At 64.4% G+C, this 56,648-nt stretch carries 52 protein-coding genes, 3 tRNA genes and 1 pseudogene (1 of these 56 running past the window's edge); 30 read left to right on the top strand and 26 right to left on the bottom strand.

The window, feature by feature from the left end; genetic code table 11:
• The 15 genes from AVE30378_RS15665 to AVE30378_RS15595 form a co-directional block, all read right to left on the bottom strand.
• A protein-coding gene (locus tag AVE30378_RS15665) for an ABC transporter permease (RefSeq protein WP_129241801.1) crosses the window boundary here: on the bottom strand, positions 1-725 show its 5' portion. 154 nt of this gene lie to the left of the window's left edge; the window shows 725 of its 879 coding nt (coding positions 1-725); it begins with the start codon at positions 723-725; the stop codon falls past the left edge of the window.
• A gap of 10 nt (positions 726-735) precedes the next feature.
• Positions 736-1,566, bottom strand: coding sequence for an ABC transporter ATP-binding protein (locus AVE30378_RS15660; protein ID WP_129241800.1), 831 nt, complete (start codon positions 1,564-1,566; stop codon positions 736-738).
• 1 nt (position 1,567) lies between these two features.
• The gene (locus AVE30378_RS15655) at positions 1,568-2,611 is read right to left on the bottom strand and encodes an ABC transporter substrate-binding protein (RefSeq protein ID WP_129241799.1); all 1,044 of its coding nucleotides are present in this window, start codon (positions 2,609-2,611) and stop codon (positions 1,568-1,570) included.
• A gap of 46 nt (positions 2,612-2,657) precedes the next feature.
• Positions 2,658-3,581, bottom strand: coding sequence for a TauD/TfdA dioxygenase family protein (locus AVE30378_RS15650; RefSeq protein WP_129241798.1), 924 nt, complete (start codon positions 3,579-3,581; stop codon positions 2,658-2,660).
• Between the two features lie 146 nt (positions 3,582-3,727).
• Positions 3,728-4,414 carry a GntR family transcriptional regulator gene (locus tag AVE30378_RS15645; RefSeq protein ID WP_129241797.1) on the bottom strand — a complete coding sequence of 229 codons (687 nt, stop codon included), beginning with the start codon at positions 4,412-4,414 and terminating at the stop codon, positions 3,728-3,730.
• 84 nt (positions 4,415-4,498) lie between these two features.
• Positions 4,499-4,678, bottom strand: a complete 180-nt coding sequence (locus AVE30378_RS15640) for a tripartite tricarboxylate transporter substrate-binding protein (RefSeq protein WP_129241796.1) — start codon at positions 4,676-4,678, stop codon at positions 4,499-4,501.
• A complete protein-coding gene (locus AVE30378_RS15635; RefSeq protein WP_165360197.1) occupies positions 4,666-5,436 on the bottom strand; it encodes a tripartite tricarboxylate transporter substrate binding protein in 771 nt (256 codons plus the stop codon). The genes AVE30378_RS15640 and AVE30378_RS15635 overlap by 13 nt, the downstream gene beginning before the upstream one ends.
• Positions 5,437-5,482: 46 nt before the next feature.
• Positions 5,483-6,334, bottom strand: coding sequence for a fumarylacetoacetate hydrolase family protein (locus AVE30378_RS15630; RefSeq protein WP_129241794.1), 852 nt, complete (start codon positions 6,332-6,334; stop codon positions 5,483-5,485).
• Positions 6,335-6,339: 5 nt separating this feature from the next.
• A complete protein-coding gene (locus tag AVE30378_RS15625) occupies positions 6,340-6,735 on the bottom strand; it encodes a RidA family protein (protein ID WP_129241793.1) in 396 nt (131 codons plus the stop codon).
• A 370-nt stretch (positions 6,736-7,105) separates the two neighbouring features.
• The gene (locus AVE30378_RS15620; protein ID WP_129241792.1) at positions 7,106-8,305 is read right to left on the bottom strand and encodes a M20 aminoacylase family protein; all 1,200 of its coding nucleotides are present in this window, start codon (positions 8,303-8,305) and stop codon (positions 7,106-7,108) included.
• A 50-nt stretch (positions 8,306-8,355) separates the two neighbouring features.
• Positions 8,356-9,375 (bottom strand): ABC transporter ATP-binding protein, encoded by a 1,020-nt coding sequence (locus tag AVE30378_RS15615; protein ID WP_129241791.1) that lies wholly within the window; start codon positions 9,373-9,375, stop codon positions 8,356-8,358.
• Positions 9,372-10,382, bottom strand: a complete 1,011-nt coding sequence (locus AVE30378_RS15610) for an ABC transporter ATP-binding protein (protein WP_129241790.1) — start codon at positions 10,380-10,382, stop codon at positions 9,372-9,374. Before AVE30378_RS15610 ends, AVE30378_RS15615 begins: the two co-directional genes overlap by 4 nt.
• Positions 10,383-10,393: 11 nt before the next feature.
• On the bottom strand, positions 10,394-11,320 hold the full coding sequence (locus AVE30378_RS15605; protein WP_129241789.1) for an ABC transporter permease: 927 nt from the start codon (positions 11,318-11,320) through the stop codon (positions 10,394-10,396).
• Positions 11,317-12,291 (bottom strand): ABC transporter permease, encoded by a 975-nt coding sequence (locus tag AVE30378_RS15600; protein WP_129241788.1) that lies wholly within the window; start codon positions 12,289-12,291, stop codon positions 11,317-11,319. Before AVE30378_RS15600 ends, AVE30378_RS15605 begins: the two co-directional genes overlap by 4 nt.
• Positions 12,292-12,313: 22 nt before the next feature.
• Positions 12,314-13,900, bottom strand: coding sequence for an ABC transporter substrate-binding protein (locus tag AVE30378_RS15595; protein WP_129241787.1), 1,587 nt, complete (start codon positions 13,898-13,900; stop codon positions 12,314-12,316).
• A gap of 115 nt (positions 13,901-14,015) precedes the next feature.
• Between AVE30378_RS15595 and mnmE the strand changes: the two genes are divergently transcribed.
• Complete coding sequence (gene mnmE / locus AVE30378_RS15590) at positions 14,016-15,368, top strand: tRNA uridine-5-carboxymethylaminomethyl(34) synthesis GTPase MnmE (protein ID WP_129241786.1); 1,353 nt, start codon at positions 14,016-14,018, stop codon at positions 15,366-15,368.
• A gap of 614 nt (positions 15,369-15,982) precedes the next feature.
• Positions 15,983-16,429, top strand: coding sequence for a hypothetical protein (locus AVE30378_RS15585; RefSeq protein ID WP_129241785.1), 447 nt, complete (start codon positions 15,983-15,985; stop codon positions 16,427-16,429).
• A 449-nt stretch (positions 16,430-16,878) separates the two neighbouring features.
• Here the strand turns inward: AVE30378_RS15585 and AVE30378_RS15580 are convergent, their stop codons facing one another.
• Both AVE30378_RS15580 and AVE30378_RS15575 read right to left on the bottom strand, forming a co-directional pair.
• On the bottom strand, positions 16,879-17,631 hold the full coding sequence (locus AVE30378_RS15580) for a DUF5343 domain-containing protein (RefSeq protein ID WP_129241784.1): 753 nt from the start codon (positions 17,629-17,631) through the stop codon (positions 16,879-16,881).
• Positions 17,632-18,252: 621 nt separating this feature from the next.
• On the bottom strand, positions 18,253-18,600 hold the full coding sequence (locus tag AVE30378_RS15575; protein ID WP_129241783.1) for a winged helix-turn-helix domain-containing protein: 348 nt from the start codon (positions 18,598-18,600) through the stop codon (positions 18,253-18,255).
• 50 nt (positions 18,601-18,650) lie between these two features.
• On the opposite strand from AVE30378_RS15575, the gene AVE30378_RS15570 reads away from it, so the two are divergent.
• Positions 18,651-19,217, top strand: a complete 567-nt coding sequence (locus AVE30378_RS15570) for a hypothetical protein (RefSeq protein WP_129241782.1) — start codon at positions 18,651-18,653, stop codon at positions 19,215-19,217.
• A 140-nt stretch (positions 19,218-19,357) separates the two neighbouring features.
• Positions 19,358-19,963, top strand: a complete 606-nt coding sequence (locus AVE30378_RS15565) for a hypothetical protein (RefSeq protein ID WP_129241781.1) — start codon at positions 19,358-19,360, stop codon at positions 19,961-19,963.
• A 17-nt stretch (positions 19,964-19,980) separates the two neighbouring features.
• Here the strand turns inward: AVE30378_RS15565 and AVE30378_RS15560 are convergent, their stop codons facing one another.
• Positions 19,981-21,030: a Fic family protein gene (locus tag AVE30378_RS15560; protein ID WP_129241780.1), complete on the bottom strand. Its 1,050-nt coding sequence runs from the start codon at positions 21,028-21,030 to the stop codon at positions 19,981-19,983.
• A 158-nt stretch (positions 21,031-21,188) separates the two neighbouring features.
• Positions 21,189-21,524: a hypothetical protein gene (locus AVE30378_RS15555; RefSeq protein ID WP_129241779.1), complete on the bottom strand. Its 336-nt coding sequence runs from the start codon at positions 21,522-21,524 to the stop codon at positions 21,189-21,191.
• A 150-nt stretch (positions 21,525-21,674) separates the two neighbouring features.
• On the opposite strand from AVE30378_RS15555, the gene AVE30378_RS15550 reads away from it, so the two are divergent.
• Positions 21,675-22,127: a GNAT family N-acetyltransferase gene (locus AVE30378_RS15550; RefSeq protein ID WP_129241778.1), complete on the top strand. Its 453-nt coding sequence runs from the start codon at positions 21,675-21,677 to the stop codon at positions 22,125-22,127.
• 45 nt (positions 22,128-22,172) lie between these two features.
• Here the strand turns inward: AVE30378_RS15550 and AVE30378_RS15545 are convergent, their stop codons facing one another.
• Positions 22,173-23,555, bottom strand: a complete 1,383-nt coding sequence (locus AVE30378_RS15545; protein WP_129241777.1) for a ClcB-like voltage-gated chloride channel protein — start codon at positions 23,553-23,555, stop codon at positions 22,173-22,175.
• Between the two features lie 490 nt (positions 23,556-24,045).
• On the opposite strand from AVE30378_RS15545, the gene AVE30378_RS15540 reads away from it, so the two are divergent.
• From AVE30378_RS15540 to AVE30378_RS15520, 5 genes are all read left to right on the top strand, one after another.
• A complete protein-coding gene (locus AVE30378_RS15540; protein ID WP_129241776.1) occupies positions 24,046-24,723 on the top strand; it encodes a response regulator in 678 nt (225 codons plus the stop codon).
• Positions 24,713-26,197 carry a sensor histidine kinase gene (locus AVE30378_RS15535; protein WP_129241775.1) on the top strand — a complete coding sequence of 495 codons (1,485 nt, stop codon included), beginning with the start codon at positions 24,713-24,715 and terminating at the stop codon, positions 26,195-26,197. The genes AVE30378_RS15540 and AVE30378_RS15535 overlap by 11 nt, the downstream gene beginning before the upstream one ends.
• A gap of 117 nt (positions 26,198-26,314) precedes the next feature.
• The gene (locus tag AVE30378_RS15530; RefSeq protein WP_129241774.1) at positions 26,315-27,313 is read left to right on the top strand and encodes a Bug family tripartite tricarboxylate transporter substrate binding protein; all 999 of its coding nucleotides are present in this window, start codon (positions 26,315-26,317) and stop codon (positions 27,311-27,313) included.
• Between the two features lie 111 nt (positions 27,314-27,424).
• Positions 27,425-27,862, top strand: a complete 438-nt coding sequence (locus AVE30378_RS15525) for a tripartite tricarboxylate transporter TctB family protein (RefSeq protein WP_129241773.1) — start codon at positions 27,425-27,427, stop codon at positions 27,860-27,862.
• Entirely contained in the window at positions 27,859-29,385 is a 1,527-nt protein-coding gene (locus tag AVE30378_RS15520; protein WP_129241772.1) for a tripartite tricarboxylate transporter permease, read from the top strand. Before AVE30378_RS15525 ends, AVE30378_RS15520 begins: the two co-directional genes overlap by 4 nt.
• 183 nt (positions 29,386-29,568) lie before the next feature.
• Here the strand turns inward: AVE30378_RS15520 and AVE30378_RS15515 are convergent, their stop codons facing one another.
• On the bottom strand, positions 29,569-30,735 hold the full coding sequence (locus AVE30378_RS15515; RefSeq protein WP_129241771.1) for a pyridoxal phosphate-dependent aminotransferase: 1,167 nt from the start codon (positions 30,733-30,735) through the stop codon (positions 29,569-29,571).
• Between the two features lie 112 nt (positions 30,736-30,847).
• Here AVE30378_RS15515 and AVE30378_RS15510 point away from each other — a divergent pair, with 112 nt between their 5' ends.
• The 8 genes from AVE30378_RS15510 (at position 30,848) to AVE30378_RS15475 (ending at position 40,814) form a co-directional block, all read left to right on the top strand.
• A complete protein-coding gene (locus tag AVE30378_RS15510; RefSeq protein ID WP_129241770.1) occupies positions 30,848-31,882 on the top strand; it encodes an AbrB family transcriptional regulator in 1,035 nt (344 codons plus the stop codon).
• A 233-nt stretch (positions 31,883-32,115) separates the two neighbouring features.
• Complete coding sequence (locus tag AVE30378_RS15505) at positions 32,116-32,322, top strand: cold-shock protein (RefSeq protein WP_006216596.1); 207 nt, start codon at positions 32,116-32,118, stop codon at positions 32,320-32,322.
• Positions 32,323-34,602: 2,280 nt separating this feature from the next.
• Positions 34,603-36,522, top strand: a complete 1,920-nt coding sequence (gene mnmG / locus AVE30378_RS15500) for a tRNA uridine-5-carboxymethylaminomethyl(34) synthesis enzyme MnmG (protein ID WP_129241769.1) — start codon at positions 34,603-34,605, stop codon at positions 36,520-36,522.
• A 10-nt stretch (positions 36,523-36,532) separates the two neighbouring features.
• A complete protein-coding gene (gene rsmG, locus AVE30378_RS15495) occupies positions 36,533-37,222 on the top strand; it encodes a 16S rRNA (guanine(527)-N(7))-methyltransferase RsmG (RefSeq protein WP_129241768.1) in 690 nt (229 codons plus the stop codon).
• Positions 37,219-38,019: a ParA family protein gene (locus AVE30378_RS15490; protein WP_129241767.1), complete on the top strand. Its 801-nt coding sequence runs from the start codon at positions 37,219-37,221 to the stop codon at positions 38,017-38,019. The genes rsmG and AVE30378_RS15490 overlap by 4 nt, the downstream gene beginning before the upstream one ends.
• 9 nt (positions 38,020-38,028) lie before the next feature.
• Positions 38,029-38,853, top strand: a complete 825-nt coding sequence (locus AVE30378_RS15485; RefSeq protein ID WP_129241766.1) for a GNAT family N-acetyltransferase — start codon at positions 38,029-38,031, stop codon at positions 38,851-38,853.
• Positions 38,854-38,896: 43 nt separating this feature from the next.
• Complete coding sequence (locus AVE30378_RS15480; RefSeq protein WP_129241765.1) at positions 38,897-39,817, top strand: ParB/RepB/Spo0J family partition protein; 921 nt, start codon at positions 38,897-38,899, stop codon at positions 39,815-39,817.
• Entirely contained in the window at positions 39,810-40,814 is a 1,005-nt protein-coding gene (locus tag AVE30378_RS15475; RefSeq protein WP_129241764.1) for an asparaginase, read from the top strand. Before AVE30378_RS15480 ends, AVE30378_RS15475 begins: the two co-directional genes overlap by 8 nt.
• A gap of 13 nt (positions 40,815-40,827) precedes the next feature.
• Here AVE30378_RS15475 and AVE30378_RS15470 read toward each other — a convergent pair whose 3' ends face one another.
• Positions 40,828-41,703 carry a LysR substrate-binding domain-containing protein gene (locus AVE30378_RS15470; protein ID WP_129241763.1) on the bottom strand — a complete coding sequence of 292 codons (876 nt, stop codon included), beginning with the start codon at positions 41,701-41,703 and terminating at the stop codon, positions 40,828-40,830.
• A gap of 129 nt (positions 41,704-41,832) precedes the next feature.
• On the opposite strand from AVE30378_RS15470, the gene AVE30378_RS15465 reads away from it, so the two are divergent.
• From AVE30378_RS15465 to AVE30378_RS15450, 4 genes are all read left to right on the top strand, one after another.
• Positions 41,833-42,420 carry a cysteine dioxygenase family protein gene (locus AVE30378_RS15465; RefSeq protein ID WP_129241762.1) on the top strand — a complete coding sequence of 196 codons (588 nt, stop codon included), beginning with the start codon at positions 41,833-41,835 and terminating at the stop codon, positions 42,418-42,420.
• Between the two features lie 2 nt (positions 42,421-42,422).
• Complete coding sequence (metC, locus tag AVE30378_RS15460) at positions 42,423-43,607, top strand: cystathionine beta-lyase (RefSeq protein ID WP_129241761.1); 1,185 nt, start codon at positions 42,423-42,425, stop codon at positions 43,605-43,607.
• 5 nt (positions 43,608-43,612) lie between these two features.
• Positions 43,613-45,211, top strand: coding sequence for a rhodanese-like domain-containing protein (locus AVE30378_RS15455; protein WP_129241760.1), 1,599 nt, complete (start codon positions 43,613-43,615; stop codon positions 45,209-45,211).
• 162 nt (positions 45,212-45,373) lie between these two features.
• A complete protein-coding gene (locus AVE30378_RS15450) occupies positions 45,374-46,375 on the top strand; it encodes a Bug family tripartite tricarboxylate transporter substrate binding protein (RefSeq protein WP_129241759.1) in 1,002 nt (333 codons plus the stop codon).
• Between the two features lie 29 nt (positions 46,376-46,404).
• On the opposite strand, the gene AVE30378_RS15445 is transcribed toward AVE30378_RS15450, so the two are convergent.
• From AVE30378_RS15445 to AVE30378_RS15430, 4 genes are read right to left on the bottom strand one after another with little or no spacing between them, the layout of a single operon-like run.
• Positions 46,405-47,166: a DeoR/GlpR family DNA-binding transcription regulator gene (locus AVE30378_RS15445; RefSeq protein ID WP_129241758.1), complete on the bottom strand. Its 762-nt coding sequence runs from the start codon at positions 47,164-47,166 to the stop codon at positions 46,405-46,407.
• A gap of 17 nt (positions 47,167-47,183) precedes the next feature.
• Positions 47,184-48,866: an ABC transporter permease subunit gene (locus tag AVE30378_RS15440; protein ID WP_129241757.1), complete on the bottom strand. Its 1,683-nt coding sequence runs from the start codon at positions 48,864-48,866 to the stop codon at positions 47,184-47,186.
• 31 nt (positions 48,867-48,897) lie between these two features.
• On the bottom strand, positions 48,898-49,905 hold the full coding sequence (locus AVE30378_RS15435; RefSeq protein ID WP_129241756.1) for an ABC transporter ATP-binding protein: 1,008 nt from the start codon (positions 49,903-49,905) through the stop codon (positions 48,898-48,900).
• Positions 49,906-49,952: 47 nt separating this feature from the next.
• Positions 49,953-50,960, bottom strand: coding sequence for an ABC transporter substrate-binding protein (locus AVE30378_RS15430; RefSeq protein ID WP_129241755.1), 1,008 nt, complete (start codon positions 50,958-50,960; stop codon positions 49,953-49,955).
• A gap of 194 nt (positions 50,961-51,154) precedes the next feature.
• On the opposite strand from AVE30378_RS15430, the gene hisN reads away from it, so the two are divergent.
• From hisN to AVE30378_RS15390, 8 genes and pseudogenes are all read left to right on the top strand, one after another.
• Positions 51,155-51,961, top strand: coding sequence for a histidinol-phosphatase (gene hisN / locus AVE30378_RS15425; RefSeq protein ID WP_129241754.1), 807 nt, complete (start codon positions 51,155-51,157; stop codon positions 51,959-51,961).
• A 60-nt stretch (positions 51,962-52,021) separates the two neighbouring features.
• Positions 52,022-53,407 carry a glutamine synthetase family protein gene (locus tag AVE30378_RS15420; protein ID WP_129241753.1) on the top strand — a complete coding sequence of 462 codons (1,386 nt, stop codon included), beginning with the start codon at positions 52,022-52,024 and terminating at the stop codon, positions 53,405-53,407.
• A 31-nt stretch (positions 53,408-53,438) separates the two neighbouring features.
• Positions 53,439-54,827, top strand: coding sequence for an aldehyde dehydrogenase family protein (locus tag AVE30378_RS15415; protein WP_129241752.1), 1,389 nt, complete (start codon positions 53,439-53,441; stop codon positions 54,825-54,827).
• 21 nt (positions 54,828-54,848) lie between these two features.
• Positions 54,849-56,012, top strand: coding sequence for an iron-containing alcohol dehydrogenase (locus AVE30378_RS15410; protein ID WP_129241751.1), 1,164 nt, complete (start codon positions 54,849-54,851; stop codon positions 56,010-56,012).
• A gap of 109 nt (positions 56,013-56,121) precedes the next feature.
• Positions 56,122-56,208: transfer RNA gene (locus tag AVE30378_RS15405), tRNA-Tyr, on the top strand.
• Between the two features lie 148 nt (positions 56,209-56,356).
• A tRNA-Gly gene (locus AVE30378_RS15400) sits at positions 56,357-56,430 on the top strand.
• 10 nt (positions 56,431-56,440) lie between these two features.
• A tRNA-Thr gene (locus tag AVE30378_RS15395) sits at positions 56,441-56,515 on the top strand.
• Positions 56,516-56,572: 57 nt separating this feature from the next.
• Positions 56,573-56,648: pseudogene (locus tag AVE30378_RS15390) on the top strand (GTP-binding protein); the annotation flags it as partial.

The following is a 56,648-nucleotide window of genomic DNA, read 5'->3' as shown; positions in this document are numbered from 1 at the left end:
AGCCCGCCCTTGCCGCTGGAGGCGCCGAACACCAGTTCCGCCGCGATCAGCGTGCGCCACGCGAACGCCCAGCCTATCCGCAGCCCGGCCAGGATGGCCGGCAGCGCCGCCGGCACCAGGATCTGCAGGACGTAGCGCAAGCCCGTCAGCCCGTAGTTGCGCCCCGCCATGCGCAAGGTCTCCGACACGCCCAGGAAGCCCGCGTACATGTTCAGCGCCAGCGCCCACAGCACGGAATGGATCAGCACGAATACCAGGCTGCCTTCGCCCAGGCCGAACCACAGCAGCGCCAGCGGCAATAGCGCGATGGCGGGCAGCGGGTTGAACATCGCGGTCAGCGTCGACAGCAGGTCGCGCCCGAACCGCGTCGACACGGCCAGCGTCGTCAGCACGAAGGCCAGCGCCACGCCGGCCGCGTAACCCTGCACCAGCACACGCAGGGACTGCCCCGCGCGCGCCAGCAGTTCGCCGCTGGCGATGCCCTGCACGAAGGCCGCCGCCGTCTGCGATGCGCCGGGCAGCAGCAGGTCGTTGTCGGTATAGCGCGCCGCCAGCTCCCAGATGCCGGCCAGCAGCGCCAGGATCAACAGTTTGCGCAGGCTGGCGTGCTGCCACAGGCGCTCGTGCCAGGGCAGGGGCGCTTCGGCCGCCTGCGCGGGCAAGGGGGGCAGTTCGTACTCCACCTCGGGACGCACCGGGATCGCTCCGGCATGGGTATTGCTCATGCGTTTTCCTTCAGGCCGCCGCGCGCTCGGCCGGCGCCGCCGGAGCCGATTCGAACAGCAGGTCGTGGATGCGCCTGGCCGCCGACTGGAACGCCGCGGAGCCCTGGCTGTGCAGCCCGAAGGCATGGGCGTTCAATTCGGCGCGCACGCGGCCCGGATGCGGCGACAGCAACAATACGCGGCTGCCCAGCACCAATGCCTCTTCGATCGAATGCGTGACGAACAGCAGCGTGAAGCGCACGTCTTCCCATAGCGCCAGCAGCTCTTCCTGCATGCGCCGGCGCGTCAGCGCATCCAGCGCGGCGAAAGGTTCGTCCATCAGCAGCACGCGCGGCTGCATGGCCAGGGCGCGCGCGATGGCCACGCGCTGCTTCATGCCGCCGGACAGCGTGTGCGGATAGGCGTCGGCGAATGCGGACAGGCCCACCTTGTCCAGGTAGTGCATGGCGCGTTCGTCCGCTTCGCGGCGGCCCAGCTTGCGCGACGCCAGCAGCGGAAACGCCACGTTCTGGCGCAGCGTCTTCCAGGGCGGCAACTGGTCGAATTCCTGGAACACCACGATGCGGTCGGGCCCCGGGCCGCGCACGGGCCGCCCGTCTATGGCGATACGTCCTTCGGTCGGATCGATAAAGCCCGCAACCGCCTTGAGCAGGGTGGATTTTCCGCAGCCCGAGGGCCCCAGCAGGATGAACCGCTCCGCGCCGTGCACATCGAAACTCACCTGATGCGTGGCGCGAACCCGCCGCTCACGCGTCTTGTATTCGATCGACACCTTATCCACAGCCAGCAAAGGCGTGGCCTTTTCGGGGTTATCCACAGGGCCCGCGGCGGTCAGGCCCATATCAGCTACCTTGCGCGGTGATCGGATCTTCGAAGAAGTAGTCGCGCCAACTGGCCGGCGCGTTCTTGATCGCTCCCACCTTGTGCATGAATTCGGCCAGCGCGAACGTGTTCTGCGGTTCCAGCTTGAATTGCACGTCGGGGTTCTTGATCACTTTGATCAGGAAGTCCCGGTCCTGCTTGGCGCCGGTGACGCGCAAATACGTGTCCGCGGCCTTTTCCGGATTGGCGGCGGCGAAGGCGGCCGCTTCCTTCAGCGCTTCCTGGAAGGCCTTGTAGGTCTTGGGATTGTCCTTGCGGAATTTCTCGGTGGCGAACAATACCGTCGACGAACTGGGTCCGCCCAGCACGTCATAGGAATTGAGCACGATGCGAGCCTTGGGATTCTCGGCCAGTTCCTGTTCCTGGAAAGGCGGGTTGCCGAAGTGCCCCGTGATTTCGGTGCCTCCCGCGATGATGGCGGCGGCGGCGTCGGGATGCGGCAAGGCGACGGAAATCTTGTCCAGCTTATTGAACTGCGCGTCGCCCCACAATTTCGCCGAGGCCAGTTGCAGCACGCGCGATTGCACCGACACGCCCACCGCCGGCACCGCGATCCGGTCCTTGTCCGTGAAGTCGGCAATCGTCTTCACGTTCGGATTGTTGCTGACCAGGTAATAGGGGAAGTTGCCCAGCGACGCGACGCCCTTCACGTTCTGCTTGCCGCGCGTGCGGTCCCAGATCGTCAACAGCGGCCCCACGCCCGCCCCCGCGATATCCACAGCCCCCGACAGCAGCGCGTCGTTCACGGCCGAGCCGCCGGACAGCTTGGCCCATTCGACCGTGATGTCCAGGCCATCGGCCTTGCCGTGCTTCTCGATCAGTTGCTGGTCGCGGGCGACGTTCAGCAGCAGGTACACGATGCCGTACTGTTCCGCGATGCGGATCCGGCCTTCGGCCATCGCGGGCGTCGGCGAGGCCAGCGCCAGTATGGCAAGCGTCAGCGCCAGGCCCGAGGCGGTGGCGATCCGGACCAGGCGGTCCCGTAGGGCGGAGGAAAAACGCATGGCGTTCCTTGTGGATAAGTGGTTGCGCGGGAGACGGCTGGCGTATTCAGAAAGGCGTATCGCCTTCGATGGTGGTGCGGTACAGCTTGCGGCGCAGGTGGTCCGGCGTGCCGGCCGCCAGGTGGATCAGCGAACGGTTGTCCCAGAAGACCAGATCGTGGGCTTGCCACTTGTGGCGGTAGAGGTGCTCGGGCCGGATGCTGTGGGCGAACAGTTCGTCGAGTATCTGGCGGCTCTCGTCCTCGGGCAGGCCTTCGATGCGTGTCGTGAAGCCCTCGCTGACGAACAGCGCGCGGCGGCCGGATTCGGGATGCGTGCGCACCACGGGGTGCACGACCTCCTGCACCTGCGCTACCTGCTGCACGCTCAGGTTGGGGCGCCAGGCCCCTTCCTTCTGCAACTGCCCGTACTTGGCCAGATAGGAATGCACGGCGCGCTTGCCTTCGACGGCATCGCGCAGCGCGGCCGGCAGCGTGTCGTACGCCAGGTGCATGTTGGCGAAGAGCGTGTCGCCGCCTTGCGCCGGCAGTTCCTGCGCATGCAGGAGCGAGCCCAGGCTGGGCAATTCCTTGTAGGAGATGTCCGAATGCCAGTATTTGCCGGCGTCGCCCAGTCCGACGGGCTTGCCGTCCTCCACGATGTTGGAGACGATGAGGATCTCGGGGTGCCCGGGCAGATGGAACTGGTGCAGCACGTGGATCATCAGGCGGCCGAAGCGGCGGCTGAAATCGATGTGCTGCTGCGGCGTGATGCGCTGGTCGCGGAACACCAGCAGGTGATGATCCAGGTGGGCTTGGTGCACCCGGGCGAAATCGGCCGCGTCGAGTTCGCGCGACAGATCGATGCCGACGACCTCGGCGCCCATCGCGCCCGCCAGGGGGCGGATCGAGAAATCCTGGGGCGCGGGGACGGGGGCGTACCGCGGTGCCGCATGCGCCTCGGACCGGCGCAGCGCATTGCTCTGGGACATGGATCGCTCCTTGCGCGTGTTCCGCCGGCCAGGCCGGCGCTGGAACGATCCATTATGAGAACCCGCTACCCCCGGACAAACGAATTATTCGGCGTTTGTTCAAGCCCGTGCGTCATAAGCGGGCCGGCGCACTGCGGGTTATATGCTTATTCGCGCGATAGGAACTTGCCGCGCACGGAGCCGATGTGCTGCTCCATCCTGCGCACCGCGGCCTTCTTGTCGCCGCGTTCGACCATGCTGTACAGGTCTTCCAGCTCGGCCACGTTGGGCTTGTCCGCCTTGCCCGCGGGCGGGCGGAACCACAGGCGCATGGAACGGTCCAGCAGGCTGCCGGCGAACTCCGCCAGGATGTCGTTGCCGGCGGCCGCGTACAGCAGTTGATGGAACTGGCGGTCGATCTCCATGCTGCCCAGGCGGTCCTGGCGCTGGTTGCACTCCCAGCCGGCGGCCACGACGGCCCGCAGCCGTTCGAGCAAAGCGGGCGTCGCGTTGTCCACCGCCAGGCCCGTCAGATGCGGTTCGACCAGCAGGCGCGCGGCGATCAATTCGAGAAAGCTGTCGATGGTCTCGGCTTTGACCAGGATGCCCTTGCGCGGCAGGATGTCCACCAGCCCCTCGCGGTCCAGCCGGTGGATGGCGAGATGGATGGGGCTGCGGCCCAGCGACAACTGTTCGCTCAATTGGGCGACGTTGATCTGGTCCCCCGCGCGCAGTTCCTGCGTGAGGATCATGCGCTTGATCGCGATGTAGGCCTGCTCGCCGAGCGAGGCCGCCGGCGCGGGGGCCGCCGCGGCGTCTTCCTGCTGTCGCTTGGGGAGAGAGGTTCTGGGCATGCGGTGAAGGTTACCTGACCACGCGCCGCTACCGGCGCAGACCGCTGCGATTATAGCGACCGGTGCGGGCGGGCCAGCGCGTTCTCAGTCGATGCGCACGTTCCCGTCCTTGACGGCCTGTCCGTATTTCGCGGATTCGGCCTTCATGAACGCGCTGAACGCTTCCGGCGAGGACGCCGCCGCGACCATGCCCTGCTGGGCCAGGATCTGCCGCACGTCGGCGTCCTGCAGCGCTTCCGAGTACATCTGGTTCAGGCGCTGCACGCGCGGGTCAGCAGGCCCATCCAGGTCTGCGACTCGAAACCCGGCAGGCCCGCTTCGGCGAAGGTCGGCACGTCGGGCAGCGCGGGGGTGCGCGCGTTCCCGGCCACGGCCAGGGCGCGCAGCTTGCCCGCCTGGATATGCGGCGCGACCACGCCCACGTCGCCCAGCGTCGCGTCCACTTCGCCGCTGAGCACGGCCATGGTGGCCGGCGCCGATCCCTTGTACGGCACGTGCATCATGGCCAGGCCGGCCTGCTTTTTCAGCATCTCGAAGCCCAGGTGGCCCGACGACCCGTTGCCGAAGGACGAAAACGTCGCCTTGTCGCCTTGCTCCCTGGCCCACGCCAGGAAGGCCTTGAGGTCGCCCGCCGGCACCTTGGGACCGACCACCAGCACGTGCGGATTGGTCGCCAGTTGCGCCACGGGCTGGAAGTCCTTCACGCTGTCGTACGGCAACTGGTTCAGCAGGTAGGGGTTGATGACGAAACTGGCGGCCGTGAGCATGACGGTGTAGCCGTCGGCCGGCTTGCCGAGCAGCGCCTGCGCGCCGATCACGGTGCTGCCGCCGGGGCGGTTTTCGACGACGATGCTGGCGCCCGTGTTCTTGGCGATCGCCTTGCCCAGCGCGCGCGCCAGCGCATCCGACGACCCGCCCGCGGTGTACGGCACGATCAGGGTCATCGGCTGCGACGGGAAGGTCTCGGCCGCCGCGCCCAGGCTGGCCAGCGCCAGGCTTGCGCCCAATATGGTTTTCTTCATGGTCCTATACCCCTTGATTGGTTTTGAATGCCGCGCGGCCGACGGATTATTCCGCGTAGCGCAGCCCCGCGCGCACGACATTGCGCAAGGCGCCGATGCCTTCCACCTCGCACTCCACCACGTCGCCGTCGCGCAGGAACACGGGCGGCTGGCGGGCGGCGCCGATCCCCTCCGGCGTGCCGGTCAGGATGACGTCCCCAGGCAGGAGCGTCAGCCCCTCGGACAGCTCCGCGATCACGCGCGCCACGCTGAATATCTGGTGGCGGGTATGCCCGGATTGCATCACGCTGCCGTTGACGCGGCAGGCCAGGGCGAGATTCTGCGGATCGCCGATTTCGTCGGCCGTCACCAGCACGGGGCCCATCGGGCAGGTGGCATCCAGGCTCTTGCCCTTGAACCACTGCGCGCCGTGCGCGCGCTGCAGGTCGCGCGCGCTGAGGTCGTTGGCGACGGTGTAGCCGAAGACATAGCCCAGCGCGTCGGCCTCGGTGATATCGCGTCCCGCCTTGCCGATCACCACGGCCAGTTCGACTTCCCAGTCGAGCTTGGCCGTATAGGCTTCATGCAGGGGCACGTCGTCCCGCGGACCGGCCACGGTGGTGGGCAGCTTGCTGAAGAAGGTGGGCCGGGCCGGAAGATCGATCTCCTGCCCTTCGCGCTTGCCTTTGCTTTCGTCGTAGTGCTTGAGATAGTTCCAGCCGACGCAGAACACATTGCGCTGGGGCACGATGGGCGCCAGCAGCCGCAGCGAATCCAGCGCCACGCCCGGCCCTTGCGCCTGCCCGCCGCCGGCGATCAGCGCCTGCACGTCGGCGACGCCCGGGAATGGCGTGACTGTCTGGCCCTCGAGCCGGCCCAGCTCCGGGCCGGCATCCGCCATATAGCGAACGATCTTCATGATGCTCAGTCCGCGAGACGGGCTTGTCCCTGGATTTCCACCAGGATCTCGGGCTTGGCCAGGGCGGCCACCTGGACCAGCGCGCAAGCTGGGAAATCGCCGCTGAAGAATTCGCGGCGCGCCTTCCAGACCTGCTGGTTGTCCGCCATGTCGGTCAGGAAGATCGTCAGCGTGACCATGTCGTCGATATGGCCGCCCGCCGCCTCCAGCAGGTGCTTCATCTTCGCGAAGATGACCTGCGCCTGCTCGTAGGCGCTGGCGCCCTGGATGGTGGTGCCGTCATTGGCGCGGGCGGTCAATCCCGACAGATAGACCGAATCCTTCACTCGCAGGCAGTTGGACCACAGGCCCGGCTCGGCTTCGGCGACGTGGGGACTGGTGATGCGGATCTTCTGGACCATGGAATCTTCCTAGCGAAAGGGTTGAGAGCGGGTTTCAAAAACGGCTCATTAAAATAACAGTGATATTTCACAGTTATATCAATGCTAGGGCCGGAGGGGGGCCGAGTCAAGGCTGCCGCCGGCCTGCGGGCATGCGCGTTTACCCTTGGATAGGGGGAATTTTCCTTGGCGATGGCTTGCCCGACGCTGTGGACAACCCTAGGGATAAGCCTGGTGACAAGCCAGGGGAAAGCCGGTGGACAGCCAGGGGATATCCCGGTGGATAGCCAGTGGACAGGCGGTGGATAGCCGGTGCACAACTTGGCCCCGGCAAAAGAAAAGGCGCAGCCCCCGGAAGGTCTGCGCCTTTGAAATCAATGGCTTGCGTGTATCAGGGCTTCGCCAGGAACGCCTGCGCCAGTTTCACCCAGTATGTCGCGCCGACCGGTAGCAGCTCATCGTTGAAGTCGTAGTTCGGGTTGTGCAACTGGCACGGTCCCATGCCGTGATAGCTTTCCAGGCGATGGCCGCCGTCGCCATTGCCCAGGAACAGGTAGGAGCCGGGAACGGCTTCCAGGAAGAAGGAAAAGTCCTCGGCGCCCATGAAAGGCGGCATGTCGCGCAGCACGTGTTCGGCGCCGAAGGCGTCTTCCGCGACCTGGGCCGCGAAGGCCGTTTCCTGCTCCCAGTTCACCAGCGGCGGATAGGCCCGCACGAAGTCCAATTCGCCCGTGCCGCCGTACACCTGCGGCAAGGTGGTGGCGATGCGCCGCATGTCGGCCTCGATCTTGTCCAGCGCCTCCACCGAATAGGTGCGCACCGTGCCGCGCAGCACGGCTTCGCCGGGAATGACGTTGTAGGCGTCGCCCGCGTGGATCTGCGTGATCGACAGCACGGCCTGGTCCAGCGGATTCTTGCTGCGCGAAATCACCGTCTGCAGGGCATGCACCATATCGGCGGCCACGATGATCGGATCCACCGACGCGTGCGGCTGCGCCGCGTGGCCGCCCACGCCCTTGATGACGATGTCCCAGCGGTTGCTGGAGGCCATGGTCGGCCCCGCGCGGAATCCGAACTGGTTGACCGGCATGCCGGGCATGTTGTGGATGCCGAACACCGCGTCGCACGGAAAGCGGTCGAACAGGCCGTCCTGCATCATGGCGCGCGCGCCGGCGTTGCCGCCTTCCTCGGCCGGCTGGAAAATGAACACGACCGTGCCGTCGAAATCCCGGTGCGTGGACAGGTACTGCGCCGCGCCCAGCAGCATGGCCGTGTGCCCGTCATGGCCGCAGCCGTGCATGCGCCCGCTGATCGTGGATTTGTGCGCGAAGCGGTTGTGCTCCGGCATGGGCAGGGCATCCATGTCGGCGCGCAGGCCGATCGTCTTCTTGCCGCTGCCGGCGCGCAGAATGCCCACCACGCCGGTTTTCCCCAGCCCGGTGTGGACTTCCAGCCCCCACCCGCGCAAGCGCTCGGCCACCAGCGTGGAGGTGCGTGTTTCCTGGAACGCCAGTTCGGGATGGGCATGGATGTCGCGGCGCAGCGCGGTCAGGTCCGGATGCGCGCGTTCGATTTCGTCGATGGTTTTCATGGCTGTGGATAAACGGTAAGTATGGAAATTGGCGGCTTGGCGGCCCGGTCCTAGGCCGCGTCGTTCAAATGGCAGGCGCTGAGTTGCCCCGGCGCGACTTCCTTCAGCAACGGCCGTTCCACTTTGCAGCGCGGCATGGCCTGTGGACAACGCGGATGGAACGCGCAACCTGTCGGCGGATCCAGCGGCGACGGCAACTCGCCCTTGATCGGCTGATAGGTGCGCCGCCCGGGCCGCAGGGTCGGCAGTTCTTTCAGCAAGGCCTGCGTGTACGGATGGTTGGCATGCCGAAAAACGGTATCGGTGGGCGCCAGCTCCACCACGCGTCCCAGGTACATGATAGCCACACGGTCCGAAATGTGGCTGACCACGCTGAGATTGTGGCTGATGAAAAGATAGGTCAGGTCCAGGTCCGCGCGCAATTGTTCGAACAGATTGAGCACCTGGGCCTGGATCGATACGTCCAGCGCGGCGACGGCCTCGTCACAGACGATGACCGTAGGCTTGAGCGCCAGGGCCCGCGCAATGCCGATGCGCTGCCTCTGGCCACCCGAGAACTGATGGGGATAACGCTGTGAAAAACTCGGATCCAGGCCTACCTGGCGCATCAGCCCCGCCACGTACTCGGCCTTGTCCCGCGCCCGGACCAGGCCGTGGGCCACGGGCGCCTCGCCGATGATCTCCCGCACCCGCATGCGGGGATTCAAGGAGGCATAAGGGTCCTGGAAGATCATCTGCACGCCCAGTTCATAGGCTCGCCGTTCCGGGCCCGCCATTTCCTTCACCGGCTTGCCGCGGTAGCGCACCTCGCCGGCGGTCGGCGGCAGGATGCCCGACACGATGCGGCCCAGGGTGGATTTTCCACAGCCCGATTCGCCCACGATGCCGATCACTTCGCCTGGCATCACGTCCAGGTCCACGCCGGCCACGGCATGCACCACCTGCGTCTTCAGGCCGGCGCCCAGCAGGTTGGCGATGCGGCCGGCCAGGTCTACGGGCTGCACGAAGCGCAGCTCGACCTGGCGCAAGGACAGGATGGGAGGGAGGGCGTCGTGTTCCACTGCGCTCATTTCGTGTCCGGGCCTCCTGCATGCCAGCAGCGCACCCATTGCGCCGGGCGGACTTCGACAGGCTGCGGCTCGGCCAGACAGGCCTCGGTCGCGCGCGGGCAGCGCCCCCGGAACGCACAGCCTTGCGGCAGGTTCAGCAGCGACGGCGTCATGCCGGGTATCGGCACCAAAGGCCTGCCGCGTGATTCCGGCGTGGGAATGGAGGCGATCAGGCCATGCGTGTAGGGATGCATGGGATGGCTGATCACGGCTTCGGTGCTTCCGGTTTCCACCACACGGCCGGCATACATGACCGACACACGGTCCGCCAGGCCCGCCACCACCGCCAGGTCGTGCGTGATCCAGATCAGCCCGGTGCCGGTCTCGCGGCACAGCTTCTGCACTTCGAACAGGATCTGCCCCTGTATCGTCACGTCCAGCGCCGTCGTCGGCTCGTCCGCAATGATCAGGCGCGGAGAATTCAGCAGGGCAATCGCGATCGCCACGCGCTGCCGCATGCCGCCCGACAACTGGTGCGGATAGGTGCGCAGGCGTTCCTCCGGCGACGGAATGCCCACCATCGCAAGCGTCTGCAACGCGCGCTGGCGCGCCTGTTCCCGCGTCGCCTTGCCGTGCGCCTGGACCGCTTCGATCATCTGCGTGTCCACGCGCAACACCGGGTTCAGGGTCATCATCGGGTCCTGGAAGATCATCGCGATCTCCTGGCCCCGCAACTGGCGCCAGCGCGCGGGCGTCGCGCCGCGCAGGTCTTCCCCGTTCAACAGCAACTGCCCCTCGACGATGCGGCCCGGCTCGTCCAGCAATCCCATCAGCGAAAAACCCGTGATGCTCTTGCCCGACCCCGATTCGCCCACCAGCCCCAGGATCTCGCCTTCGGCCAGTTGCAGGTCCACGCCGTCCACCGCCTTCACCACGCCGTTGCGCGTGAAGAAATGGGTCTTCAGCCCGCGCACGTCCAGGATGGGCCTGGGCGTTGCCGACGGTTTTTCCACAGCCTGCGTCTGCATCTCGCCGCCCCTCAATTCGCGTGGCGCGGGTTGAGCACATCGCGCAGGTGGTCGCCCACCAGGTTGATGGCGATGATGGCCAGCGCCAGCGCGATGCCGGGAAAGAAGGAAATCCAGTACTGGCCGGACAGCAGGTATTCGAAGCCGTTGTAGATCAGCATGCCCAGCGAAGGCTCGGTCACCGGCACCCCTACCCCCAGGAACGACAGCGTCGCCTCCAGCGCGATGGCGTGCGCCAGGTCGATGGTGGCGATCACGATCAGCGGCGGCATACAGTTCGGCAGCACGTGGCGGAACAGCACGCGCCCCCAGGACAGCGACATACATCGCGCGGCCTCGACGTATTCCTTGCCGCGTTCGACCAGCGCCGCACCGCGCGCCGCGCGCGCGAAATACGCCCACTGCACGACGATCAGCGCGATGATCACTTTATCCACACCCTTGCCCAGGATCGCCAGCAGCATCAGCGCGACGAGGATCGCCGGAAACGACAACTGGATATCCACAATCCGCATCAGCAGGGCGTCGATGCGGCCGCCGAAATAGGCCGCGATCAGGCCCACGGTGGCACCGATTCCGAAGGCCGCCAGCACCGACACGGTCGCCACCAGCAGGCTGGTGCGCATGCCGTAGAGAATGGCCGACAGCAGGTCCCGCGCCTGGCCGTCGGTGCCCAGCCAGTAATGCATGGCCCCATCGCCGCTTTCGCTGCCGGGCTTGAGCTTGGAGTCCATGATGTCCAGCACGGCCAGGTCGTAGGGATTCTGCGGCGCGATCCAGGGCGCCAGCAAGGCGGCGCCCACGATCGCGACCAGCATGACCAGGCCCAGGGTGGCGAGCTTGCTGGCGAAGAAGTCCGACAGGAAGCGGCGCCACGGCGTCTGTTCCTTGGCCTGTGCTGGCGGGACGGCGGCGGAGGCGGAGGCGGGCGTATTCATCGGCGGCTATCCAGGCGTACGCGCGGGTCCAGCACCGTATAGATGATGTCCACCACGAGGTTCAGCATGACCAGGAAGAACACGATCAGAAGCAGATAGGCCACCACCACCGGACGGTCCAGGTTGATGATGGAATCGATCAGCAGCTTGCCCATGCCCGGCCAGGAAAACACGGTCTCGGTCACCACGGCGAACGCCATCACCTGGCCGAATTCCAGGCCCGCCACCGTCACCACCGGAATCAGGATGTTCTTCAGCAGATGCACCCCCAGCACGCGCCTTTCCGACAGGCCCTTGGCGCGCGCGAACTTGATGTAGTCCATGGGCAGGGCCTCGCGCGTGGCCGCCCGCGTCACGCGGATGATCATCGCGCACTTGGCGAGCGCAATGGTGGCCGCCGGCAGCGCCAGGCTCAGCCAGCCGTTGAGCGTCAGCACGCTCAATTGCAGGGACCCGATGCTGACGGTCCGTCCCCGCCCCCCCGCCGGCACCCAGCCCAGCATCACCGCGAACACCATGATGAGCATCAGGCCGACCCAGAAATTGGGCAGCGAGAACCCCAGCACCGACCCCGTCATGATCGCGCGCGACGCGGGCGCATTGGGTTTCAGGCCGGCACGGATCCCCAGGGGCACGCCGATCAGCACCGACAGCAACATGGCCACACAGGCCAGTTCCACGGTGGCCGGCATGCGTTCCAGGATCAGGCGCATGGCGGGTTCGCCGGTCAGGAAGCTGTTGCCGAAATCGCCGCGCACCGCCTGCCCCATGAAGATCAGATACTGCCGCCACAGCGGCAGATCCAGGCCCAGCGAGGCGCGCACCGCGGCGCGCTGCGCCTCGGTGGCTTCGGGGCTCGCCAGCATCGACACCGGGTCGCCCACCATGTAGATGCCGGCGAAGACCAGCGCCGACATGACGAGCATGACGACGATGGTCTGCAGCAGCCTTCTTACGATCGTGGCTAGCACGAGAAACCGCCCGAATCGCGCATTACTTCTTCAGGGTCGCGAACTGCGCAAGCGTGACCTGGTCGGGCCGGCCCTGATAGCGGATATCGTTCTTCATGGCCCACACCGACAGCTCGAAATGGATCGGCAGCATGGCGTAGTCGTCCATGGCGATATTGCTGGCCTGGGACAGCAACTGCGCGCGCTTGGCGTCATCCATGGTGGACGACGCTTCCTTGACCAGGGCATCCATCTTGGGGTTCGAGTAGCGGCTGCGGTTGGTGGTGCCCAGGCCCGCCTCCGGATTGCGCGTCACCAGCAGCGAGGTCAGCGCGTTGGACATTTCTCCGCTGGTCACCGACCAGCCCGCCAGATACGCCGAGAACGCATAGCTGTCGCGGTTCTTGAAGAACACCGGGGGCGCCATCGCGTCCACGCTGGTCTTCACGCCGACGCGGGTCCACATCGAGGCGATCGCCTGCGCCACCTTCGAATCGTTGACGTAGCGCCCCGAAGGCGAACCCAGCGTGATCGAAAAGCCGTTGGGATAGCCCGCTTCCTTCAGCAGGGCCTTGGCCTTTTCGACGTCGGCCTTGGGCGCCTTCGAATGCTCTTTGCTGGAACCGAACATCGGGTAGGGCAGCAGATTGCCCGCCGGCAGCGCCACGCCGCCCATCACGCGTTCCACCAGCGCCTCGCGGTTGATGGCCAGCGACAGCGCCTCGCGCACGCGCTTGTCCTTCATGGGATTCTTGTCGGTACCCTGCACGCCGGGCGAGGGTTCCGCGAACTGGTCCAGCGCCACGTACACCACGCGCACCGACGGCGTTTCCTCGACGAAGAGCTTCTTATCGCCCTTCAGCTTGGGCAGGTCGTCGGTCGGGGGATCCTCGATCATGTCGACGTCCCCGGCCAGCAGCGCCGCCACGCGCGCGGCGGCATTGCTGATCGGACGGTAGACCACGCGGTCCCATTCGGGCTTCTTGCCCCAGTAGTTGTCGTTGCGCGCCAGCACGAATTCCGCGCCCCGCTTCCACGACACGAACTTGTACGGGCCGGTGCCGATCAGGCCGTCGCCGCTATTGAGTTCCGTGGTCGTCTTGCCTTCCGCCGCGGGCCCCGACGCGGCCTTCTTGGACATGATGGGCAACTGCGCCAGGTTGACCAGCAGGTTCGGCGCCACGTCCTTGGTGGTGATGCGCACGGTCTGCGGATCCACCGCTTCGGTCTTCTCGACCGACCCCAGGTACAGCGTGAACGGCGAAGGGCTGTTGGGCACCTTGGGCACGCGCGCATAGGTAAAGACGACGTCTTCAGCGGTGAACGGCGTGCCGTCGGAGAACTTCACGCCGGGGCGCAGCTTGAAGGTCCATACCTTGCCGTCCACGGTCCAGGATTCGGCAAGCGCGGGCTGCGGCTTGAGCTGCGCGTCGGTCGCGACCAGCGTGTCGAAGATGGTCTGGGAGATCTGCGTATTGGGCGTGAGCGCGTGGTACTGCGGATCCATGGAGGACGGTTCGGTCTTCAGGGCGATCACCAGATCGCGGGCCATGGCCGAACTGAGTGTGCCAAACGCCAGAACCACCGCGGCCGAACCGCAGGCCAAGACACGCGAAAACCGAGATGCCATTGTGATCTCCCAGAGTTGTTTCGGGTTTTGAACCTCGGGGCCACAGTAACCACCAAACAAGCCCCCGCGCAACAGTTATATTCCCTTATTGTTCTCGCTTCGCCTACGCAGAAATATGTCCGCCTACGCCCCCATCGCCGCCATTGCCACCGCCCCCGGAAGAGGCGGCATCGGTGTCGTGCGCGTGTCCGGCGCGGACCTTTCCGGCCTGGTGCGCCGCCTGTTCCAGCGCGAACTCACCCCGCGCCACGCGCACTACCTGCCGTTCAAGGCCGAGACCGGCGAACTGCTGGACGAAGGCATCGCCATCTACTTCCGCGCGCCGCATTCGTACACCGGGGAAGACGTGCTGGAATTGCAGGGACATGGCGGCCCCGCGGTGTTGCGGCGCGTGCTGGAAAGCTGCCTGACCGCGGGCCGCGACCTCGGCGTCCGGTTGGCCGAACCCGGCGAATTCACGCGCCGCGCCTTCCTGAACGACCGCATGGATCTGGCCCAGGCCGAGGCCGTCGCCGACCTGATCGACGCGTCGTCGGTGGCCGCCGCGCGCGGCGCCATGGCCTCCCTGTCGGGCGAATTCTCTGCACGCGTGAACGACCTGTCGGACCGCATCATCCATTTGCGCATGCTGGTCGAAGCCACGCTGGATTTCCCCGAAGAGGAAATCGACTTCCTGGAAAAGTATCAGGCGCGCCCCACGCTCGACGCGCTGACCGCGGACCTGGACAGCCTGATCGCGCAGGCGCGCCAGGGCGTGATCCTGCGCGAGGGCCTGCACGTCGTGCTCGCCGGGCAGCCCAACGTCGGCAAATCCAGCCTGCTCAACGCCCTGGCCGGCGACGACATCGCCATCGTCACCCCGATCGCGGGCACGACCCGGGACAAAGTCGTACAGGAAATCCACATCGACGGCGTGCCTTTGCACATTGTCGACACCGCGGGTCTTCGGGATACCGAAGACACCGTCGAGAGCATCGGCATCGCCCGCACCTGGCAGGAAATCGAACGCGCCGACCTCATCCTGCACCTGCAGGACGCCACCCAACCCGGCGACGAACTGGACGCCCAGATCACCGCGCGCCTGCCGCCGCGCACGCCCGTCCTGAAGGTATTCAACAAGGTGGACCTGCTGGCCGCCGCCTTTGCCGCCGGCCCGGGAGAACTGGGCATTTCGGCCAAGGGCGGCATCGGCCTGGATGCGCTGCGCGCCGAACTGCTGCGGATCGCGGGTTGGAACCCCGGCGCTGAATCCCCCTGGCTGGCCCGCGAACGGCACCTGCGCGCCTTGCAGGACGCCGCGGAACACCTGGCGCTGGCCGGCGAACACGCGCAACAGGACGACCGGGTGCTGGATCTATTCGCGGAAGAACTGCGGCTGGCGCATGACAGCCTGTCGAGCATCACCGGGAAGTTCACCAGCGACGATCTGCTGGGGGAGATTTTTTCCAGCTTCTGTATTGGAAAATAAAAGGAGATTCCGGGAGGTTCCGGAAACTCCATAAATCGGCTGGAGAGCCGCATCTTTCCTAGAATCCATGTTTCAATACGTACACAGAAAACCCGCTAGAGCCCATACCTTTCGTGTACGCAAATACGTATACAGAAATTATTCCTGCTGAATTTTGGCTCTCGTGTACACAATCACTTCATGCCGATGCACACGTCAGTACAAAGTGCTGCTTCGGATCAGCGAGCAGGATAGTGGGCTTGTACTCTAAGACGATCCAGACACTCGTGCCGGAATTGATGACTGTCGGAAAGCCCGACGGGAAGCGCATCCAGGATGCGATAGGCCGCTGAGTGCCTCGGTCACTGCACGACTTGCCGACCTCTTATGTGGGCGAGGAGAATGGCCCCTCACAGCGTTGCACTTCCAGTGCCGAGCACCCGCGACCACGTCGCCGATAGCGCGTCTGTCTACGGGGTCGCCCTGCCTTTTGCATTGAACGGCCAAATGTACCCGGCCTTTGCAGGCCACGATATGCGTCTTCAGCATTGCGACGCTCTATGGCGCACGATTCCGCTAGTTGATCTGGACCCAGGACGACTACATCATCTGGCGCCCAGATCTAAAGGAAATCAATGTCGATCCTTAAAAGCGTCAAGATCGTATCGGCCGACCGCAAAGCCGTGCCGTCTCCCACATTCAGCAAGCGGCACCGTCTCCTGGTCCGAATTGACGAACTGCTAGCACTGGCGGAGGCCAGCCGCGATGGAAAGAACTTCCGTCCAGAGCATACTCGCACCTATGTTGACCCTGCGACGGGCAACAAAGAACAACGCTTGGTGGAAAAACGCCTGCAGAAGTGGTGGTGGGTCGCGAGCAACGCGAAGGTGTATGTCGAACTACGCTACGGATCCCGACCGATCGAACTCACGCCAGGCAAGACGGCCATTGAACTCGACTCTGAGAGTCAGGTGATTGACACGCTGGCCCTGCTGAAGCAGGCTGTGTTGGCTGGCGAATTGGACAAGCAACTGGCTGCAGCGGGTATGACGTGGCGTGCAGCCCTCCGCCCGAAAACCTGAAAGCCCAAAAACCCAGACCGGGGCTTCCCGGCCTGGGACGCTTGCGCTAGAACAGCATCAGTTGGCTACCGGGAGCGCTGCGCCAATGCGCGCAGACGTTTTCCTCACGGCCCAGCCTCCAGCGCGTATACGCGTTCACGTACACCGTTTTCGGACTCATGTCGCTTTCCTCTTACGAGAGAAGCGAGAACGATAGGAAATCACCACCGCAAAGTGCTAAACTTTACGTTCGTATGCAGTGATCGGCAGAGGGGCGTTCTCGACCACCATGCCGGTGCGCACCGATCGCTTTTGTTCTTTCCCGCCAAGGTCGTAACAAAAGCTGGAGCGCGCTATTACCGCCTACCACCACCCTAGAAAAGCCCTTCCTGTCAGTTGGCTACTTTTCTAGGGTGTTTCTTTTTTGCTGGCTCGCGCGGTAGGCTAGCAACGACCAGCTATCGCTCTTCTCATTCCTCTCCTCCATCATCGGCTTGCCGTTCAAACGGCGTGGCCATCGTGTCCCGATAATTTTTCAAGATGAACTCTGTCATCTTGATCACGCTCGCCCATTGGCGTTCATCCATTTGGTCAGGCAGCTCAATCATTCCTTGATCACCAAAGATGGGGATAGGTATGTAGATTCGCCCCGGCTTGTTGGGGTGCATCGGCGTAGAGACCGCTGATGGGACTTCGGAAGCTGGAGCGGCTGCTGGAATTCCTAAAGATTGTTTTGAACGCTTTTTTGCTGTTCCGTTAGCTGCTGGAGCCGCAGGAGCTTTAACGTGTGGGCTCAACTCGATGCCTGCCTCCCTTGCGGCTGCCAGGAAGAAAGTGATCGACTTCGTCAGAGTGGAGCCAGAGATTTCGTACTGTCGAAATCGTTCCGCCATTTGACCGGTCGTAGCGTTCGCCAAGTTAATTGTGCCGTCCGACATGAAGGCATAAGACTGGTGAACTAAGCCGGCCAAAAGACTCTTCTGCTCTGCCTCGTTAGCCGTGATGAAGCGTGTCAACGCTTCAGTTGGCACGCCTTCCTCATCTACCAATCCAAACCAGCGAAGCGCTGCGACCAACGCTGCTCGCTCGGAGCCAGAGCGCTTCGACAAATAATGGCGGTCAATTACGCCGGGAAGAACAGGGTGCGCGCGCAGATCTTCCATGAGCTTGCTGAAGCTTCGGTAGGACGCGTAGGGCGGTTTCAAAGTTGTTTTGTCAGCCATGGTGCACGGCTCCCAGTTTAGGTCTGTTCGCAGTGTAGTCAGAACAGAAAAACAGCGCAACCTCCACAAACTTCGAAACGAAGTCTTCCTTGGCCTCGAAACCTCTTCCACCAAAAAGCCCGCGCACACAGAAGCAGCGCCATGGTCTTGATATAAAACGCAACATTATCCACATTGCTATGGACAAATCTTTATGAATCAATGACTTGCATACTTTATTTCGCGCATAGATTTGGAGAAAGATAGCCATCAAAGGCGCTGATCTCTGCGCTGTCGTCGCTTATGTTGGATTTTTGCATCGAGGAAGAGCACCTACTGCGTCTGGTCTCGGCACCTTTCGGCCGTGAACTGTCGCTGTTAGCGCTCTTCACAGGCCCAGCGGGTCTCTGCGCAATGGTTACTATGACGCGCTGCAAGGTGAGGATAGCCGCTCGATCCGTTACGGCCGCTTATCGCCGGCGATCCCCGCTCCTATCAGCTACCCAACTCGTCAACAAGCACCGTCTGAAAAGATGTACACAACGGTGTACACAAAATCTTTCTATATCTACTGGGCCGCATAAAATATAGGCTATGCGCGCTTTTCTATATTCTGTATCGGGAAATGAAGATCGCTCGTGATCAGGCCTTCTTTGTGGCTTCGACAAGGCACGCGGACAGACGATCAAAGTGCTTAAGGGCGGCTTGAGTGAGGACCACGTTCTTGCGACGGGCGTCTTCCGTATCGTCCAAGGTCAACCAGCCCTTTTCGCGCATCGACTTCAAGCGGGCGTGCAAAGTCGCTGGCGAGCCAATATCATCTGCCCCCATCACGTCACGCACCGACAATGAACGGTCTTCACGCGAGGCAAGGGCGATGAATGTCAGAATCCGTTCTTCCAACGGATCCAAGGATGGGAGAGAAGGTAGTCCACTCAACGCTTCTGCCAGACGCAGAAAGCGGATGTAGATATCTGCGGGGCGAGTCATGCTCTTCTATCACTAACGTCGCTCAAAACTCTAACCCACCGTCGCCTCACATGACAAGCGCGCTTGAACACCTGAAATGGGCTTCAGTTACGGCTGTGGCCTTTTTACTGAGCCTGGCGGCGAACGAGTGGGTGTTCACACAATCCGAATTCGTGCGCGGCGTGAACTGGGTATATCTGCCGGCGGGTGTTCGTCTCCTGGCGACGCTTCTATTCGGGTTTGCGGGGGCAACCGGCCTTCTGGTCGCGTCTTGGATCGCATGCTTCTTCTATTTCTTTCCGGACGATTTTCTTCGATCAGCGGTCGGCGGAGTGATCGCCACTGTAGCACCGCTGGCAGCGTACTTCTTGGCGCGCGAGGTTCTCAAGATGGGGAAGAACTTGCGGAATCTGACGCCTGCTGGCTTGCTGTTCTGCATCGTCCTCTACGCGCTTCTGAACGCTACGCTGCATTTCGCCTGGGCACTATTGACGGCCGTCAATCCCCCCGGCATTGAATCGCTTGTGGCAATGTTCATTGGAGACGCATCGGGAGCCCTGCTGATTTGCTACTCGATGCGAGGGCTGCTGCTTATGGTCCGCTGGCGGCTGGCGAAGGGCTTTGCGAAGTCCCGGTAAGGCGAAGAAGCATGTCAGAGGCGAGAGGCAAGTCGACGGCATAAACGCGCAAGATACGAAAGATCACTTATGGCAATGTTCACACACAATCAGCTCAAATCGTTATAGAATTTATAACGATTTTTCTCCGGGAGATGTTTGTGTTCGATAAATTTGGCAGACCGTTACTTGGAATTGTCGCGTGTGTGCTCTTCCCCGTGGTGGCCTTCGGACTGTTCGTTGTCGGTTGGTACGCGTTCGCAAACATGGCAAGTTTCTTCGGCACCGCCGTGTTGGTGGCCGTCATTGTGGGAATCTTCGTGAGGAAGCGCCTTCCTCCGAACTTGACTTTCAAACCGGGCGTCGTGGCTTTTATCGCCCTGGGCGCAGGGGTGCTTCTGACCGCTGGCGTTATGAAGACACAACGCGCGGAGGCAGCAAAGACTGAAGCGAAAGCCGCGCAAGAACAGAAACTGGTTGCTGATTACAACGCGAAGGCCCAACTTTTCTTAGCCGAGACACAGCTCGTCCGTAACCGCGCGGTGCAATACCAGGGCTCTTCACGATTCAGCGCCGTGGGCGCTCAAGAGTGTCGGAGTGCCATTAAGAACGCGGAGAACATTTCGCCCAACCGACATGAGGCCTCATTCCGCGCTTGGTACAACGCCTGGTTCATGTGCGCCACCTACGCAGGCGACTCTGATTCGGTTCCCTCTCTCTCGAAATACGAGAAAACCCGTCCAAACTTGAAGGCCTTCCTGGGATGAGTTTCGCGACACGCATCTCAGCGCAACTCATACCAAGTCCCACGCCCCCCCCCATGCTGGGCCAGGTGTCCCTGTTCCACCAGCATCCTGAAGTGTTGCTTGAGTGTATTGCGGTTGCCGCTGGTCAGGCGGATCGCTTCGGCCATGGTGATGCGGCCATGCTCGCGCGTGAATTCGACGATCTTCAATGCCAGGTCCGGCAACTTGGCCAGTACCAGCTTCTCGCGCTCGACTTTGCGTTCCAATCGACGCACTTGCTGCGACAGGGCCCGCAGGAAGAATACCAACCAGGGTTGCCAGTTCGGCGCATCCGTTCGGATGCTGCCCTGGGTTTGTCGTAATGCCAGATAGTAAGCTTCCTTACTCTGCTCGATCACGCTTTCGAGCGAGCTGTAGGGTACATAGGCATAACCCGCCTGCAACAACAGCAAGGTGGTCAGCACCCGGCTCAAACGGCCGTTGCCGTCCTGGAACGGATGGATCTCCAGAAACACCACGATCCAGATGCCGATCAGCAACAATGGATGCAAACGCCCAGTGCTGCGCTCCCCGTTGAACCACGCCACCAATTCGACCATCAGGCGCGGTGTATCGAAGGGCGTGGCAGTCTCGAATACGACGCCTAGAGGCTTACCGTCTTCGTCGAACGCGGCCACGCTGTTGGTAGTCGTCTTGTAATTGCCGCGATGCCAGGCGTCCTTGTCACTGTGGGTCAGCAGGTCGCGGTGCAACTGGCGAATGTGGTTCTCGGTTAGCGCGATCTCCTGCCAGGACGAGAACACCAGCTCCATGACCTCCGCATAACCCGCCACTTCCTGCTCGTCTCGAGTGTCGAACGACTTGATCTGCAAGTTGGAAAGCAGGCGTTCAACCTCCCGGTCCGACAGCCGGCTCCCCTCGATCCGGGTCGAAGAGCCGATGCTCTCGATGGTGGCGACTCGTCGCAATGCTGACAGCCGATCGGGCGCCAGCGTGCCCAACGCACGCCAGGCCCCTTTGAATTCGTCGATACCTGCAATCAGGCCGAGAATCTCAGGAGTGATTTGAAGAGAGTCTGTGTGGATCATCGGAACCAATGCTACACCCAATTACACCCAATTTATGGGTTCGCACCATTATCCCACCCGTTTACACCCAATTTCGGGGCAAAGGGCAATATTCCGATAACCGGTTGAAATGCAGCAGCGCAGCCTAGCTCAGTCCAGACCGCTTTTCATCGACAGGCTCAGCCGGTCACGGCCGCCGGATCCCGTTCTGGCTCCTCGCCGTCCAGGGTTCGGGCGGAAGCCTCCCGGCCGCGGTTTTCCAGCACCCGATCCAGGCGCTCGGACAGCAGGCCCAGGTCCCTGGCCCGCTTGCCATGCAGCAGGCGGCCCAGCGCGTGGAGGTTCAAGGCCATGGTCCTCAGTTCGGCCAGTTCGTTCTCCGTGAGGGCAGCGCCCTGATTCTCGTTGAGTTCGATCCGGTCCAGCACGGCCGCGCAGGCATCGTGGAACTTGGAGTACTGCTCCCAAAGATTGGGCGGGCCATTACCCGCCGGAACGGACTTTTCGGGTGCCATGGACGCTCCTTTTCGGATCCGCGCAGCCCTCTGCTGTGGACACGCGGCATATTCTTATAAATTCTATAACTAATCCGTCGATCATTCCTGCGCGGGCCGGATACCCGTATATTTTCAATCCCCGATCGCTTTCCTCTCCCCGGAATCCGCATGCCCTTCGACATACGTCCCGCCACCGCCAGCGACATCGCCGCGATCGAGCGGATCGTCGCGGACGCGTATTCGCCCTATGTCCTGCGCATCGGCGCAACGCCGGGCCCCATGCTGGACGACTACCCCGCGCGCGTCGCGCAAGGCGTGGTCCACGTGCTGGAAACGGAAGAAGGCATCCAGGCCGTCCTGGTATTGATACCCGAAGCGGATTGCCTGCTGCTGGACAATGTCGCGGTGGCGCCCGGCGCGCAGGGGAAAGGCTATGGCCGCCATCTGCTGCGGTTCGCCGAAGACGAGGCGCGCCGCCGCGGCCATGCCTGGATCCGCCTGTACACGCAGGAAAAGATGACCGAGAACATCGGCATCTATCGCCGCTACGGCTACGTCGAAACGCATCGCGCCGAGGAGATCGGCCTGAAGCGCGTATTCATGAAGAAACCGCTTTTTTGAGCGGTTTCTTCTCCCCTCCCTAAAATACGAGTATTTACTCGTAATTCAAGTGGAAGGCTTTTCGCTTTCCGTCTCGCCGGAAACGGCATGCCGCGCCCGCCGGTTGCTGGCCAGCGACTTCGCATAGACGGAATCCGGCCGGATGCGGTGCGCGATCACGTAGCCGGTGACGCACGCCAGCATGAGAGGCAGCATGACTTCGTAGCTGAGCGTCATCTCGAAGATCATCAGGATCGACATCAGCGGCGCATAAGTGGTGGCCGCCAGCAACGCCCCCATGCCCACGATGGCATAGCTGGATACCGCGGACAGGTCGCCGGCCGGAAACAAGGTTTGCAGACCCGTGCCATACAGGGCGCCCAGCGCCGCCCCCACGAAGAGTGTCGGGGTGAAAACGCCGCCCACCGCGCCCGATCCGACGCTGGCCGCGGTGGCCAGCGTCTTCAGCAACAGGATGGCGGCCACGGCCTGCCATGCCCACTGCGTGTGCAGCATGCTGTTGACCACACTGTATCCATTGCCCCAGACGGCGGGATTCACCACGGACAGCGCCCCCACGGCCAGGCCGCCCACCGCCATCCTCGCCCACAAGGGAAACGGCAGGCGTCCGAAGGCGCCGCGCGCCAGGTCTAGGAACCGCAGGAATTGCGGCGCGGCCAGGCCGGCGATCAGCCCCAACCCCAGGTAATTGAAGACTTCCCAGCCGGACACGAAATCGAACGGCGGCATGTGGAACACCGCGTCGTAGTGCAGGATCTGGCGCGTAACGATATTGGCCACCACGGACGACACGATCAGCGGCACCAGCGTGGCGGAGGCGATCGCGCCATAGACGATTTCGGAAATGAACAGCGCGCCGGCGATGGGCGCGTTGTAGGCGGACGTGATGCCCGCGGTGGCGCCGCAAGCCACCAACAGCCTCAGATGCCTGGGCGGCAGGACCAGATACCGCCCCGTCAATGAGGACAGCATCGCCGCCAGTTGCACCATGGGGCCTTCCCGGCCGATCGAAGCGCCGGAACCGATGGAAAAAATGGATGACAGGCTGCGGGCGATCGTCTGGCGGAACCCGATGACGCCCCGGCCGACGGAGATTGCCTCCATATAGTCTGCCGCGCCGCGCTTGGGCAGCCGTTTCGCGGCCATCTGCAGGATAGCGCCGGCGATCGCGCCGCCGGCGGCCGGCATCAGGAACCGCTGCCATGGGCTGAGCCCTCGCGCCAGGGACACCATGCCATGAGGAGCATCGCCGCCGCCCAGCAGTATTTGCATCCAGCCCAGCAGTTCCCGGAAAACGACCGTCGCCAGCGCACCCAACAGTCCCATCAGCGCCGCCGCGCACACGGTGGCGGGCAGATTGTCGGCCAGCAAACGGCTTCTCAGCCAGGTTGCCCAGCCTGAATTCTTGATTCGGATTTCTCTCGCCATGGCGCGATTCTACGGCGAAAGCTGCTCACTTTTTGTTCAGTCCCCTGTAAAGAAAGGCCCGGCTCCTCCCCCCCCAATCCCTGGCTTCGAAGAATGCCTGGCGGGCCTCTGAGGGCCCCCAGAAAGGCAAGAAAGCAAGGATGCGGAAGGGCGGTTTTCGGAGTAAAAGTGCCGTTTTTGCCACCCGTCCTGGAAAGAAGGCCTGTGGATAACTCCTAAGCAGGCTGGTTGTGCACATGTTGTGGAGGCAAGTTGAACAAGCACCGGTTTCGGGTAGGGTCCAAAATCTTGTCCAACTTCAGCTTTTTTCCCACACAGAGTTCTTGCACAGGCAAAAACGGCTCCAAGTCGATGAAAAAGAAGAGGTTTTCAGGGTTAAGGTAGTTATCCACAGCCCTTATTAATCATTAGTCTTTATATAAAGAGAAATAAAGGAAAAGCCAAACATGTCTTCCCATTCCGCCCAGCCATCACCCCCCGGACTCCGTCCATGCGCATCCTTCTGATAGAAGACGAAGCGGAACTTGCCCGCTGGCTTTCAAGAAGCCTGGCCAGGCATGCTGGCTTCGTGGTCGAGTGGGCCGACGACGGACTGGTTGCCGAACGGCGGTTGGCAGTCGAAGAATTCGACGCGGTCATCCTGGATCTCGGACTTCCGGGCATGGATGGCCATACCTTGCTGGCGAAGATCCGCGCGCGGGACGACCGTACGCCGGTGCTGGTCTTGACCGCGCGCGATTCGCTGGCCGAAAAAATCGGTACCCTTCACCAGGGAGCGGACGATTTCCTGCCGAAACCGTTTGTTGTGGAAGAGTTGGAGGCGCGTCTGATCGCGCTGATCCGGCGCAGCCGCGGACGCGAGCATCCGCGGCTCACCCTTGGAAACCTGGTTTTCGAGACTTCGGCCCAGAAATTCACGGTCAATGGACAGCCCTTGCAGTTATCCCCACGTGAACATTCGGTGCTTCGGGTGCTGATCCAGAAAAGCGGCGAACCCATCAACAAGCAACAGATCCTCGACCGCATCCTCACGGACGACGCGGACATCAACCTGGAGGCCATCGAGGTGCTGGTGCACCGGTTGCGCAAAAAATTGGCGGATACCGGCGTGCAGATCGTGACCATGCGGGGCATGGGCTACTGCCTGGAGAACGCTGTTGACAACTAGAAGTCCGGGAAAAACAGGATTTTTTTCGCCCAAAAAGCGGAATCGCACCCTGAAAACCCAGTTGCTCTGGTGGCTGATCCCGACGCTGGTGTTCGTGATGATGGGCGCGCTGTGGCTGTCGAACCATCAGTTGCGCAACCAGGTCGACATTGCCTACGACCGTTCGCTCTCCGGAGCGCTGCGCGCGATCGACCACAACATATCCACAGCCAGCGGTGGATTAGCCATGGAACAGCCGTACCTGATGCTGGAATTTTTCGAGCTGACGGCCAATGGCAGCGTTTTTTACCGGGTGGCGACCGAGGACGGCCTGGCGGAAATCGGCCATCCCGACCTTCCCATGCCCGCCGAACCCCTGGTCTCCGGCGAGCCGCGGTTTTTCTACGCGACGTACCAGGGAACCCCCGTCCGGGTCGCGGCGCTGGCGCGCCCCATGGATCCTCCGCTGTACGCAAACAAAGGGGGACGGGTAGTGGTGCAGGTCGCGGAAGGCCTGGATACCCGCCAGGCCTTTCTGCACCAAGTGCTGGTGCGATCCGTGGAACGGGACCTGGCCGTGGTCCTCATCAGCGTCCTGGTGATCATCCTGGGCGTTTTCATGGCCTTGCGGCCCCTGGTCCGTTTGAGGCAGGAGGTGGAAGGGCGGTCTGCGGACGATTTAAGCCCCGTCAGCGCGTCGGACATGCCAGGTGAGGTCCTACCCCTAGTCGCCGCCGTAAACCTCCACATGGCCCGTTTTGCGGCCCAGGCGAGGGTCCAGAGCCAGTTCCTGGACGACGCGTCGCACCAGTTGCGCACTCCCTTGTCGGTTTTGCGGACCCAGACGGCCTACGCTCTGCGCGAAACAGACCCCCAGGAGGTCCGTACAGCCCTTCTGGCGATGCAGGAGGGCCTGGACAGGGCTGTGCGCACCACCAACCAAATGCTCGCCCTGGCGCGCGCCAAGGACGCTTCCCTGGCCGAAGGCGGATTCGCGCCGGAATCGGTCGACCTGGTCGAGCTGGCCGACGGCGTCATCCGCGGCCTGCTTCCCACGGCCCGGGTCCGCCAACTGGACATCGGCCTGGAGGCCGAACAATCGTCGGTCATGGTGCAGGGGGCCGATTGGCTGCTGAGGGAGGCGGTCAGCAATCTGGTGGACAACGCCATCCGCTACACCGCGCCCGCCGGGGAGGTCACCGTCCGGATACTGGAGGGCGCCGGCGAGGCCCGGCTGGTGGTGGAGGACAGCGGCCCGGGGATGTCCACCGAAGACATCGCCCGCGCCTGCATCCGCTTTCGCCGGGGGGCGGCCGGCAAGAACAAGCCCGGCGCGGGCCTGGGGCTGGCCATCGTGGGCACCATCGCGGAAACCCTGGGCGCGCGCCTCGTCCTGGAAAACCGGGCGCCCTTGCCCGGCTTGCGGGCGGCCCTGGTGTTTACCCTTGGATCGAGCTCGGATGCTGCACTGCGTCATGAAAACGGCGGGTTTTGAAAGGTGTTGGAAAGCTTCGGTTTTGTACGGTTGCGTCCACTGGGGCAGCCAATGCGGAAAACCGCCACGGCGGGGCTTCCAGGCATACCTAGACCTATAAATCTCGGAGACGCAAGAATGCAGACCAGTCTGAAGCTGCGCCTGGCCGCCGTCGCGGCGCTTGGCGCGATCACCCTGTCCCTGGGCGCCGTCCAGGCGGCCGAAGAGCCTCGCCGTCCGGAGTGCATCGCGCCGGCCCAGCCCGGAGGCGGTTTCGACTTGACCTGCCGCCTGGCCACCGAAGGCCTCAAGCAAAGCGGCGCGCTCAAGAGCGCCATGCGCATCGTCTACATGCCCGGCGGCATCGGCGCCGTGGCCTACAACAACATCGTGGCCCAGCATCCCAACGAGCCGGGCACCATCGTGGCCTTCTCCGGCGGTTCGCTGCTGAACCTGGCCCAGGGCAAATTCGGCAAGTACAACGTCAACGACGTGCGCTGGCTGGCCGCCATCGGCACCGATTACGGCGTCGCGGTGGTCCGCAACGATTCGCCGTACACCGACCTGAAAAGCCTGATGGAGGCCTTCAAGCAGGATCCGACCAAGATTGTGCTGGGCGCCGGCGGCACCGTGGGCAGCCAGGACTGGATGAAGGCCGCCCTGACCGCCAAGGCGGCCGGCGTGGATTTCAAGAAGATGCGCTTCGTGGCCTTCGAGGGCGGCGGCGAAGCCGTCACGGCGCTGCGCGGCGGGCATATCCAGGCCTACATGGGCGACGCGGCCGAAGCGTTCACCATGCTGGAAGGGGGCGCCCCGATCCGTGTGCTGGCCGTGTTCAACGACCAGCGCCTGTCGGGCAAGCTGGGCACCGTGCCCACCGCCAAGGAACAGGGCTACGACATCGTGTGGCCGATCATCCGCGGTTTCTACGTGGGGCCCAAGGTGTCCGACAGCGACTACCAGTTCTGGATCAGCGCCTTCGACAAGGCGACCGGTTCGCCCGAGTTCAACAAGCTGCGCGAACAGCAGGGCCTGTTCCCGTTCAACAAGACCGGTCCCGAGCTGGACGCCTACGTGAAGGACCAGGTCAAGCGGTACGGCGAACTGGCCGATTCCTTCGGCCTGGTCAAGAAGTAAACGCCAGGCTTTTCTTCCAGGATTGCGCCCGTCAGGGCTCCTCCGCCGCGGTTTTCCCGCGGCGGCGGGAGAGGCTGCGCCGCGCGATGCGACTACAACGGAAACGTGATCATGAACGATCGAATATTGGGGCTGGCGGCGCTGGCGCTTTCCGCCTTCATGACCGCGGCGGGATGGGGGATCGAAGCCCCGTTCGCCTATGAGCCCGTGGGCCCGCGCGCCTTTCCCCTGCTGCTGGCGCTGATCATCGGCCTGTGCGGGCTGCGGCTGGTCTACAAGGGCGGCAACGCGGTCGAAGCGAATCCTCCGGGCGCCAACGGCCGCATTGCGCTGATGGTGGTGTTCGCGGCGGCCTATGCCTTCCTGTTCCAGTGGCTGGGTTTCGTGATCGCCACGTCGCTGATGACCGTGTTCGTCGGCCGCCTGTTCGGGGGCGGCTGGATCAAATGCGCCATCGGCGGCATCGTCATGAGCCTTTTCTTTTTCGTGCTGTTCGACAAGGTGCTGGACGTGGTCCTGCCGGGCGGACTGCTGGAGAACCTGATATGAGCGGCATCCTCGATCATTTGTCCATCGGCTTCGGTGTCGCCTTCTCGCTGACGAACCTGCTGGTGGCCGCCATCGGATCCTTCTTCGGAACGATGGTGGGCGTACTGCCCGGCCTGGGCCCCATCAACGGCGTGGCGATGCTGATACCGATCGCCTTCGCCATGAACCTGCCGCCGGAGACGGCGCTGATCCTGCTGGCGGCCGTGTACGTCGGCGCCGAGTATGGCGGGCGCATCACATCCATCCTGCTTAACGTGCCGGGCGAGGCCAGCGCCATCATGACGACGCTGGACGGCTATCCGCTGGCGCGGCAGGGGCTGGCCAACGTGGCCCTGTCGCTGTCCGCGTGGTCGGCATTCTTCGGCGCCATCGTGTCGGTGGTCGGCATCATCCTGCTGGCGCCGTTGCTGGCGAAATGGGCGCTCGCGTTCGGTCCGGCCGAGTACTTCGTGCTGATGATTTTCGCGTTCTGCTGCCTGACCAGCCTGCTGGGCAAGCAGCCCGTCAAGGGCGTGCTGGCCGCGATGATCGGGCTGTCGATCTCGGTCGTGGGGGTGGACGCGAATTCGGGGGTTTACCGCTACACCTTCGAATCCGTGCACTTGGCCGACGGCATCGATTTCGTCGTCGTCGTGATCGCGCTGTTCGCCGTCAGCGAGATGCTGGAAATGCTCGAGAAAGTGATGGCCGGCCACAGCGTGGAGGTCAAGCCCAGCGGCCGCAAGCTCTTCAACCTGAAAGAGCTGGCGTTCACCTGGTGGAGCGTCGTGCGCAGCGCCTTCGTCGGTTTCGGCGTCGGCGTGCTGCCGGGCGCGGGAGCCAGCGTGGCCGCAGCCGTCGCGTACTCGCAGGAAAAGCGCATCATCGAAGCGAAGGATCCGGACGCCAAATTCGGCAAGGGCGACATGCGGGGCCTGGTGGCGCCGGAGGCGGCCGCCACCGCGTCGGCCATCGGATCGTTCGTCCCGATGCTGACCCTGGGCGTGCCGGGTTCGGGCACCACCGCGGTGATGATGGGAGCGCTGACGCTCTACAACATCACGCCGGGTCCCGTCCTCTTCGATTCCAAGCCCGAACTGGTGTGGGGGCTGATTGCGTCGCTGTTCGTCGCCAATGTGCTGTTGTTCATCATGAACGTGCCGCTCGTGCGCCTTTTCTCGAAGGTGCTGTCGGTGCCGGGCTGGCTGATGGTTCCGGGCATTCTGTGCATCAGCTACATCGGCGTGTACGCGATCAACGCCGGCACGTTCGACCTGCTGCTGGTGGCCGGCATCGGCACGCTGGGCTACTTCCTGCGCAAGCTGGGTGTGCCGATGGCGCCGCTGGTGCTGGGCGTGGTGCTGGGGAACATGATGGAGCAGAACCTGCGCCGCGCCTTGTCCATGACGGACGGCGACGTGGGCGTGCTGTTCGCCAGCCCGGTCTCGATGGCCTTGTGGGCGGGCGCTGCCGCGGTCGTGATCGTGCCACAGATCATGCGCAGGCTGCGCGCGGCGAAAAAGGTTGCCGCCGATCCGGTTTGACGGATGCCGGCGCGTTCGAGGAAGGGCCTGTCGGACGCGCCGCACCTTCGCCGGACATTGCATTGGGGCGCCTGTCGGCGCCCCTTTTTTTATCCGTGGAAAACAGCGGAAAATGAATATGAGCTTTTATTCATGTTTTCGGAAAAGTGCTGTTTTCAAGGGGTGAAAAGCTTTTTTTGACGATCAGACCTGCGCCAGCCGTTCCAGCGCGGCGTCCAGCGTGGCGTCCTTTTTGGCAAAGCAGAATCGCACGATCCGATGGTTGGATTCCGGCGCGTCGGGCTGGCGGTAGAACGCCGATACGGGGATGACGGTGACGCCGTGCTTCACGGTGAGATCGCGCGCGAAGTCGGCTTCGCCCTGCTTGGAAATGTCGCTGTAATCGGCCAGCAGGAAGAACGTGCCGGGGCTGGGCAGCGGGCGGAACCGGGTCTTTTCCAGGCCTTGCGCCAGGTGGTCGCGCTTGGCCTGGTAGAAAGCCGGGAGATCCAGATAGGGCTTGGGATCCCGCATGAATTCGGCCAGCGCGAACTGCATGGGCGAGGGCACGGTGAACACCATGAATTGATGCACCTTGCGCAGTTCGGCGCTGAGCTGGCGAGGGGCGCAGCAGTAGCCGATTTTCCAGCCGGTGGTGTGATACGTCTTGCCGAAGGAAGAAATCACGAAGGCGTGTTCGGCCAGCAGCGGACGGCGCGCCACGCTGGCATGCGGCTTGCCGTCGAACACAATGTGTTCGTAGACCTCGTCGGACACCAGCAGCACGCCGGTGTCGCGCACAATGGCTTCCAGCGCGTCGAGGTCGCTGTCCTCGAGCACGGCTCCGGTGGGGTTGTGCGGGAAGTTCAGCATCAGAAGGCGCGTCTTCGACGTGATGGCGTCGCGCACGCGCTGCCAGTCGATGCGATAGTAGGGGTCGCCTTCGGTGGGCGCGCGCAGCGGCACGGGCACCGCGGTGCCGCCCGCCAGCCGGATCGCGGGCAGGTAGGAGTCATAGCAGGGCTCGATGACGACGACCTCGTCCCCGCTGCCCACGGCAGCAAGCACGGTGGCCATCAGTGCCTCGGTCGCGCCGCTGGTGACGGTGATCTCGGTTTCCGGATCGTAGGCATGTCCGTAGAGCTCGCGCGTCTTCGCGGCGATGGCCTCGCGCAAGGGGGCGACGCCGGGCATGTAGGGATATTGGTTGTGGCCGTCCGCCATGGCCTTGGACACCAGCGCGCACAGGGCGGGATCCGGATCGAAGTCGGGAAAGCCCTGGCCCAGGTTGATGGCCTTGTGTTCGATGGCCAGGCGGCTCATCACGGTGAAGATGGTGGTGCCAACGTCGGGAAGTTTGGATCGGATCATGGTGAACGAGAGAGTGGACGCTGCTAGCAAAGAGAGTTTTCGTAAGTATCCCACTAACTCATAATTCGGTTTTCTCTAAGCTAAAGACGCGGAAGGGGGCGTAGTGCGGAACATGTTGTGGAGGGTGCTGGGCGGTTTTGCGATTGCGCTGGCCGGGGCTTTGCTGGCGGTGTGGGTGCATATTCCCTTGCCGTGGATGCTGGGCGCGCTGCTGTTGACCGCCGCCACGCGCATCGCCGGGCTGGGCACGGCGTGCCCGCGGCCGGCGCGCAACGGCGGGCAGTGGGTGATTGGAACGTCGCTCGGGCTGTATTTCACGCCGCAGGTGATTGGGCACATCGGCAGCAACGCGGGGCCCATCATTGTGGGCATGCTCTTCGCGCTCGGGCTGGCATTCATGGGCACGGCGATCCTGCGCCGCTGGACCGACGCGGATTTCAAGACGGCCTGGTTTTCCTCGGCGATAGGCGGGGCAAGCGAAATGGCCAGCCTGGCGGAACGCCACGGCGCGCGCATCGATCGCGTGGCGACGGCGCACAGTGTGCGCGTGCTGCTGGTCGTCGTGACGGTGCCGTTCATTTTCCAGTGGTGGGGCGTGGCGGGGCTGGACCCCACCGTGCCAGGCCCGCGCGAGGTCCATGGGGCGGGGTTGGCGCTGCTGGTGGCCCTGACCTGCATCGGGGGCACGGCCTTCATGAAGCTGCGGCTGCCCAACCCCTGGGTGCTGGGTCCGATGCTGGTCGCCATGATGCTGACGGCCTCTAGCATCGAATTGTCGGCCTTGCCCGACTATGTGCCGAAGGTGGGGCAGTTGTTCATCGGCTGGTCGCTAGGCGACCGCTACCGGCCGGATTTCTTCCGGGCGGCGCCGCGCTTCATCGCCGCGGTGGCGGGCTTCACCGTTACGGCCCTGGCGTTGGCGTTCGGCCTGGGCGCGCTGCTGTCATGGTGGTCCGCGGCGCCCATTCCCACCTTGATCCTGGGCACGACGCCCGGCGGCATCGCCGAAATGGCAATCACCGCAAAAGTGTTGCAGCTCGGTGTGCCCGTGGTCACTGCATTCCACGTCACGAGAATGGTGTTCGTCGTGATCGTCACGGGGCCGCTGTATGCCTTCCTGGCCCCGCGGCAGGCGGAATCGGCGTAAATCGGACGCGTTCCAGTCTGAAAAATACGACATTGGGGAAAACAACTATATGAGTCTGTAATGCGTGATGAGTATGCTGATCACGCAGTTGATTCAAGCAGCGCGCGGACTCGTTCTGCAGCATGGCGGCAAGCGGGAACGCAGCAGCAACGCAGGTGTCACTACCGGTCGTTCAGTTCTCACGGCGTCCTTGATTCATTGCATTTCGAGTTAATTACAGGACGCTAGAAAAAATGGCTCAGAAGGGCAAAGTTAAGTGGTTCAACGCTGACAAGGGTTACGGTTTCATTACGCCGGACGTCGGCGGGACCGACGTTTTCGCACACTTTTCCGCCATCCAGGGCCGCGGTTATCGCAGCCTGAACGAAGGCCAGGAAGTCGAATTCGAAGTCAAGGATGGTCCGAAAGGACCTCAAGCGGCCGAAATTCGCCCGCTCTAAATCGGGAAATCCCAATTTCCCGTCCGCCAGGTTCGGCCTGGCTACAACGCCCCAGGACCTTCGGGTCTGGGGCGTTGTTTCGTTTGGGGCCCGGATTTTCTCCCGGTCTTCACTCCCTGTTAGTAATCACTAACATATTCTCGACCCGTGGATAAGTTTGTGGATAATTATTTTTGGGTATGAGTATTTTCATGCTCAGTAATGAAGCAGGCAGGTTATCCAGGCGGCGGGTTTGCGTAGTTATCCCATTTTTTCGCGAATGACCTAACATCGCTCCGGGCCTATTTCGGGAGCGTGTGGCTTGCGCGCGCAGGAAAGAGAAAACACCGCTTTTCCCCAGTAAATGCGCGTGTTTAGCGTGCTTTCCACGGGATTTTCGGCCAGGGCCTGGGTATGGGCGGGATTATCTTTTCGACCTGTTCCAGGCCTGTTTTGGGTCAACCGGGGACGGTTGTTCACAAAGATATCCCCATCCCGGTTATGCACAGAATTACACCTTTTTGACTTCGGATCCATGCTCCGCGCCTGTGGATAGAAATGGGGATAGGAGAGCTGGGCCAGACTTTCGGATACTGCTGCGCCCTTCCGCGCGAGGTCCGGGCGACCAATACTCGTCGGGTGGACTCAGGCTATCGGGATGAAGCGCATCGGCTACCCGGACGTTGCCTGCGGGTTTTCCACAGCGTGCATGGGATAAGGCGATCTCACCCATATGGATGATGGCGCGGCGTGCGGGAGCGGAGCAAGATAATTGCGTGGTCAATGAATCTTGCAGCGACGGTTTCCCCGAACTCGGCAAACCAGCGGGATGAATACCGCATTCAATAACGTTGGGGATAAGTCGACGAGGGAATCGCGGTTGGCGATTTTGACCGCTGGATTGAGCCAGGGTTCCCTGCGGGTGAGGACTGTCGTCGGGCTGCTTGCCTGCACGCGTGGATGGGCGGTCACTCCCATCTTATCCACAAAGTTTTCCACGGCTGTGAGCCGCCTTGCCGTGGCGTTCGTTGGGTTGTTCTCAACGGACCAAGCTGCCACCGTATAAATGAAAGACAGGCTCCTCTCATAGGGGAGATGTTGCGCATTTGTGCATTTTCATGGATCTGAGCGGTTTGCGCATCAGGCATTTCGCTGCCTTGATTGCTGCTGAACGCAGCTTCTGTTCATCGACTTATCCCCAGAATTGTTCCACGTGAAACGTGCCCTGACTGCTCGTTCGGGGTTGGTACAGTTGTTGATAACTTTGTTATGAAAGTTGGGGTGATTATCAAGCGCGGAAGACGCTGGGCCATGGATTTCTAGTTTGTCTGGTGTGACCCTTTGGTGAGGCGAGCGGCTGCTTTTCGAAAGCAGATCCAACAAAGAAGGGGACAGAACTAGAACCGCCTACTTCAATTGGAGCGGCCCTTGATGGGACGGGTCATCCGAATCGAGACTTTGAGTCCTTGGATTTCATTGTTTAGAGGGTCCAGTGGATCTCATGTTTCACGTGAAGCCAAGAAAAAAGAGTGTTTTTAGGGGTAGGGGTAGGGTAGGGTGGAAAAAATCACTTTTTTTCTTGAAACCAAGCTCCACGAATACCAGCCGAGGAGCTTGAATATGCTTGGGTTTATTGGGCAGTTCTCGTATCGGCCATGCTTAATTGAATCGATGTTCCACGTGAAACATCCCCTCGATAGCGGCATACCAATGGATGTTTCACGTGGAACATAGTCGGTGGCCGTGAGGAGGATACGACCGGCAGCTTCCTTTCGGGGCATCCACTCCCGAAGTGGAGTGATTGTTCAAGCTCTTTCCTGCGGCCGAACGCCAGGGAAGCAGAGAGGATTAGCCACGCCGGTATTAGGAAATTGTTCCGATGTTTCACGTGAAACATCGGCGGAGGAGACCGCTCTCGTTCGTAATTCACGGTCGTCTGGCAGACCAATATCCCGATTGGAGACAATCAGGCGAGCCTATCTACGCCGGCAAAGAGAGGAGAGGTACTCGTTAATCCGGTGTTTCACGTGGAACACTCCAAAAGAACCCAGCCTGTTCTCTGGCAATCCGGTGGGGTTATGGAAGCGCGCCGCCGCTCCAAGCGCTGCTGTTTCACGTGGAACATAGCCAGGAAACACCGGCAGATGCCGACATATTGTGTCTGGCCGATGCGATGACGTTGCCATTTGCCTACGTCATTCAAGTTCACGGCGAAGCTTTGCTGCACCGAAACATGTTTCACGTGAAACATGCTATCCCTGCCTCTATAATGAGCACCGAACGCTCTCTTACCTCCCCATCATGGACTATCCCCGCGCATTCGATGTCATCGTCGTAGGTGGCGGCCACGCCGGCACTGAAGCGGCTTTGGCTGCCGCACGCACTGGCGCCAAGACACTGCTGCTCACGCACAACATCGAAACCCTAGGCCAAATGTCTTGCAATCCCTCCATTGGCGGGATTGGCAAGGGCCACCTCGTCAAAGAAGTCGACGCCCTGGGTGGCGCGATGGCTTTGGCAACCGATGAATCGGGGATTCAGTTCCGCATCCTGAACGGGTCCAAGGGGCCGGCGGTGCGCGCGACCCGCGCCCAAGCGGATCGCGTGCTGTACCGCAAGGCCATCCGTGGCCGTCTGGAGAACCAGCCGAACCTGTGGCTGTTCCAGCAGGCCGTCGAAGACTTGATGGTGGAAGGCGACCGCGTAGTCGGCGCCGTCACCCAGATCGGCCTGAAGTTCCGCGCCAAGACAGTAGTGCTGACCGCGGGGACCTTCCTCAACGGCCTGATCCACGTGGGACTGCAGAATTACTCTGGCGGCCGGGCAGGGGATCCTCCCGCGATTTCCCTGGGGCAGCGCCTGAAAGAATTGAAGCTCCCGCAAGGGCGCTTGAAGACGGGCACGCCTCCGCGTATCGATGGCCGCTCCATCGACTACAGCGTGCTGGAAGAGCAGCCGGGCGACCTCGATCCGATTCCCGTGTTCTCGTACCTGGGCAACGTGGCGATGCACCCTCGGCAACTGCCGTGCTGGATCACGCACACCAACGCCCGTACGCACGACATCATCCGCGGCGGGCTGGACCGGTCGCCGATGTACAGCGGCGTGATCGAAGGCGTGGGCCCCCGCTACTGCCCCTCCATCGAAGACAAGATCCACCGCTTCGCGGACAAGACATCGCACCAGGTCTTTCTCGAACCCGAAGGCCTGGATACGCATGAGGTCTATCCGAACGGCGTGTCGACCAGCCTGCCGTTCGAAGTGCAGCTCGATCTGATCCATTCCTTGCCCGGCCTGGAGAACGCGCACATCCTGCGGCCGGGCTATGCCATCGAATACGATTACTTCGATCCACGTGGATTGAAGAGCACGCTCGAGACCAAGGCGATTGGCGGCTTGTTCTTCGCCGGCCAGATCAATGGCACCACGGGCTACGAAGAGGCGGCGGCACAAGGCCTGCTGGCGGGCACCAACGCGGCGCTTCTGTCGCTGGACCGCGAGCAATGGACGCCGCGGCGGGACGAAGCCTATCTGGGCGTGCTGGTGGACGACCTGGTCACGCGCGGCGTGACCGAACCCTATCGCATGTTCACCTCGCGGGCCGAATACCGCCTCAGCCTGCGCGAAGACAACGCCGACCTGCGCCTGACGGAAATCGGCCGCCGGCTTGGAATCGTCGACGATGTGCGCTGGGATGCCTTCAACCGCAAGCGCGACGCGGTGGCTGCGGAAGTCGAGCGCCTGAAGTCTTCCTGGGTGAATCCGCGCTTGCTGCCCGCGGAAGTGGCGGAGCCCCTGCTGGGCAAGGCGATTGAACGTGAGTACTCACTAGCAGACCTGCTGAAACGGCCGAACGTTTCCTATGAAGCCTTGATGGCCGCCCGCAATACGGACGGCACACTGCTTGCCGGTCCGGGGGTGGCGGAAGACGAGGTGCTCGCCGAGCAGGTCGAGATCCAGGTCAAGTACGCCGGCTATATCGCGCGCCAGCAGGACGAGGTCCAGAAGCACATCGCGCACGAGCAGCAGCCCATTCCCGCGGACGTCGACTACGACGCCGTGACCAGCCTGTCGTTCGAAGTGCGCCAGAAGCTCAAGGCGCACCGCCCCGAGACCGTCGGCCAGGCCGCGCGGATCTCGGGCGTCACGCCCGCCGCCATCTCGCTCCTTCTCATCCACTTGAAGCGCCTGCACTACGGCTCGCGCAAGCAAGCAGCATGAAGGCAGTCCAGTGAGCGCCCGCGCCGATCAGGCCGGAGCCGACATGGCCGGCCGCCTCTCTCTCGCGTGCGAGCAATTGGGGCTGGCCGCCGATGCCGGCGCAATGGCCAAGCTGCTGGACTATCTGTCCCAGATGCAGCGCTGGAACCGCACCTACAACCTTACGGCGATCCGCGACCCGCAGCAGATGCTGGTCCAGCACCTGTTCGACAGCCTGGCCGCCGTAGGGCCCTTCAGCGAGGCGCTGGGCGAACCCGGCGCCGCGGCCAAGATCTACGACGTGGGATCGGGCGGCGGCTTGCCAGGCGTGGTCCTGGCGATCATGCGTCCCAACTGGTCGGTGACCTGCGTGGACGCGGTCGAAAAGAAAACCGCATTCGTGCGCCAGATGAGCGGGGCCCTGGCCTTGCCCAACCTGCAGGCGCGCCATGCCCGCATCGAAACGCTGGATCCCGCGGAGTGCAACATTGTCACGTCGCGGGCCTTCGCTTCCTTGGACGATTTTGCGCAACTCGCAGGTCGTCACGTGCGCAACGATGGTACCCTCGTCGCCATGAAGGGCAAGCTCCCCGAGGATGAGATCCAGGCGTTGCATGCGCGCGGGGAATGGCAAGTCGACCATATTCAGCCGCTGCGCGTGCCGGAGCTGCAAGCGGAACGCTGTCTGATCTGGATGCGCCGTAGTCAAGGAACCCTATGAACAACATACCCCCCAGCACGACCGCCCGCGTATTCTGCATTGCCAACCAGAAGGGCGGTGTGGGCAAGACGACGACCGCCATCAATCTGGCGGCGGGGCTTGCCACGCACAACCAACGCGTGCTGCTGGTGGACCTGGACCCTCAAGGCAACGCCACGATGGGCAGCGGCATCGACAAGAACTCGCTCGAGTCGAACCTGTACCAGGTGCTGATCGGCGAGGCCGGCATCGAGCAGGCCCGCGTCCGATCGGAATCGGGCGGCTATGACGTGCTGCCCGCCAATCGCGAGCTCTCCGGCGCCGAGATCGACCTAGTGCAGATGGACCAGCGCGAACGCCAGTTGAAGGCCGCGATCGACACCATCTCGAGCCAATACGACTTCGTCCTGATCGACTGCCCGCCGACGCTGTCGCTGCTGACCCTGAACGGACTGGCCGCCGCCCATGGCGTCATCATTCCGATGCAATGCGAGTACTTCGCGCTGGAAGGCCTGTCCGACCTGGTCAATACCATCAAGCGCGTGCACCGCAATATCAACGACGACCTGCGCGTGATCGGTCTGCTGCGCGTGATGTTCGATCCGCGCATGACCTTGCAACAGCAGGTGTCCGCCCAGCTCGAAGCGCATTTCGGCGACAAGGTCTTCAAGACCGTCGTGCCGCGCAACGTGCGCCTGGCCGAAGCACCCAGTTACGGCATGCCGGGCGTGATCTATGACCGCGCGTCACGCGGCGCGCAGGCCTACATTTCATTTGGTGCCGAAATGATCGAGCGCGTAAAGAAGGACTTGAAGTAAGCCGTACCCATGTCCGCTTCCACGCGCGTTGCTCCAATACAGACGATCGCCCGCCGTACGCCTCCCGCGGACGCGCGCGACAGTCTGCGCGCGCGCCTGGAAGAGGCCGCTCTGAACGCGACGGCGGTCGGCCCGCAGGTGCTTTATGATGGCTGGCTGGTGCGCTTCGCGCATTCGGCGGCCAAGCGCGCACGCAGCGTGAATGTGCTGGGGTTATCCACACGTCCGTTGGACGAGCGGCTGGCGTATTGTTCATCGTTGTATGCGCGCCATGGCTTGCCCATGGTGCTGCGCATTACCTCCATCGGCCCCGATTTTTCCCTCGACGCCGAACTGGAGTCCCGCGGCTATACCTTCACCGACGAGACCCGTGTCATGTGCGCGCCGCTCGCTCCCAGGCCCCGCGCCGGGAGCGACCTGCAATTCCTTACGGTCGATGCCGATCGCTTCGCGGCGGCGGTAGGGGAAATGCGCGGCTCGTTGCCCGAGCACGCCGCCGAACACCGGACGCGTCTTCAAGGGCTGGCCGTGGATATCCTGCCGGTGCTGGCGACGGACGCGGCGGGGCGAAGCGTCGCCGCGGGCCTGGCCGTCCGCGACGGAGATCTGCTGGGCCTGTTCGACATCGTTACCGATCCGGGGCAGCGGCGCAAAGGCTACGCTGGCGCCCTGGTGGAACACTTATTGGCGGAGGGCGCCGCCGGCGGCGCCACGACGGCCTATTTGCAGGTTGAGCCGGAAAATTCAGCCGCGCGCGCCTTGTACGGCCGCTACGGTTTCAAAGACTGTTACGCGTATTGGTACCGCCTGCCCGCCGAGCACGCGGACGCCTGAGCCTTGCTCGAGATACAAAAACAGAAGGAAAGAGGATTTAACTATGGCCACCAAGAAACCCAAGGGATTGGGCCGCGGACTGGACGCCTTGCTCGGCGCGGACGCGCCCGCCATCGATAACATCGGCAAGGCCGCGGCCAAGCCCGAGGGTCCGCCGTCCACCTTGCCCATCTCGAAGATGCGCGCCGGCAAGTACCAGCCGCGCACGCGCATGGACGAAGGCGCATTGGGCGAGCTGGCCGAATCGATCCGCACACAAGGCATCATGCAGCCCATTCTTGTGCGCGGACTGGGCGAGGCCGCGCCCGGCCATTACGAAATCATCGCGGGCGAACGCCGTTTCCGCGCCGCCCAGATCGCCGGCCTGAAAGAAGTGCCCGTGCTGGTCCGCGAAGTGGCCGACGAAAACGCGGCCGTCATGGCGCTGATCGAGAACATCCAGCGCGAAGACCTGAACCCGCTGGAAGAGGCGCAGGGCGTGCGCCGCCTGCTGGACGAATTCGGGCTGACGCACGAACAGGCCGCGCAGGCGATCGGCCGCTCGCGTTCCGCCACCAGCAACCTGCTGCGCCTGCTCAACCTGGCCTCGCCCGTGCAGACCATGCTGCTGGCCGGCGACGTGGACATGGGCCATGCGCGCGCGCTGCTTGCCGTGGACGCGGCGACCCAGATCCAGTTGGCCAACCAGATCATCGCGCGCCGCCTGTCGGTGCGCGAAGCCGAAAAACTCGTCGCCAAGACCGCCAAGGACGCCGACGCGTCGGCCTCGCCCAGGAAAAAGGCCAACGGCGTGTCGCGCGACCTGACCCGCCTGGAAGAGGCCCTGTCCGACCATCTTGGCACGCGCGTCGCGCTCAAGGTGGGCGCCAAGGAAAAAGGGCAGATCGTCATCGACTTCCACGGCTGGGAACACCTGAATTCCCTGCTGGAACGCCAGGGCCTGTCCGGAGTGGTGGATGCCTGACCTCGCGCTGCCTGTCATCGCGGTTTTGGCGACGGGCGGCACGATCGCGGGCGCCCAGGCAGACGCCACCTCGGCGGGCTACAAGGCGGGTTCGTTCTCCGTCGGCGACCTGCTGGCCGCCGTGCCGCAACTGGCCGGCATCGCCGACATACGCGCGGAACAGGTCGCCAACGTCGGCAGCCAGAACATGACGCACGACGTGTGGCGCGCGCTGGCCATGCGCGTCGATGCCCTGTGCCAGGACGCGTCGGTGGCCGGTATCGTCATCACGCATGGCACCGACACGCTCGAGGAAACGGCGTATTTCCTGAGCCTGGTCATCCGCCACGACAAGCCCATCGTGCTGGTGGGCGCGATGCGCCCCGCCACCGCGCTGGGCGCCGAAGGCCCGGCCAACCTGTACAACGCGGTGGCGCTGGCGCGCCATCCCGACGCGCGCGGCCGCGGGCCGCTGGTGATCATGAACGAAGACGTGCACTACGCCCGGGAGATCCAGAAGATCGCCAGCGCGGGCCTGTGCGCGTTCGCTTCGCCCAATCGCGGCCGCGCCGGCGTCATGCATGGCGCCGCGCCGCACTTCTATTCGCGCAATACCACCGCGCATACGACAGAAAGCGAGTTTTCACTCGCATTGTTGGAAAAGGCCGGATGGCCCCGCGTGGACGTCGTCTACGCCCATGCCAACCTGCAGGCCGACGTGATCGATTTCCTGGCCGATGCCGCGGACGGCATCGTGCTCGCGGGAGTCGGGGACGGCAACGCGACCGACCTGGCGATCGACGGCCTGGCGCGGGCGGCCTCGCATGGCGTGGCGGTGGTGCGTTCCAGCCGCACTGGCAGCGGCTTCGTGGCGCGCGACGTGGAACTGGACGACGCCGGGATGGGGTTCGTCGCCGCGCGCGACCTGAACCCGCAAAAGGCCCGCATCCTGCTGATGCTGGGCCTTTCCCTCACGCGCGATCCCGCGGCCCTGCAGCGTCTGTTCGACCGCTATTGAACGTCCGTGGCGGCTACGCCGCCGCGTCGCCCTGCTGCGCCAGGCCGAGCTGGGTCCTGAGCATGTCGTAGACCTGCCGCGTCAGCGGATTGATCAGGTCGCGCCTTATCCACAGGAAGTACGTCACGTCCGGCAAGGGCGGCAACCCTTCCTTTTCGCCCAGCACGCGCATCTCCGGCCCCAATAGCTCCACGCTGCGCGCCGTCACGCCCAGGCGGGCCCGCAGCGCCGCCTTTATCCCCACCAGGTTCGGCGCCACGTAGTTGGTGTGCCAACGCACGCGCGCCTGTTCCAGCGCATTGAGGGCCAGGCGGCGAAAGATGCTGGGCTCGTCGGCCAGCACCAGCGGCACGGGGGCGTGCACGTCGTGGACATAGTCCGCGGACGCCAGCCACACCGTGGGCGACGTGCGCAGCGCCACGCCCTCGAAGTTCTGGTCGAAACGGGTGGAGATGGTGAGGTCGATCTCGCCGGCGCGCAGCGCGTCCATCAGGAAGGGGCTGCGGTCGGTGCGGATCTCCAGTTTCACGCGCGGCGCCGAGCGCGCGATGTGCATGAGCAGCGTGGGCAGTATGGTGTCCGCCACGTCGAGCGGCGCGCCCAGCCGCAGGTCTCCTTCCAGCGGGCCGTCCTGCAGGGCGCGCAGCGCCTCGTCGTTGATGGCCAGGATGTGGCGGGCGTACTCCACGAGGCGCCGGCCGTGCGACGACAGCGCTTTGTTGCGGCCCTGCTTTTCGAACAGGGGCTGGCCGATGGCGGACTCCAGCCGCTGCATCTGCTGCGTCACGGCCGATTGAGTCTTGTAGAGCCGGTTGGCCGCTTCCGAGAACGTCTCGTACTGGGCGATGGCGGTCAGGGTGCGGAGCAGGTCCAGATCCAGGTTGCGCATGGAAAGCTCGAAAGGGAGGCCTCAAAAGTATTAGGAATGCTAATGGAATATTAAGGCAATTTAAATTGTTCGAGCCGGGGCTGGGCGATACATTGAATGCGACAACGACAGCAACCCGGGAAAATCAAAGTGAGCAATCCGCATCCTCATCAGGCCGGTATCGACGGCGCCATCGGAAATATTAAGAAAACTGTAGGAAATAAGGGGCTCGACCGCGACAGCCTGAAGGCTGTGCTCGACGAGCTGGTCGGGCTGGCCGGCCACACCGACTGGTGGGCGGCGGACCGCTATCCCGCGCCGGAAGACGGCGAACGCCAGGCGCGCTACCTGATCGCCGAGGATGCCGACAAGACCTACGCGCTCTATCTGAACGTGATGCGCCCCGGCAAGCAGATCGTTCCGCACAACCACACGACCTGGGCCTGTATCGCCGCCGTGGAGGGCGTGGAGCACAACTATGTCTACGACCGCGTCGACGACGGCTCCGTGCCTGGCGTCGGGCGCCTGGAAAAGACCGGGACCGTCGTGGTCGGCCCGGGCACCGGCATCGCGCTGATGCCGGACGACATCCATGCCGTGGAAATCCAGGGCGACAGCGTCATCCGCCACCTGCACATGTACGGGCGCGCGCTGGAGACGCTGACCGAGCGCCTGGCGTTCGACCTGGAAGCCGGCACGTGCAAGGTCATGCCGATCGGCGTGCAGACCCGCCGCTGACCATGGACAAGCCCTTTCGGCCCGCCACGCGCCTGCTGCGCGCAGGACGCCCCCATCGAGGCTGGGTCAACACCCCCGTCACGCGCGCCAGCACCTATGTCTTCGACAGCGTGCAGGCCTGGCGCGATACGCGCGCCCGCCGCGAAGAGGAACGCCTGCCGTCCTACGGCGCGCGCGGCACCGACAGCACCCATGCGCTCGAAGACGCGCTGGTCGAACTCGAAGCCGGGCATCGCGCCAAGCTGTACCCCACCGGGCAGGCCGCCATCGCCACCGTGCTGCTCGCCTACCTGCGCGCCGGCGACCACGTGCTCCTTACCGACGCCGTGTACGAGCCCGTTCGCCGTTTCTGCGCGGAGCACCTGTCGCGGCTGGGCATCGAATACACGTACTACCGGCCCGACGGCGCCGGCATCGCCGCGCTCATCCGCCCCAATACGCGGATGATCTACGCGGAATCGCCGGGTTCGCTGACCTATGAAATGCCGGACCTCCCCGCGCTGGCCGGCCTGGCGCGCCAGCACGATTGCTGGCTGGCTGTGGATAACACCTGGGCGTCCGGACTGCTGTACCAGCCGCTCACGCTGGGCGCCGATATTTCGATCCTGGCGGCCACCAAATACCTGGGCGGGCACGCCGACGTGATGATGGGCGCGGTCGTGGCCAACGCGCGCGCCTGGCGCGCCCTGGAGCGCGCCACCATCGACCTGGGCCAGACCGTCGGCGCCGACGACGCGTTTTTGGTGCTGCGCGGCATGCGCTCGCTGCCCCTGCGCATGGCGCAGCATGCGCGCAGCGCGCTGCGGGTGGCGGATTGGCTCCTGGGCCGTCCCGAAGTGGCGCGGGTCCTGTGCCCGGCCTTGCCCGGAGATCCTTCGCACGCCATCTGGAAGCGCGATTGCAGCGGCGCCAACGGCCTGTTGACCGTGGAGTTTTCCGGCGAATTCGGCGAGGCCGACGTCGAACGCCTGATCGACAGCCTGCGCCTCTTCGGCATCGGCGCGTCGTGGGGCGGTTTCGAAAGCCTCGTGATCCCGGTGCGGCTGGACACCAGCCGGTCGCTGCCCGACCCCGCGCGGCGCGGCCCCATGGCGCGCCTGCATATCGGCCTGGAGGATCCCGACGACCTCATTGCCGATCTCGAACAAGCGCTGTCCGCGCTTTCCCCCGTTTCCCGTTCCCTTTGAATCCGATGATGCACCCCACACCAGACCATTCTGCCGCCGACGTCGATTCGCACACGCTCAAGCAATGGCTGCACGACGGTGGCGAAATCGCGCTGCTGGACGTGCGCGAGCACGGCCAGTACGGCGAGTCCCACCTGTTCTATGCCGTGCCGGTTCCCTACAGCCGGCTGGAGGTGGACGTCACGCGCCTGGCTCCGCGGCGCGACGTGCGGATGGCGGTCTACGACGAAGGGGGCGCCGACGATACGGCGGCGCGCGCCGCGCGCGCGCTGGCCGCGCTGGGCTACAGCAACGTGCACCGCTTGGCGGGCGGCATCGCGCAATGGCGGCGGGATGGCTACGCCGCCTTCGCCGGCGTGAACGTGCCCAGCAAGACGTTCGGCGAACTGGCCGAAGAAGTTTTCCACACCCCGCGCATCGGCGCGCGCGAACTGGCCGAGCGCCAGCGGCGCGGCGACGACCTGATCGTGCTGGACGGCAGGCCCTATGCCGAATACCAGAAGATGAGCATTCCCGGCGGCGTCTGCTGCCCCAACGGCGAACTGGCGCTGCGCGTCCATACGCTGGCCAAGAGCCCGCAGACCACCATCGTCATCAATTGCGCGGGCCGCACGCGCAGCATCATCGGCGCGCAGACGCTGATCAACCTGGGCGTGCCCAATCCCGTCTATGCCCTGGAAAACGGCACGCAGGGCTGGTATCTCGAAGACCTGCGGCTGGAACACGGCGCGCTCCGCCGCTATGGCGACGACATTTCGCCGCAGGACGTGCCCGCGCTGGCGCAGCGTTCGGCCGCCCTGGCCGAGCGCCACGGCGTGCCCACGGTGTCCGCGGACGAGGTCCAGGGCTGGCTGCGCGACGCAACGCGCAGCACCTTCGTTTGCGATGTCCGCAGCGCGGAGGAGTACGCGCTGGGCACTTTGCCCGGCGCGCGGCACACGCCGGGGGGCCAGTTGATCCAGGCCACGGACCAATACGTGGCCGTAAGGGGCGCGCGTATCGTCGTGTTCGACGCCGAAGGCGTGCGCGCGCCGGTCATCGCCAGTTGGCTCCGGTTGATGGGCTGGGACGCCAGCGTGCTGAAGGAAGGCGTGCGCGCCAGGCTGGAGTGCGCCGCCGACGAAACGCCGCCGCCCGCGATCCGAGTGCTGGACGATGCCGCGCTGGCCGCCGCGATCGCGCATGGCGCGCAGCTCGTCGATATCCGCCCCGGCATGCGCTATCGCGACAGGCATATCGCCGGCGCGAGCTGGGCCATCCGCCCGCGTTTCGACCGCCTGCGGCTGGACACTACGCGCCCGGTGGTGGTGCTGGCCGAAGACGCCGCGCTCGCCGCGTGGGCGGCGCGGGACCTGCGGGCGCTGGGCGCGACCGACATCAGCGCCAATGCCGGCACCCCGGCCGGCTGGTCCGCGCAGGGCATCGAGCTGGAATCCACGCCCGCCGAGCCGTCCGACGCGGACTGCATCGACTATCTGTTTTTCGTGCATGACCGCCATGACGGCAACAAGGCCGCGGCGCGCCAGTACCTGGCCTGGGAGACCGACCTGGTCAGGCAGATCGACGAACGCGAGCGCGCCGCCTACCGTTTCACGGCGCACTGAGAGGTAGCGCCGCGAGAGGGCCCGGCGAGGCCCCGCGGCGCGGTAAACGCATCCATGCAGACAGTACGCCCCGCGGCCGACGCCGCCGGGGTGCGGACGGTTCTTTCCGAACCGATAGGAAGGACGGCCGGCATCCGGCCGCCAATACAAGGGGAAATCCAAATGAAGCAGATCGCACCGTACGCCCGTGGGGCCGCAGCCGCGGCCCTGGCCAGCCTGTTGTGGGCGGGCGCCGCCCATGCCCAGGCGCCCGCGCCGCTGGCCGACTATCCCAGGCAGGCCATCACCATTGTGTCGCCGTTTCCGCCGGGCGGCGGCAATGACGGCGTCGCGCGCCTCCTCGCGCAGGAACTGGGCGCCATCACGGGTCAAAGCGTGGTGGTGGAAAACCGCTCCGGCGCCGGCGGCAACGTCGGCACCGCCCAGGTGTCGCGGGCCAAGCCCGACGGCTACACCCTGGTGATGTCGCAGACCAGCGTCATGGCCGTCAATCCGCGCCTGTACAAGAACGTGGGCTTCGACCCGGTCAAGGACTTCATGCCCATCTCGCAGATCACGTCCGCGCCGCTGGTGCTCGTGGCGCGTGCCGAGAGTCCGTACAAGACATTGAACGACTACCTGGACGCCGCGCGCAAGCAGCCTGGCGTCATTACCTACGCGACGCCCGGCAACGGCACCATGAGCCACCTGATGGGGGCGCTGGTCTCGCAGAAGGCCGGCGTGAAGCTCGTGCACGTGCCGTACCGGGGCGCCGCCCCCGCCATCACCGACCTGATGGGCGGCACCGTCGACATGCTGATCACCTCGCCGGCGTCGGCCGAACCCATGGTGGCCGCGGGCAAGCTGCGCATCCTGGCACTCAGTCACGAAAACAGCATCGGCCTCTTCAAGGGCGCGCCCACGCTCAAGCAGGCAGGCATGGAGGGCATTACCGCCGATGACTGGTACGGCCTTTTCGCACCGGCGGGCACGCCGCCCGAGCGCATCGCCTACCTGGCGCAAGCGGTGGGGCAGGCGATGAAGTCGCCCGGCGTGATCGCCAAGATCAACAGCGGCGGAAGCTGGGCGGTGGGCAGCCAGCCCGACGCGTTCAAGACCCGGCTGCAGGAAGACACGGTGTATTGGGCCGGCATGGTGAAGGCCGCCGGCGTCTCGCTGGATTGATGCCCGGGGGCGGCGCTGGCCGCGCCGCCTCATACCGCCAAGACGTTTCCGACCGCCGATTTCAGGGCCGCGTAGGCCGGCGATTTCTGCGCGCTGGCGTTGGTGACCAGGTGGTCTATCCGGTCGGCGCCGCAGTAGGAAACGCGGCTGCATAGGCCGATCTTGCTGAAATCGGCCAGCAGCACCAGTTGCTTGGCGTTGGCCGCCATGGCACGCGCCACCTCGGCTTCGCGCAGATCGTAGTTGGTGGCGCCGAATTCCGCGTCCACGCCCACCGGCGACAGCAGCGCCAGGTCGGCGCGGTAGCGGTGGATCTCGGCAATCGTGATTTCGCCGGCGGTCGCGCATACCGGGCCACCCACCGACCCGCCCAGCATGATGAGCTGGTTCGCGCCGCTGCCCGCGGTGCCCACCTTCAAGGCCACGTCGAACGAATTGGTGATGACGGTCAGGCCCGACAGCTTGGCCAGTTCGTCGGCCAGCACGCTGGTGGTGCTGCCCGCGTCCAGGAACAGGGTCTGTCCGCTGGACACCAGGCCGGCCGCCGCGCGGGCGATGGCGCGCTTGTATTTGACGCGCGTGTGCACGCGTTCGGCGATGGGCGGTTCGCTGTGCACCGGCACCGCGCCGCCGTGCACGCGGCGCAACTCCCCCATCGCCTCAAGCTCCAGCAGATCCCGCCGGACCGTCTCCCTCGATACCCCGAGTTCGCCGACGATACGGTCGGTCGATACCTGCTGCAATGAAGACAGCAGGGCGCGGATTCTCTGATACCGCTCTTCTTGCCACATGTCCGATGTTTCCTAGTCTATGCCCGCCGCTTTGCGGCCCAGGCTATCAGGGCGCGCAATACCAGCAGGGAACCCCCCACGACCAGCATGATAAGGGTTGAATACGCCGCCGCCTGCGAGACGAACCCGGCCTCGTCCAGGCGCAGCACGGAGACCGGCGCGACGCTGACGGACGGCGTGACCAGGAAGATTACCGCCGACAGGGTGACCATCGACCGCATGAACAGAAAAAAGAAGACGCCCAGCACGGTGGGGCCGATCAGCGGAAGCACCGCGTCGCGCAGCACCCGCAGCGTGCCCCCGCCCAGGCAACTGACCGCTTCCTCCAGGGCCTGCGGCACGGCGCGCATGCCCGTCATCATCGTCAGGAAGCCCTGCGTGTGGTAGTGGTAGAAGTTGCACAGGGCGATCAGCGCGGCGCTGCCGTAGAGCGCGTACAGCGGCGTGCCCGGCACATTGAACGCGAAGATGTAGGACAGGCCCAGGACCAGGCCGGGCACCCCCACCGGCAACACCGCCAGCATGTATACGAGCTTGGCCCACGCGCGCGGGATGCGGCACACGCCGAAGCTCAGGAAGAACAGCAGCAGCACGCCGCCGCCCGCGGCGGCCAGCGACAGGTACAGGGATGTCCAGAGCGGCGCATAGCCGCCGCTGACCGTAATGTCGTAATGCTTCAGCGTCCACTCCATGCGGTAGGGCCACAGCCGCATGAAGCTGGCGAAGACCACCGTGGCCACCGTGACGATGATCGTGCCGCTTGCCAGCAGCACGCCGGCGGCGAAGGCCGCGTCGCGTCCCCGGGCGGGCCGCGGCGCGACCTTCAGGCCGCTGGGCGAGGCCGAACCGAACTGCCGCTGCGAGGCCACGCGCTCGATCTGCACCGATATCAGCGACGGCAGCAGCAACAGGATGCCCACCACGGAGCCCATGCCGAAATTCATCTGTCCAGATACCTGGCTGTAGATCTCGGTCGCCAGCACGCGGTAATTGCCGCCGATCACCGCGGCGTTGCCGAAGTCGGTGATGGTGATGACGAACACCACGAAGGCCGCGCTGAGCAGGCCGAACTTGCAATTGGGCAGGGTGATGTCGAAGAACTGGCGGGCGCCGGACGCGCCCATGACCTCGGCCGCGTCGTAGTAGCGCGCATCCATGTTGCGCAGGGCCGCCTGCAGGATCAGCACGGCCTGGGGCAGGGCATAGAACACGTTGGAGATCAGCAGGCCCCAGAAGCCGTAGATATCGATTTCCCAGCCGGTCCAGCGGTGCACCAGGCCATTGCGCCCCAGCAGGAAGATGAGCCCCAGCCCCTGCACCAGCGACGGGGCCAGCAAGGGCAGCACCAGCGCCAGTTGGACGATGGACTTGCCGCGCATGCAGCTACGGTCCAGGCCGTATGCGATGGCGAAGCCCAGCACGATGCTGACGGCCGTGGTGGCGAAGCTCATGGCCAGGCTGTTCAGCGTGGCGGTCAGGATGCCGCGGGTGGCGAAGACCTCGGCATAGTTGCCCAGGCCGATGGAGCCGTCTTTCTCGACCAGGCTGTGCCAGGCCACCGTGGCCAGCGGATAGAGGAAGAACAGCGCAAGGCCGGCCAGCGGGATGCCGACGCAGGTCCATAGCAGCAGGCGGTCCGCCGACCAGGGTGCGCGGCCCGCCGGCGCCGCGAGGGCAGAACTGGCGTGGGCGGCGCTCACGCGGCGGCTCCGGCGCGGGCGGGCGCGCCCGTCATACGCTGACCCAGGCGCATTGGTCCGGCTCGGCGTCCAGGCGAACGGGGGCGCCGCGCGACAGTCCGGCCGCGCCGTGCTGTTCCACGACCAGTTCGCGCCCGCGCCAGGCGATGCGCAGGCGGGTGAGGTTGCCCATGAAGGTCATGTCCTGCACGCGGCCGGCGCCGAACTCGTCGGCCGCCACGCGCAGGTTTTCCGGCCGCAGGCAGGCTTCGTAGCGATCGCTGGCGCCTTCGGGCCGCGTCGCCAGCAATTCGGGCATCGCATCGCGCACCCAGTCGGTCGGCAACAGATTGCTCAGCCCGACGAAGTTCGCCACGAACCGCGTGCGCGGCCGCAGGTACAGATCGGCGGGCGAGCCCACCTGTTCGATGCGCCCGTCGTTCATGCAGACGATCTTGTCCGCCAGCGTCAGTGCCTCTTCCTGATCGTGCGTCACCATGATGGTCGGGATCTTCAGGCGGCGCTGCACTTCATGGATTTCGGCGCGCATGTCGGTGCGCACTCGCGCGTCCAGCGCGGACAGGGGTTCGTCCAGCAGGATCAGCGCCGGATCCACGGCCAGCGCGCGGGCCAGGGCCACGCGCTGCTGCTGGCCGCCCGACAACTGGTGCGGATAGCGTCCGGCGTAGTCGGGCAGTTTGATCAGCGCCAGCAGCTCCCGCACCCGCGCTGCGACGCGGTCGCGGCTCTCGCCGCGGATGCGCAATCCGTAGCCCACGTTCTCGGCCACGGTCATGTTGGGGAACAGCGAGTACGACTGGAACACGATGCCGAACCCGCGCTTGCGCGCCGGCAGCGCGCTGAGGTCCCGGCCGCCCAGGGTGATGGCGCCGCGGTCGAACGGCAGCAGCCCGGCCACGATGCGCAGCAAGGTGGTCTTGCCGCAGCCGCTGGGGCCGAGCAGGCAGACGAATTCGTGTTCGCCCACCGACAGGTCGATGTCTTCCAGCGCGACCGAACCGTCGAAAGTCTTGCGTATCCCGCGCAATTCCAGGTACATGGCGTCTCCAGGACGGACGGCGGCCGGCGGCGCCGGCCGCGATGCCGTCAACGCTTGATGGTGTCCTGCCAGGTCTTGATCGTGGCGTCGCGCTCCGCCGCCGACTTCTGGAAGTCCACGGGATACAGCACCGCGCCCAGGTCCTTCGGCAGGCCCGCGGCTTCCGCCGCCTTGTCGGGGGCGGCGCCGGGGATGGTCACGAGTTCCTTGTACTTGCTGTACAGCCCGCCCGCCTGTTCCGACAGGGTCCAGTCGAGGAAGCGCTTGGCGTCCGCCGGATTCTTGGCCGTCTTCATCAGGCCGGAGGCCTCGAGTTCGTAGCCCACCCATTTGGAGGGAATCACCATCTTGATGGGGTAGCCCTCTTCGATGGATTGCATGGCGGGGAAGGCGAAAGACACGCCGATCGCGTATTCGCCGGCGCGCGCCATCTTGCAGGGGCGCGAGCCGGACGGCGTGTACTGCGCCACGTTCTTGTCCAGGTCCTTCAGCAGCGCCCAGCCCTTTTCCTGGCCCAATCCCTGCAGCAGCGCGACGATCTGGAGATAGCCCGTGCCGGACGCTGCGGGGCTGGGGATGACGATCTCGCCCTTGTAGGCGGGCTTGGCCAGGTCTTCCCAGGACGTCGGCATGGGGAGGTTCTTGGACTTCAGCCTGTCGGTGTTCACGCAGAAGGCCGCGACGTAGCCGGTGGCCGCGAACCACTTTTTGTCGGCGCCCTTGTACCGGGCGGGCAGGGCGTCCATTCCCTTGGCCGCGTACGGTTCCAGCAGGTTTAGCAGCCGCGGGTCCAGCATGTTGCTGACGGCGAACCCCCAGATAATGTCCTGCTGCGGGTTCGACGCCTCGGCGATCAGGCGCGCGCCCAGGTCGCCCGTGGACAGGCGCAGCACGTTGACCTTGATGTCGGGCATCGCCGCATTGGCGGCCTTCAGGTAGGCCGCGATCTCGTCTTCCTCGAGCGCGGTGTAGACGGTGATCGCGCCGGCATGCGCCTGCGCATAACCTAGGGAAATTACTGCAACCACAAGACTGAGCTTCTTCATACATTGCATGATGGGACTCCGGTTGGAATACACGGCAACGGTGGTGAGCTACGTATGCGGACTGCGGCCGGCAAGACAGAAAGCGGGTTGCAGTTTTAGGTATGTTTGCAAATTTGTGGCAACGTGTCTAGACTGGAAAAACCTGTATTCGGGCATTTTTTTGGCGTAGGCGCGCTTTCTCGCGCCGCGCCTGGAGGCCATCGATGCAAACCTCTCCGCCGTTGTCCGCGCCGCAGTTGGCGGCCTATTCCTCGTTCGCCCGGACGCTGGCGGATCGGGTCCGGCCCTTGTCGCGCAAGTGGTTCCGGCATCCGCTGGCGGTCGACACCAAGGCGGACGAAAGCCCGGTCACCCAGGCCGACAGAGAGGTCGAAGCCGCCCTGCGCGAGGCCATCGCCCGGGAATACCCCGATCACGGCATCTTCGGCGAGGAATTCGGCGCCTCGCGCGCCGAGGCGGAACTGGTCTGGTCGCTGGACCCGATAGACGGCACGCGCGCCTTCATTTCCGGCAATCCGTTGTGGGGCACCCTGCTGGCGCTGCTGCATCGGGGCAGGCCCGTGCTGGGGCTGATCGACATTCCGATGCTGGACGAGCGCTGGGCCGGCGCCTGGGGCCTGCCCGCAAGCCTGAACGGCGAGGCCTGCCGCGCCAGCGGGTGCACCGAACTGCGCCAGGCCATTCTTTACGCCACGTCGCCGGACATCTTCGCCGGCGCGGAACTGGCCGCGTTCGACGCGCTGGCGCGGGCCGCGCGCATGCGGCGCTACGGCGGCGATTGCTACAGCTACGGGCTCCTGGCCAGCGGCCATGTCGACCTGGTGGTCGAAGCCGGCCTGCAGCCATACGACTATCTGGCGCTGACGCCCGTGATCGAAGGGGCGGGCGGCGTCATTACCGATTGGTCGGGGCAGCCGCTGGGCCTCGAATCGCAGGGCCGCGTCGTCGCGGCCGCCACGCCGCAACTGCATCGCCAGGCGATGCGGGTGCTGGGGGCGGCCGTGGCCTGAACGCCGCGCCGCCCGCCCGCAGGTCAACGCAACGCTTCAGACACAGCAAGGTGAACGAGCATGCATGCACTAGGGGTAGCAACGGTGGAGGACGCGGAGCGGCTGGTGCAAGCCAGCTCGCTCTCGCATATCAAGGTCGGCCTGTCCGACATCGACGGCGTCATGGTGGGCAAGTACCTGCGCCGCGACAAGTTCCTGGGCGCGCTGCGCTCGGGGCTGGCATTTTGCGACGTGGTGTTCGGCTGGGACCTCGATGACCAGCTCTACGACAACACCAAGTACACCGGCTGGCATACGGCCTACCCCGACGCCAAGCTCAGGATCCTTCCCCATACCGGCCGCAGGCTGCCGCTGGAACAGGGCCCGGGCGGCGAAGACATGCTGCTGTTCCTGGCGGAATTCGAAGGGGACGCGGGCGCCATCTGCCCGCGGCGCCTGCTGCACCGGATCCTGGACCGCGCCGCCGCCATGGGCTACGACGCCTATGCCGCCCTGGAATACGAGTTCTTCATGTTCCGCGAAACGCCGCATTCCGTGCGCGCGAAAAACTACCGCAACCTCGAAAACTGGACGCCGGGGAATTTCGGCTACTCCGTGCTGCGCAGCACGGTGGAAGGCGATTTCTACCGCAAGCTCCTGGACCTGTGCGAACGCATGGACATGCCCATCGAGGGCCTGCACACCGAGACGGGGCCGGGCGTGCTGGAGGCCGCCATCGCGGTGGACCTGGCCGCGGCCGCGGGCGACAAGGCGTTTCTCTTCAAAACGTTCACCAAGGCGCTGGCGCAGCAGAACGGCCTGATGGCGACCTTCATGGCGAAGTGGTCGCACGACCATCCGGGGCAGAGCGGCCACATCCACTTGTCGCTGCGCGACAGGAAGACGGGCCGGTCCGCTTTCTACGACGAAGCGCGGCCGCATGCCATGAGCGCGGCGCAAGCGTCGTTCATGGCGGGCGTGCAGCGCTATCTGCCCGAATTCATGGCCTTGTATGCCCAAACCGTCAACAGCTATTCGCGGCTGGTTCCCGGGTACTGGGCGCCGCTGGACGCCACCTGGGGCATGGAGAACCGCACCACCGCGCTGCGGCTCATCCCGGGCAGCGACAAATCGCAGCGCGTCGAGGTGCGCATCGGATCGGCCGACGCCAATCCCTACCTGGCCCTGTCCGCCGCCCTGGCGTCCGGCCTGTATGGCATCGAACAGGGCCTGACGCCGGAACCGATGGTGCAGGGCAACGCCTACACGCAGCAGTTCCCCGCGCATTTGCGGCTGCCGAACACGCTATGGGAGGCCGCCCAGCGGTTGCGCGGATCCGAGGCCGCGCGCCAGTTGTTCGGCGACGCCTTCGTCGAGCATTACGTGGCGACGCGCGAATGGGAAGAACGCCAGTTCAGGCGCCACGTGACCGACTGGGAACTGGCGCGCTACTTCGAAATCATCTGATCCCCGACCAATCCGCCTGTACAGGGCCGCCATGACCCAGGAACTCATCACCATCAGTCCCATCGACGGGCGCGAGGCCGTTCGCCGCCCCTACGCCAGCGAGGCGCAGATCGCGCAGGCGCTTGCCGATGCCCAGGCCGCGCAGCCCGGCTGGCAGGCGCTGGGCGTGGAGGCCAGGGGGCGCATCGTATCGGACGCCGTCGACCGCTTCGTCGCGGCCAAGGACGAGATCGCGCGCGCCATCACCATCCAGATGGGCCGGCCCTTGCGCTACACGCCCGGCGAGGTGGCGGGCTTCGAAGCCCGTGCGCGCCACATGATCTCGATCGCGGGCGAGGCGCTGGCGCCCATCCCGGTCCCGGCGCAGGCCGGCTTCACGCGCTTCATCAGCCGCGAACCCATCGGCGTCGCCCTGACGATCGCGCCGTGGAACTACCCCTTGCTGACCGCCGTGAACAGCATCGTTCCCGCCCTGATGGCGGGAAACACCGTCATTCTCAAGCACTCGGACCAGACGCCCTTGTGCGCGGAATTCATCGGGCGCGCGTTCCGCGAGGCTGGCGCGCCCGACGGTGTATTCCAGTACCTGCATGCCAGCCACGACATCGCGCAGCGGCTGATCCGCGCGCCCGAGATCGGCTATGTCTCCTTTACCGGTTCCGTGCGGGGTGGACGCGCCGTGGAGGAGGCGGCGGCGGGGCGGTTCATCGGTGTCGGCCTGGAGCTGGGCGGCAACGACCCGGCCTATGTGCGGGCGGACGCCAGGATCGACCATGCGGTCGAGACGCTGGTGGACGGCGCCTATTTCAATTCCGGCCAGTCCTGCTGCGGTATCCAGCGCATCTACGTGGCGCGGCCCCGGTACGACGAGTTCGTGGAGCGCGCCGTTGCGTTGACGCAAGGCTATGTGCTGGGCAATCCGCTGCACGAGGAAACGACGCTCGGGCCGGTCGTGCGCGTTCGCGCCGCCGCCGAGATCCGCGAGATCGTCGACGAGGCCGTGGCGGCCGGTGCCAGGAATATGATAGATCCTTCGTATTTCAAGGAAGCGAGCAATGACTCGCCTTATGTCGCGCCCGCGCTTCTGACCCAGGTGGACCATCGCATGCGGGTCATGAACGACGAATGCTTCGGTCCGGTCGTCGGCATCATGCCGGTCGACAGCGACGAGCAAGCCATTGCGTTGATGAACGACAGCCCCTATGGCTTGACGGCGGCGGCCTTCACGCAGGACGAGGACGCCGCGCTGCATATCGGCCGCCAGGTCCGCACCGGCACGTTCTTCATGAACCGCTGCGATTATCTCGACCCCGCGCTGGCCTGGACCGGGGTCAAGCATTCGGGCCGCGGCGTGTCGCTGTCGGCCGTCGGATACGAGCAGCTCACGCAAGCCAAGTCCTTTCATCTGCGCAGCGTCTGACACGACGACAGGAAGCGAACCATGACCGTGCCCAGCGTAAATTGGAATTACCCCACCTCCATCAAGGCCGGCCCTGGCCGCATCAAGGAGCTGCCCGGCTGGTGCCGCGAACTCGGCATGGCGCGGCCGCTGCTCGTGACCGACCCGGGGCTGGCGGCGCTGCCGATGGTGGAGGGCGCGGTGGCCGCCTGCCGGCAGGCGGGCCTCGAATGCGGCCTGTTCCACGAGATCAAGGGCAATCCCACGGGCCGCAACGTAGATGACGGCGTGGCGGCGTACCGGCAAGGGCGCCATGACGGCGTGATCGCCCTGGGCGGCGGGTCGGCGCTGGATGCGGCGAAGGCCATTGCACTGATGGCGGGGCAGAAACGCCCGCTGTGGGACTTCGAAGACGTCGGCGACAACTACCTGCGGGTGGACGTGGCCGGCATGGCGCCGGTGGTGGCGGTGCCGACCACCGCCGGCACCGGATCGGAAGTGGGGCGCGCTTCCGTCATCACCGACGAGTCGGCCGAGGTCAAGCGCATCATCTTCCATGCGCGCATGCTGCCGGCCATCGTGATCCTGGATCCCGAACTCACCGTCGGCCTGCCGCCGAAGATCACGGCCGCGACCGGCATGGATGCGCTGTCGCACAATCTGGAGGCGTACTGTTCGCCATTCTTCCACCCGATGGCGGCCGGCATCGCGATCGAGGGCATGCGCCTGATCAAGGAGTATCTGCCCCGGGCGGTGGCCGACGGGGGCGACCTGCAGGCGCGCCAGCAGATGCTGGTGGCTTCCAGCATGGGCGCCACGGCCTTCCAGCGCGGGCTGGGCGCCATGCATGCGCTGGCGCACCCGCTGGGGGCGCTGTACGACGCGCACCACGGCACGCTCAACGCCATCCTCATGCCCTACGTGCTGAAGGCCAACCAGCACGCGGTGGCGCCGCGGCTGGAGGCGCTGGCGCGCTACCTGGATCTGCCAGGGGGCGGCTCCGGCGCCGTGCTGGACTGGGTGCTGGCGCTGCGAGAGGGCCTGGGCATCCCCCATACGCTGGCGGATATCGGCATCGACGAGGCCCAGGCGCAGCGGGTGGGGCGCATGGCGGCCGAGGATCCCTCGGCCGGCACCAACCCGGTCGATTACACGGCGGAGCAGTACGCCGATCTTTTTCGTGCAGCGATCCGCGGAAACCTGTAAGCTACGCCCCCTCTGCGCGCAAACGCGGGGTGGCTGAACAAGATTTTTGAATATTTCGTCCGAATCGTTTGACACCGGATCTGAAAGTGTTCATAATCTCGAATTCTCTGGAGGGGTGCCCGAGTGGTTAAAGGGGGCAGACTGTAAATCTGTTGGCCTTGCGCCTACGTTGGTTCGAATCCAACCTCCTCCACCAGAGACCCATACCCGAATCCAGGCGCAGTTGGCCTGGATTTGCAATGTTTAGGTTCAGGAAGCGCTGGGCGGCCTTTGCAAGGAAGGCGGCAAGGCTTTCCGGGCCTGGATGTTGAAAGGTTTGGGAAAGAGAAGGTGAAAGGGTAGCCGCGGGTGTAGCTCAATGGTAGAGCAGAAGCCTTCCAAGCTTACGACGAGGGTTCGATTCCCTTCACCCGCTCCAAGCTTTATATGCCCATGTGGCTCAGTGGTAGAGCACTCCCTTGGTAAGGGAGAGGTCGCGCGTTCGATCCGCGCCATGGGCACCACTAATTTCCAAAGTTCTTTTCTTCAGTCAGAAGCGCAATCCAGGTCAGGAGTCAGCCATGGCAAAAGGCAAGTTTGAACGTACCAAGCCGCACGTGAACGTGGGTACGATTGGTCACGTTGACCACGGCAAAA

Origin of the sequence: Achromobacter veterisilvae (assembly GCF_900496975.1) — a bacterium.
In the GTDB taxonomy this organism is placed as follows: Bacteria; Pseudomonadota; Gammaproteobacteria; order Burkholderiales; family Burkholderiaceae_B; genus Achromobacter; species Achromobacter veterisilvae.
This window is presented reverse-complemented; position numbering and strand designations above follow the sequence as displayed.

Coding starts and splice junctions, on each gene's coding strand:
- AVE30378_RS15660 (WP_129241800.1), bottom strand. CDS start 1,566: ATGGGCCTGACCGCCGCGGGCCCTGTGGATAACCCCGAAAAGGCCACG.
- AVE30378_RS15655 (WP_129241799.1), bottom strand. CDS start 2,611: ATGCGTTTTTCCTCCGCCCTACGGGACCGCCTGGTCCGGATCGCCACC.
- AVE30378_RS15650 (WP_129241798.1), bottom strand. CDS start 3,581: ATGTCCCAGAGCAATGCGCTGCGCCGGTCCGAGGCGCATGCGGCACCG.
- AVE30378_RS15645 (WP_129241797.1), bottom strand. CDS start 4,414: ATGCCCAGAACCTCTCTCCCCAAGCGACAGCAGGAAGACGCCGCGGCG.
- AVE30378_RS15635 (WP_165360197.1), bottom strand. CDS start 5,436: ATGAAGAAAACCATATTGGGCGCAAGCCTGGCGCTGGCCAGCCTGGGC.
- AVE30378_RS15630 (WP_129241794.1), bottom strand. CDS start 6,334: ATGAAGATCGTTCGCTATATGGCGGATGCCGGCCCGGAGCTGGGCCGG.
- AVE30378_RS15625 (WP_129241793.1), bottom strand. CDS start 6,735: ATGGTCCAGAAGATCCGCATCACCAGTCCCCACGTCGCCGAAGCCGAG.
- AVE30378_RS15620 (WP_129241792.1), bottom strand. CDS start 8,305: ATGAAAACCATCGACGAAATCGAACGCGCGCATCCGGACCTGACCGCG.
- AVE30378_RS15615 (WP_129241791.1), bottom strand. CDS start 9,375: ATGAGCGCAGTGGAACACGACGCCCTCCCTCCCATCCTGTCCTTGCGC.
- AVE30378_RS15610 (WP_129241790.1), bottom strand. CDS start 10,382: ATGCAGACGCAGGCTGTGGAAAAACCGTCGGCAACGCCCAGGCCCATC.
- AVE30378_RS15605 (WP_129241789.1), bottom strand. CDS start 11,320: ATGAATACGCCCGCCTCCGCCTCCGCCGCCGTCCCGCCAGCACAGGCC.
- AVE30378_RS15595 (WP_129241787.1), bottom strand. CDS start 13,900: ATGGCATCTCGGTTTTCGCGTGTCTTGGCCTGCGGTTCGGCCGCGGTG.
- mnmE (WP_129241786.1), top strand. CDS start 14,016: ATGTCCGCCTACGCCCCCATCGCCGCCATTGCCACCGCCCCCGGAAGA.
- AVE30378_RS15585 (WP_129241785.1), top strand. CDS start 15,983: ATGTCGATCCTTAAAAGCGTCAAGATCGTATCGGCCGACCGCAAAGCC.
- AVE30378_RS15580 (WP_129241784.1), bottom strand. CDS start 17,631: ATGGCTGACAAAACAACTTTGAAACCGCCCTACGCGTCCTACCGAAGC.
- AVE30378_RS15575 (WP_129241783.1), bottom strand. CDS start 18,600: ATGACTCGCCCCGCAGATATCTACATCCGCTTTCTGCGTCTGGCAGAA.
- AVE30378_RS15570 (WP_129241782.1), top strand. CDS start 18,651: ATGACAAGCGCGCTTGAACACCTGAAATGGGCTTCAGTTACGGCTGTG.
- AVE30378_RS15560 (WP_129241780.1), bottom strand. CDS start 21,030: ATGATCCACACAGACTCTCTTCAAATCACTCCTGAGATTCTCGGCCTG.
- AVE30378_RS15555 (WP_129241779.1), bottom strand. CDS start 21,524: ATGGCACCCGAAAAGTCCGTTCCGGCGGGTAATGGCCCGCCCAATCTT.
- AVE30378_RS15550 (WP_129241778.1), top strand. CDS start 21,675: ATGCCCTTCGACATACGTCCCGCCACCGCCAGCGACATCGCCGCGATC.
- AVE30378_RS15545 (WP_129241777.1), bottom strand. CDS start 23,555: ATGGCGAGAGAAATCCGAATCAAGAATTCAGGCTGGGCAACCTGGCTG.
- AVE30378_RS15540 (WP_129241776.1), top strand. CDS start 24,046: ATGCGCATCCTTCTGATAGAAGACGAAGCGGAACTTGCCCGCTGGCTT.
- AVE30378_RS15530 (WP_129241774.1), top strand. CDS start 26,315: ATGCAGACCAGTCTGAAGCTGCGCCTGGCCGCCGTCGCGGCGCTTGGC.
- AVE30378_RS15525 (WP_129241773.1), top strand. CDS start 27,425: ATGAACGATCGAATATTGGGGCTGGCGGCGCTGGCGCTTTCCGCCTTC.
- AVE30378_RS15520 (WP_129241772.1), top strand. CDS start 27,859: ATGAGCGGCATCCTCGATCATTTGTCCATCGGCTTCGGTGTCGCCTTC.
- AVE30378_RS15515 (WP_129241771.1), bottom strand. CDS start 30,735: ATGATCCGATCCAAACTTCCCGACGTTGGCACCACCATCTTCACCGTG.
- AVE30378_RS15510 (WP_129241770.1), top strand. CDS start 30,848: ATGTTGTGGAGGGTGCTGGGCGGTTTTGCGATTGCGCTGGCCGGGGCT.
- AVE30378_RS15505 (WP_006216596.1), top strand. CDS start 32,116: ATGGCTCAGAAGGGCAAAGTTAAGTGGTTCAACGCTGACAAGGGTTAC.
- mnmG (WP_129241769.1), top strand. CDS start 34,603: ATGGACTATCCCCGCGCATTCGATGTCATCGTCGTAGGTGGCGGCCAC.
- AVE30378_RS15490 (WP_129241767.1), top strand. CDS start 37,219: ATGAACAACATACCCCCCAGCACGACCGCCCGCGTATTCTGCATTGCC.
- AVE30378_RS15485 (WP_129241766.1), top strand. CDS start 38,029: ATGTCCGCTTCCACGCGCGTTGCTCCAATACAGACGATCGCCCGCCGT.
- AVE30378_RS15480 (WP_129241765.1), top strand. CDS start 38,897: ATGGCCACCAAGAAACCCAAGGGATTGGGCCGCGGACTGGACGCCTTG.
- AVE30378_RS15475 (WP_129241764.1), top strand. CDS start 39,810: ATGCCTGACCTCGCGCTGCCTGTCATCGCGGTTTTGGCGACGGGCGGC.
- AVE30378_RS15470 (WP_129241763.1), bottom strand. CDS start 41,703: ATGCGCAACCTGGATCTGGACCTGCTCCGCACCCTGACCGCCATCGCC.
- metC (WP_129241761.1), top strand. CDS start 42,423: ATGGACAAGCCCTTTCGGCCCGCCACGCGCCTGCTGCGCGCAGGACGC.
- AVE30378_RS15455 (WP_129241760.1), top strand. CDS start 43,613: ATGATGCACCCCACACCAGACCATTCTGCCGCCGACGTCGATTCGCAC.
- AVE30378_RS15450 (WP_129241759.1), top strand. CDS start 45,374: ATGAAGCAGATCGCACCGTACGCCCGTGGGGCCGCAGCCGCGGCCCTG.
- AVE30378_RS15445 (WP_129241758.1), bottom strand. CDS start 47,166: ATGTGGCAAGAAGAGCGGTATCAGAGAATCCGCGCCCTGCTGTCTTCA.
- AVE30378_RS15435 (WP_129241756.1), bottom strand. CDS start 49,905: ATGTACCTGGAATTGCGCGGGATACGCAAGACTTTCGACGGTTCGGTC.
- AVE30378_RS15430 (WP_129241755.1), bottom strand. CDS start 50,960: ATGCAATGTATGAAGAAGCTCAGTCTTGTGGTTGCAGTAATTTCCCTA.
- hisN (WP_129241754.1), top strand. CDS start 51,155: ATGCAAACCTCTCCGCCGTTGTCCGCGCCGCAGTTGGCGGCCTATTCC.
- AVE30378_RS15420 (WP_129241753.1), top strand. CDS start 52,022: ATGCATGCACTAGGGGTAGCAACGGTGGAGGACGCGGAGCGGCTGGTG.
- AVE30378_RS15415 (WP_129241752.1), top strand. CDS start 53,439: ATGACCCAGGAACTCATCACCATCAGTCCCATCGACGGGCGCGAGGCC.
- AVE30378_RS15410 (WP_129241751.1), top strand. CDS start 54,849: ATGACCGTGCCCAGCGTAAATTGGAATTACCCCACCTCCATCAAGGCC.